Source organism: Clostridioides sp. ZZV14-6009, assembly GCF_020658095.1.
GTDB lineage: Bacteria > Bacillota > Clostridia > Peptostreptococcales > Peptostreptococcaceae > Clostridioides.
In genome coordinates this window covers 173014-230684 of the sequence record NZ_JAGWDG010000004.1, presented here as the reverse complement: position 1 = coordinate 230684, position 57671 = coordinate 173014, and the positions used below count along the sequence as shown (strand labels likewise).

General features: G+C 27.7%; 49 protein-coding genes, 1 pseudogene and 1 riboswitch (2 of these 51 only partly in view). Of the genes and pseudogenes, 44 read left to right on the top strand and 6 right to left on the bottom strand.

Annotation, left to right across the window (positions count from 1 at the left end; translation table 11 throughout):
- The 27 genes and pseudogenes from KGF36_RS08360 to KGF36_RS08235 form a co-directional block, all read left to right on the top strand.
- A protein-coding gene (locus KGF36_RS08360; protein ID WP_227829948.1) for a 4-hydroxy-3-methylbut-2-enyl diphosphate reductase crosses the window boundary here: on the top strand, positions 1-114 show its final stretch. It extends 726 nt beyond the left edge of the window; the window shows 114 of its 840 coding nt (coding positions 727-840); its start codon lies off the left edge, out of view; its stop codon occupies positions 112-114.
- 260 nt (positions 115-374) lie between these two features.
- On the top strand, positions 375-1529 hold the full coding sequence (locus KGF36_RS08355; RefSeq protein WP_227829947.1) for a putative manganese transporter: 1155 nt from the start codon (positions 375-377) through the stop codon (positions 1527-1529).
- A 317-nt stretch (positions 1530-1846) separates the two neighbouring features.
- Positions 1847-3544 (top strand): adenine deaminase, encoded by a 1698-nt coding sequence (ade, locus tag KGF36_RS08350; RefSeq protein WP_227829946.1) that lies wholly within the window; start codon positions 1847-1849, stop codon positions 3542-3544.
- 267 nt (positions 3545-3811) lie between these two features.
- Positions 3812-4276, top strand: coding sequence for a thioredoxin-dependent thiol peroxidase (gene bcp, locus KGF36_RS08345; RefSeq protein ID WP_227829945.1), 465 nt, complete (start codon positions 3812-3814; stop codon positions 4274-4276).
- Positions 4277-4285: 9 nt separating this feature from the next.
- Entirely contained in the window at positions 4286-5029 is a 744-nt protein-coding gene (yaaA, locus tag KGF36_RS08340) for a peroxide stress protein YaaA (RefSeq protein ID WP_227829944.1), read from the top strand.
- A gap of 129 nt (positions 5030-5158) precedes the next feature.
- Complete coding sequence (locus KGF36_RS08335; RefSeq protein ID WP_227829943.1) at positions 5159-7816, top strand: cation-translocating P-type ATPase; 2658 nt, start codon at positions 5159-5161, stop codon at positions 7814-7816.
- 53 nt (positions 7817-7869) lie between these two features.
- A riboswitch (SAM riboswitch) is annotated at positions 7870-7972 on the top strand.
- Positions 7973-8081: 109 nt separating this feature from the next.
- Entirely contained in the window at positions 8082-9347 is a 1266-nt protein-coding gene (locus KGF36_RS08330) for an O-acetylhomoserine aminocarboxypropyltransferase/cysteine synthase family protein (RefSeq protein ID WP_227829942.1), read from the top strand.
- 29 nt (positions 9348-9376) lie between these two features.
- A complete protein-coding gene (locus KGF36_RS08325) occupies positions 9377-10267 on the top strand; it encodes a homoserine O-succinyltransferase (protein WP_227829941.1) in 891 nt (296 codons plus the stop codon).
- Between the two features lie 153 nt (positions 10268-10420).
- Entirely contained in the window at positions 10421-11053 is a 633-nt protein-coding gene (locus KGF36_RS08320) for a TetR/AcrR family transcriptional regulator (RefSeq protein ID WP_227829940.1), read from the top strand.
- 296 nt (positions 11054-11349) lie between these two features.
- Positions 11350-11793: a MarR family winged helix-turn-helix transcriptional regulator gene (locus tag KGF36_RS08315; RefSeq protein WP_227829939.1), complete on the top strand. Its 444-nt coding sequence runs from the start codon at positions 11350-11352 to the stop codon at positions 11791-11793.
- A 30-nt stretch (positions 11794-11823) separates the two neighbouring features.
- A complete protein-coding gene (ftsH, locus tag KGF36_RS08310; protein WP_227829938.1) occupies positions 11824-13641 on the top strand; it encodes an ATP-dependent zinc metalloprotease FtsH in 1818 nt (605 codons plus the stop codon).
- A 297-nt stretch (positions 13642-13938) separates the two neighbouring features.
- Positions 13939-16641, top strand: coding sequence for a sensor histidine kinase (locus KGF36_RS08305; protein WP_227829937.1), 2703 nt, complete (start codon positions 13939-13941; stop codon positions 16639-16641).
- Between the two features lie 34 nt (positions 16642-16675).
- Positions 16676-17374, top strand: a complete 699-nt coding sequence (locus tag KGF36_RS08300; protein WP_227829936.1) for a response regulator — start codon at positions 16676-16678, stop codon at positions 17372-17374.
- A gap of 313 nt (positions 17375-17687) precedes the next feature.
- Entirely contained in the window at positions 17688-18644 is a 957-nt protein-coding gene (locus KGF36_RS08295) for a CorA family divalent cation transporter (RefSeq protein ID WP_227829935.1), read from the top strand.
- Positions 18645-19112: 468 nt separating this feature from the next.
- On the top strand, positions 19113-20126 hold the full coding sequence (aroF, locus tag KGF36_RS08290) for a 3-deoxy-7-phosphoheptulonate synthase (protein ID WP_227829934.1): 1014 nt from the start codon (positions 19113-19115) through the stop codon (positions 20124-20126).
- A gap of 21 nt (positions 20127-20147) precedes the next feature.
- Entirely contained in the window at positions 20148-21212 is a 1065-nt protein-coding gene (gene aroB / locus KGF36_RS08285) for a 3-dehydroquinate synthase (RefSeq protein WP_227829933.1), read from the top strand.
- Positions 21212-22525, top strand: a complete 1314-nt coding sequence (gene aroA / locus KGF36_RS08280) for a 3-phosphoshikimate 1-carboxyvinyltransferase (protein ID WP_227829932.1) — start codon at positions 21212-21214, stop codon at positions 22523-22525. Before aroB ends, aroA begins: the two co-directional genes overlap by 1 nt.
- A complete protein-coding gene (aroC, locus tag KGF36_RS08275) occupies positions 22503-23582 on the top strand; it encodes a chorismate synthase (protein WP_227829931.1) in 1080 nt (359 codons plus the stop codon). Before aroA ends, aroC begins: the two co-directional genes overlap by 23 nt.
- Positions 23583-23584: 2 nt before the next feature.
- Positions 23585-24781: a prephenate dehydratase gene (pheA, locus tag KGF36_RS08270; protein WP_227854674.1), complete on the top strand. Its 1197-nt coding sequence runs from the start codon at positions 23585-23587 to the stop codon at positions 24779-24781.
- Between the two features lie 46 nt (positions 24782-24827).
- Positions 24828-25637, top strand: a complete 810-nt coding sequence (gene aroE, locus KGF36_RS08265) for a shikimate dehydrogenase (RefSeq protein ID WP_227829929.1) — start codon at positions 24828-24830, stop codon at positions 25635-25637.
- Between the two features lie 11 nt (positions 25638-25648).
- Entirely contained in the window at positions 25649-26182 is a 534-nt protein-coding gene (locus KGF36_RS08260) for a shikimate kinase (RefSeq protein ID WP_227829928.1), read from the top strand.
- Between the two features lie 15 nt (positions 26183-26197).
- A complete protein-coding gene (locus KGF36_RS08255) occupies positions 26198-27037 on the top strand; it encodes a prephenate dehydrogenase (protein ID WP_227829927.1) in 840 nt (279 codons plus the stop codon).
- 372 nt (positions 27038-27409) lie between these two features.
- A pseudogene (locus tag KGF36_RS20430) lies at positions 27410-28087 on the top strand (cache domain-containing protein); the annotation flags it as partial.
- Between the two features lie 54 nt (positions 28088-28141).
- Positions 28142-29494, top strand: coding sequence for a putative bifunctional diguanylate cyclase/phosphodiesterase (locus KGF36_RS20425; RefSeq protein ID WP_413840484.1), 1353 nt, complete (start codon positions 28142-28144; stop codon positions 29492-29494).
- A gap of 33 nt (positions 29495-29527) precedes the next feature.
- Positions 29528-32983: a PAS domain-containing protein gene (locus KGF36_RS08245; RefSeq protein ID WP_227829925.1), complete on the top strand. Its 3456-nt coding sequence runs from the start codon at positions 29528-29530 to the stop codon at positions 32981-32983.
- A gap of 16 nt (positions 32984-32999) precedes the next feature.
- On the top strand, positions 33000-33737 hold the full coding sequence (locus KGF36_RS08240; RefSeq protein ID WP_227829924.1) for a YdcF family protein: 738 nt from the start codon (positions 33000-33002) through the stop codon (positions 33735-33737).
- A 1099-nt stretch (positions 33738-34836) separates the two neighbouring features.
- Positions 34837-35184 (top strand): cupin domain-containing protein, encoded by a 348-nt coding sequence (locus KGF36_RS08235; RefSeq protein WP_227828086.1) that lies wholly within the window; start codon positions 34837-34839, stop codon positions 35182-35184.
- Positions 35185-35314: 130 nt separating this feature from the next.
- Here the strand turns inward: KGF36_RS08235 and KGF36_RS08230 are convergent, their stop codons facing one another.
- The 3 genes from KGF36_RS08230 to KGF36_RS08220 all read right to left on the bottom strand — a co-directional run bounded on the left by KGF36_RS08230 (position 35315) and on the right by KGF36_RS08220 (position 38403).
- Complete coding sequence (locus tag KGF36_RS08230; protein WP_227854673.1) at positions 35315-35836, bottom strand: hypothetical protein; 522 nt, start codon at positions 35834-35836, stop codon at positions 35315-35317.
- A 4-nt stretch (positions 35837-35840) separates the two neighbouring features.
- Positions 35841-37352 carry a recombinase family protein gene (locus tag KGF36_RS08225; protein WP_227854672.1) on the bottom strand — a complete coding sequence of 504 codons (1512 nt, stop codon included), beginning with the start codon at positions 37350-37352 and terminating at the stop codon, positions 35841-35843.
- A gap of 196 nt (positions 37353-37548) precedes the next feature.
- The gene (locus KGF36_RS08220) at positions 37549-38403 is read right to left on the bottom strand and encodes an AraC family transcriptional regulator (RefSeq protein ID WP_227854670.1); all 855 of its coding nucleotides are present in this window, start codon (positions 38401-38403) and stop codon (positions 37549-37551) included.
- 362 nt (positions 38404-38765) lie between these two features.
- Here KGF36_RS08220 and KGF36_RS08215 point away from each other — a divergent pair, with 362 nt between their 5' ends.
- The 6 genes from KGF36_RS08215 to KGF36_RS08190 all read left to right on the top strand — a co-directional run bounded on the left by KGF36_RS08215 (position 38766) and on the right by KGF36_RS08190 (position 44080).
- The gene (locus KGF36_RS08215) at positions 38766-39047 is read left to right on the top strand and encodes a hypothetical protein (protein WP_227854669.1); all 282 of its coding nucleotides are present in this window, start codon (positions 38766-38768) and stop codon (positions 39045-39047) included.
- Between the two features lie 702 nt (positions 39048-39749).
- Complete coding sequence (locus tag KGF36_RS08210; protein WP_227828081.1) at positions 39750-40418, top strand: VanZ family protein; 669 nt, start codon at positions 39750-39752, stop codon at positions 40416-40418.
- Between the two features lie 222 nt (positions 40419-40640).
- A complete protein-coding gene (locus KGF36_RS08205) occupies positions 40641-41156 on the top strand; it encodes an RNA polymerase sigma factor (protein WP_227828080.1) in 516 nt (171 codons plus the stop codon).
- Entirely contained in the window at positions 41153-41914 is a 762-nt protein-coding gene (locus tag KGF36_RS08200; protein WP_227850356.1) for a hypothetical protein, read from the top strand. Before KGF36_RS08205 ends, KGF36_RS08200 begins: the two co-directional genes overlap by 4 nt.
- Positions 41915-41951: 37 nt before the next feature.
- A complete protein-coding gene (locus KGF36_RS08195; protein ID WP_227828078.1) occupies positions 41952-42818 on the top strand; it encodes an ABC transporter ATP-binding protein in 867 nt (288 codons plus the stop codon).
- Positions 42819-42838: 20 nt separating this feature from the next.
- Entirely contained in the window at positions 42839-44080 is a 1242-nt protein-coding gene (locus tag KGF36_RS08190; RefSeq protein ID WP_227854668.1) for an ABC transporter permease subunit, read from the top strand.
- Positions 44081-44279: 199 nt separating this feature from the next.
- Here KGF36_RS08190 and KGF36_RS08185 read toward each other — a convergent pair whose 3' ends face one another.
- Positions 44280-45791: a recombinase family protein gene (locus KGF36_RS08185; RefSeq protein ID WP_227854671.1), complete on the bottom strand. Its 1512-nt coding sequence runs from the start codon at positions 45789-45791 to the stop codon at positions 44280-44282.
- A 196-nt stretch (positions 45792-45987) separates the two neighbouring features.
- Positions 45988-46842, bottom strand: a complete 855-nt coding sequence (locus KGF36_RS08180) for an AraC family transcriptional regulator (protein ID WP_227854670.1) — start codon at positions 46840-46842, stop codon at positions 45988-45990.
- 362 nt (positions 46843-47204) lie between these two features.
- Between KGF36_RS08180 and KGF36_RS08175 the strand changes: the two genes are divergently transcribed.
- From KGF36_RS08175 to KGF36_RS08150, 6 genes are all read left to right on the top strand, one after another.
- Positions 47205-47486, top strand: a complete 282-nt coding sequence (locus KGF36_RS08175) for a hypothetical protein (RefSeq protein ID WP_227854669.1) — start codon at positions 47205-47207, stop codon at positions 47484-47486.
- 702 nt (positions 47487-48188) lie between these two features.
- Positions 48189-48857: a VanZ family protein gene (locus tag KGF36_RS08170; protein ID WP_227828081.1), complete on the top strand. Its 669-nt coding sequence runs from the start codon at positions 48189-48191 to the stop codon at positions 48855-48857.
- 222 nt (positions 48858-49079) lie between these two features.
- Positions 49080-49595, top strand: coding sequence for an RNA polymerase sigma factor (locus KGF36_RS08165; protein ID WP_227828080.1), 516 nt, complete (start codon positions 49080-49082; stop codon positions 49593-49595).
- Complete coding sequence (locus KGF36_RS08160; protein ID WP_227850356.1) at positions 49592-50353, top strand: hypothetical protein; 762 nt, start codon at positions 49592-49594, stop codon at positions 50351-50353. Before KGF36_RS08165 ends, KGF36_RS08160 begins: the two co-directional genes overlap by 4 nt.
- 37 nt (positions 50354-50390) lie before the next feature.
- On the top strand, positions 50391-51257 hold the full coding sequence (locus KGF36_RS08155; protein ID WP_227828078.1) for an ABC transporter ATP-binding protein: 867 nt from the start codon (positions 50391-50393) through the stop codon (positions 51255-51257).
- A gap of 20 nt (positions 51258-51277) precedes the next feature.
- Positions 51278-52519 carry an ABC transporter permease subunit gene (locus tag KGF36_RS08150; RefSeq protein WP_227854668.1) on the top strand — a complete coding sequence of 414 codons (1242 nt, stop codon included), beginning with the start codon at positions 51278-51280 and terminating at the stop codon, positions 52517-52519.
- 144 nt (positions 52520-52663) lie between these two features.
- Here KGF36_RS08150 and KGF36_RS08145 read toward each other — a convergent pair whose 3' ends face one another.
- A complete protein-coding gene (locus KGF36_RS08145) occupies positions 52664-53242 on the bottom strand; it encodes an ABC transporter substrate-binding protein (protein ID WP_227854667.1) in 579 nt (192 codons plus the stop codon).
- 376 nt (positions 53243-53618) lie between these two features.
- Here KGF36_RS08145 and KGF36_RS08140 point away from each other — a divergent pair, with 376 nt between their 5' ends.
- The 5 genes from KGF36_RS08140 to KGF36_RS08120 all read left to right on the top strand — a co-directional run.
- Positions 53619-54353, top strand: a complete 735-nt coding sequence (locus tag KGF36_RS08140; RefSeq protein ID WP_227854666.1) for a class I SAM-dependent methyltransferase — start codon at positions 53619-53621, stop codon at positions 54351-54353.
- A gap of 174 nt (positions 54354-54527) precedes the next feature.
- Positions 54528-55214, top strand: coding sequence for a response regulator transcription factor (locus tag KGF36_RS08135; protein WP_227854665.1), 687 nt, complete (start codon positions 54528-54530; stop codon positions 55212-55214).
- The gene (locus tag KGF36_RS08130) at positions 55201-56190 is read left to right on the top strand and encodes a sensor histidine kinase (RefSeq protein ID WP_227854664.1); all 990 of its coding nucleotides are present in this window, start codon (positions 55201-55203) and stop codon (positions 56188-56190) included. Before KGF36_RS08135 ends, KGF36_RS08130 begins: the two co-directional genes overlap by 14 nt.
- An 82-nt stretch (positions 56191-56272) precedes the next feature.
- Positions 56273-56950, top strand: a complete 678-nt coding sequence (locus KGF36_RS08125; RefSeq protein WP_227828072.1) for an ABC transporter ATP-binding protein — start codon at positions 56273-56275, stop codon at positions 56948-56950.
- Between the two features lie 7 nt (positions 56951-56957).
- A protein-coding gene (locus tag KGF36_RS08120; protein WP_227854663.1) for an ABC transporter permease crosses the window boundary here: on the top strand, positions 56958-57671 show its 5' end (the start). It continues 1833 nt past the right edge of the window; the window shows 714 of its 2547 coding nt (coding positions 1-714); its start codon is at positions 56958-56960; its stop codon lies off the right edge, out of view.

Genomic DNA, 57671 nt, shown 5'->3' with positions numbered 1-57671 from the left:
GACGAATTGGATGTAAATATGCTTAAGAAGTATAAAAATGTAGGAGTTACAGCAGGAGCATCTACACCAGATTGGATAATAGAGGAAGTAATAACATTTATTGAGAATTTATAAATATAGTAAACAATAAAAACATGTGTACTACTGGTATAATATATAAAATTTATTGTAATATCTATATGTAATTTTATACTATTATATGTGGCAACTAGATAACCTAATATCAGAAAGTGTGTATCTTAATATGCAAGAAATTAACAATATAAGATATGCACTTTTTAATATTAGAAATTTAAATAGTATAATGATATTGATTATCAATAACAAATGAAATATAATATAATTATTGCGAAATTAATATAGGAGGTAAATTAATGGAAATGTTAATATCTGCTTCTGAAGAAGCATTTTTACATGTGGGTTCTATGATTGGATTTTTTATTTTGCTATTTGGATATATAAACTATAAAACTAGTGGTAATTTTACTAATATTATATCAAAAAATAGAAAATATCAACCTTTAATAGGAGCTTTGATAGGAGCTATACCAGGTTGTGGTGGGAGTTTGGCAATCATGCCATTATATATAAGTGGAAAATTAAGCTTTGGAGCAATCATTGCAAGTTTAATAGCAAGTATGGGGGATGCTGCATTTATACTTATTTCATCAAATATTAAAATGTATTTTTTTGTGACTATAGTTAGTACAATTACAGGAATAATAACGGGACAACTAGTAGATTATTTTAAATTAGAAAAAAAGTTGAAATTAAATAAATATAGAAAATCAGACAAACATAATATAGATAAAAGTGAGCATAAAGAGAATAAAGAGTCGCATAATCATGATGGTATAATTTTGGATAATTTAGCTAAATCTCATGGAAATACGAATAGACTTGCATTTATAATAACACATGGTAAAGGGTACAAAATTTATATAGGAATTGTATTAATAGGTTTTATATTTATGTCTCTTGCTCATTCTGGAATAAATCTTCCTATTATTGAAAATTTACATTCACTAGAAGAAGCAATAGCAGTTATAGGAATACTATTCTCAATAGTTTATATGTGGTGTTTTAAAAAAGTATTTAAAAATTCTAATCAAAAAGAGGAAGAAAATAAGAAGATTTCCTTAAGAGAAATGCTTATACATTCTGTAGGTGAAATTTCATTTGTTATTACATGGATTTTTATTGCATATCTTATTTACGATTTGATAATATTGGTTTTAGGTGGAGATGAATACTTAGTTAATTTAGTTTTATCAACAGGTGTAATTAGTGTATTTATAGGTGCAGGTCTTGGGCTTATTCCAGGGTGTGGTATACAAATTGTACTTATGTCATTTTACTTGAAAGGAACTATACCACTTGGTGCAGTAATAGCTAATTCCATATCTCAAGATGGAGATGCACTTTTTCCACTTTTAGCAATGGACAAAAAATCTTCCTTATGGGCTATGATTATTACTACTATACCAGCTATAATCGTAGGAATGATAGTTTATGCATTTTTAGGTTAATTAAAAGTAGTTATTAGTATAAATGATAAAAATACATAAATCTATACTATGGATATAGTAACAAATATTAAAAATATAAAAAATAAAATTTAATATAATTAAAATATTTATAAAGAACATGAGAAATAATATTATTGTTTCTCATGTTTTTGTATTTAATTTAATAAATTATGGAATAAATGCTTTTTATCGAAGATAGGCCAAATACTCCATACTCAACGTAAGTAGGGTAGAGATGTAAGCATAAAATATGCTAATATAAATTAATATGATACAACAAGTATATTGATATAAAAAATTTAAGAGGAGTTGTAAAAATGAGTAATTTGAAAAAAAAGTGTGATGTAGCAAGTGGAAGAGATAAAGCTGATATTGTACTTAAAAATGGAACAATTATAAATGTATTCACAGAAGAATTAATAGTAGGAGATATAGCAATAGTAGAGGATACAATTGTTGGAATCGGCGAATATAGTGGAAAAGTAGAGATTGATTGTAGTGGTAAATACTTATCACCTGGTTTTATTGATGCACATATGCATATTGAGTCTACAATGGTAATGCCAATTGAATTATCAAAAAAATTACTAAAGTCAGGTACAACAACTGTTATAGCTGACCCTCATGAACTAGTCAATGTAAAAGGAGCAAGTGCAATAGACTTTTTACTAGAATCAACAGAAGAGATACCTTTAAATGTATATATTATGCTACCATCATCTGTACCTGCAACAAGATTCGAAACTAATGGAATAGGAAATTTTAGTGCAAAAGATATGGATGCCTACATAAATAATCCTAGAATCTTAGGATTAGGAGAGGTAATGTGTTTTAATGATGTTATATCTGCTGAAAAAGAAATTTTAGATAAATTAGAGGCTTTTAAAGATAAAATGGCAGATGGACATGCACCAAATATAACTGGAAAGTCACTTCAAGCATATGTATGTGCAGGAATAAAAAATGACCATGAATGTATAACTTTTAATGAAGTGTATGAAAAATTAAGAGCAGGTCTAAAAATTTTTATAAGAGAAGGAAGTGCAGCAAAAAACTTAGAAGCTATAATAAAGGGATTATTGAAACATAGCTTACCAATTGAAGAATTTATGTTTTGTACAGACGACAAACATTTGGATGATATAGAAAAACAAGGGCATATAAGATGGAATATAAAATGTGCAATCGATTTGGGTATGGAGCCAATTAAAGCTATTAAAATTGCAACTTATAATTCAGCAAGAGCATATGGTCTAAATAGAATTGGAGCAATAGGTGCTGGGTATAAAGCAGATATTGTTGTTCTAAACAATTTAGAAAATATGGAGGTAGGTAGTGTTTATAAAGATGGTAAATTGATAGATGAGGGAATTTTTTCTGATTATAATTATGAAATTAAGGATAAAGAGCTGCTTAATACAGTTAAATTTAAAGATATTGATAGAGAAAAAATACAATTAAAGTCAAATGAGAAAAATTATGTAATGGAAATTGTACCATATCAGATTCTAACAAATAAATTATTTGAATCTATACCAAACAAAAATGGATATTTCAATCCAAATGAAGAATATTCAAAGCTTTGTGTTGTTGAGAGACACAGAATGACTGGAAACATATCAGTTGCACCATTAAAAGGTTTTGGTATAAAAAATGGAGCAATAGCAACTACTGTAGCTCATGATTCACATAATATCATAGTTGCAGGAGATAATGATGAAGATATTATAGTTGCAGTAAATTACTTGAGAGATATACAGGGTGGCTATGTAATTGTATCAAATGGAAAAGTACTTGCTCACTTAAGTCTTCAAGTAGCTGGATTAATTAGTACTCTTCCAGCAGATAAAGTGCAAGAAACAACTGATAATATGTTAAAAATAGCAAGAAAAATGGGAGTTCCAAAGTATGTAGACCCTTTTATTACACTTTCATTTATGGCTCTTCCTGTTATTCCAAAAATAAGACTTACTGATTTAGGTCTATTTGATGTAGAAGAATTTAAATTTATATAGATTAGAGTATTAGAAGATTAAAAATAAATAAGCAGGATTTAATACATAAATTAAATCCTGTTTATTTTAATTACTATAGTTATTTAACATAAATTCCAGTTTAAATGCTCTAATCAAATAAAGTTGAAATTTTTAGTATATAAAATTTACATATCCATGAAATTTTCCATATAAAAAAGTAAAATATTTTATTTATATATAGAAATATAGGGTATTAATATAAATATAGTATAAATTATTGATTAAAAAACAAAAGGAGAGATATTTATGTTAAGTATAGGTACAAAAGCACCAGAATTTACATTAGAAGATAAGGATGGAAATAAAGTCAGTATGTCAGATTTTAAGGGGAAAAAAGTGGTAATATATTTTTATCCTAAAGATAATACACCAGGATGTACACGTCAGGCATGTGCATTTAGAAACGCATATGAAGGATTTAAAAATAATGATATACCAGTTATTGGAATAAGTAAAGATAGTATTAAATCACATCAAAAATTTGCAGAAAAACATGAGCTTCCTTTTATTTTACTTTCTGACCCAGATTTAATTGCTATTAAGGCTTTTGATGTGTGGAAAGAGAAAAAAATGTATGGGAAAACTGCTCTAGGAGTCGTTCGTGCAACTTATATTGTAGATGAAAGTGGAATTATTGAAAAAGTTTTTGAAAAAGCAAAACCAGATACAAATGCACAAGAGATTCTTGAATATTTGGAAAAACAGGAGTAATAAGAATTTATGATTATAATGTTATCACCAGCTAAAAATATGAAACATGCACAAGCAGTTGATAGAGATTTAAGCTTACCTTGTTTTATAGATAATGCAAAAGAAATATCAAAGAATATAAAAAATTTTAGTTTAGAAGATTTTAAAAATAAAATGAAAATCAACGAGAAGTTAGCCATATTGAACAAGAGTAGATTTGATAATTTTAAATTTGACAGTCTAGGAAGTCCTGCAATCTTAACTTATGATGGAATACAATATAAAAATATAGAAGCAGAGCGTTTTACAAAGCAAGATGAGGAATTTGCAAATAATTGTATTCGAATCATAAGTGGATTGTATGGGGTTGTAAAACCTTATGATAGTATATATGAATACAGACTAGAAATGCAGACAAAGCTACAGATAAGAGAATTTAAAAATTTATATGAATATTGGGGAGACAGTATATATAAAGAATTAAGTAAAGAAAATACAGCTATTGTCAATCTTGCATCAAGTGAATACAGTAAAACTGTGGGAAAATTTATCGATGATAATCATACATATGTAACATGTAATTTTAAAATAAATAAAAATAATATATTAAAAGTTGAATCAACACAAGCAAAGAAAGCTAGAGGAATGATGGTAAAATATATTATTAAAAATAAAATAGAAGATATTAACGACTTAAAAAAATTTAATTTAGAAGGGTATAAATATCAAGAAAACTTATCTAACAATAATGAGTATGTGTTTGTAAAAGAGTAGATATTTTTATATAGATTTTAAACTAAATTGTTAAATTTAGGTAAAATATAATTGTTGAGTATTGAATTGAATTGGATTTTAAAATATAATTATTCTTAAATCAAAAAAAGAAAGGAGTGATCTTCCAAAATGGAAAATCACAAACAGATGCCTTGGCATTCGATGGCAACACATGAAGTATTAGAGAGTTTAGACTCATCAGAGGAGGGGCTCACCGATACCGAGGCGGAAAACAGGATTAAAGAGCATGGTTTAAATGAACTGAGAAAAAGACCACCTAGAACAGTTTTACAAATGCTTTGGACCCAAGTTACAGATGCTATGGTATTGATACTAATAGGTGCATCAGTATTATCTTTAGCATTTGGAGAATTTACAGAAGCTTTTGTAATTCTAATAATTGTAACAGTAAATGCAGTTATTGGTATTGTTCAAGAAAAAAAAGCAGAATCATCATTAGAAGCACTAAAAAATATGAATTCACCTACAGCACGTGTTATGCGTGATGGTGAAGAAAATGTTATCCAAGCAAGTAATCTTGTAATAGGAGATATTGTTTTTTTAGAAGATGGAGCAATGATTCCAGCAGACATTCGTTTAATAGATACATCTAGTTTAAAAATTCAAGAAGCTTCTTTAACAGGAGAGTCTGTACCATCAGAAAAAGATTCAGATGACCTTTTACCTGAAGAAAGTGTATTAGGAGACCGTAGTAATATGGCTTATACGTCTTCAATTGTCACATATGGTAGAGGTGTAGGCGTTGTAGTTGCAACTGGTATGGACACAGAAGTAGGTAATATAGCACATTTTTTAGATTCACAAAATGATTTTGATACTCCTATAAAACGTAAACTTAATACTGTTGGAAAGACATTAAGTGTTATAGGTATTATTGTATGCGTTATTATATTTGCAATAGGTGCATTTTACCAGAGACCTCTCTTACCAATGTTTATGATTGCAATTTCCCTTGCTATATCAATCATTCCAGAGGGATTACCTGCAACAGCAACCATTGTAATGGCTCTAGGTGTGCAACGTATGGCTAAAAGAAATGCTTTGATTAGAAAGTTGCCAGCAGTTGAAACATTAGGAGGAGCTACAGTAATATGTTGTGATAAAACTGGTACATTAACCTTAAATAAAATGACTGTTACACATATTGCTGTAAATGGCGATTTTGAATCTGGAAAAGTAACATCAATAGATACTGCGTCTGAGAAACATCCACTAGTATACAAAGAGATTGTTTATGCTGGTGCACTTTGTAATGATGCATGTATAAATCCAGATAAAACAGATGAAATATTAGGTGATCCAACAGAAGGTTCATTGATTTTTATGGCTAATAAATTTGGAATAGATCAAGAAGCTCTTGAAGAGAAATATCCACGTGTATTTGAGCAACCTTTTGATTCCGACAGAAAATGTATGACAACTGTTCATGATATAGATGGAAAAATCACAGTATATACTAAAGGTGCAGTGGATGAACTTCTCCATTTATGTACCAAAATATTAACATCAAAAGGTGAAAGAAACATTACAGAGTTGGATAAAAAAAATATACACGAATTATGTCTCGCTATGTCTAAAGATGCATTACGTGTACTTGGTTTTGCTAAGCGTGAAATTTTATCGATACCAAAGGAAGATAGTGAAAACATAGAATATGATTTGACATTTATTGGTATGGTTGGTATGATTGACCCACCAAGAACTGAGGTAATTGATGCAGTAAAAACTTGTAAAGAAGCAGGCATAAGAACCATAATGATAACAGGTGACCATAAAGTCACTGCCACAACAATAGCTCATGAATTGGGAATTTGGAATGAAGGAAATACTGTTATATCTGGTGATGAACTTGATAATTTAAGTGATGAGGAACTGGATAAAGCTGTTAAAAATACTACAGTATTTGCTCGTGTATCACCATTTGATAAACTCAGAATTATACAGTCTCTAAAAAGAATAGGAGAAGTACCAGCGATGACTGGAGATGGGGTAAATGACTCCCCTGCATTAAAGTCTGCTGATATTGGTATAGCTATGGGTATAAGTGGTACAGATGTGGCAAAAGATTCTTCAGATATGATTTTAATGGATGATAGTTTTACCACAATTGCTTATGCAATAAAAGAGGGTAGGCGTGTATATAGAAATATACAAAAGGTTATACAATTCTTGCTTGTTGGAAATATAGCAGAGATACTTACACTATTTGTTGCAATATTGTTAAACTGGGATACTCCACTTCTTGCTGTGCATATTCTATGGGTAAACCTTGCAACAGCAACTCTTCCAGCGCTTGCTCTTGGAGTTGACCCACCAAGTATAAACATAATGAAGCATCAACCTGTTAAATCAGAAAGTTTGTTTGAAAAAAATCTTGTACAAAGAGTTATTACTCAGGGGATATTTGTAGCAATAATGACCATTTTAGCATATAAAATTGGTCTTAATATAGGAAACCATACTGTAGGTCAAACAATGGCATTCTGTGTATTAGCATTTTCACAAATGTTGCGTGCATTTAGCCAACGTTCAAATACAGACTCTATGTTTACTAAAAATAGTGGTAAAAACCCATTTCTTTTAATCTCATTTTTAACTTCTGCTTTGCTTATGGCAGTTATATTATTTGTCCCTAATTTTAGAGATGCATTTAATTTAACTGTTTTAAATAGCTCACAGTGGCTTGTAACAGTGATTTTAGCTATAATGTCTGTAGTGCAAGTAGAGGTTGGAAAATTTATTAAAAGAAAATTATATAAAAAATAGTTGACAAAATTAGGAAAAAAATATAAGATATAAAACATAGAAAAATTAAATAAATCTTATCCAGAGAGGTGGAGGGACTGGCCCTATGAAACCCGGCAACCAGTATATTTATATACATTGGTGCTAAATCCTGCGGCGAAAGCTGAGAGATGAGTATAATTAAGCTTATACAGAGCCTGAGTTATATACTCAGGCTTTATTTATTTTAAATCTCATCTGACAAATAGTTTAATTTTCTTAATTAAAATCTAAGGGGGATACAAAAATGTATAACAAAGAAACAATATGCGTGCAAGGAAATTATAAGCCAGGAAATGGAGAACCAAGAGTTTTACCTTTATATCAAAGTACAACTTTTAAATATAGTAGTATAGACCAACTTGCTGACTTATTTGATTTAAAAGCTGATGGTCATATGTATTCCAGAATAAGTAATCCTACTGTTCAAGCTTTTGAAGAAAAGATAAGTTTGTTAGAGGGAGGAGTATCATCTGTTGCCGTATCATCAGGTCAATCTGCAAATATGTTGGCAGTTTTAAATATATGTAAATCTGGAGATAGTATACTTTGTTCTTCAAAAGTATATGGAGGAACATTTAATTTATTAGGACCTAGTCTTAAAAAATTTGGAATAGATTTAATATCATTTGATTTAGATGCAAGCGAGGATGAAATAGTAGAACTTGCAAATGAAAATACTAAAGTTGTATTTGCAGAGACACTTGCAAATCCAACTCTTGAAGTTATAGATTTTGAAAAAATAGCAAATGTAGCTAAAAGAATTAATGTTCCATTTATAGTTGATAACTCGTTAGCATCACCAGTACTTTGTAATCCACTAAAATATGGAGCAAATATAGTCACTCATTCTACTACAAAATATTTAGATGGCCATGCTTCAAGTGTTGGTGGAATTATAGTAGATGGTGGAAATTTTAACTGGGACAATGGAAAATTTCCAGAATTAGTTGAGCCAGACCCAACATATCATGGAATAAGTTATACTGAGAAGTTTGGCAATGCTGCATATGCTACTAAAACAAGAGTTCAATTACTTAGAGACTATGGAAATTGTTTGAGTCCATTTAACGCATATCTTACTAATTTAAATATTGAAACACTACATCTTAGAATGGAGAGACATAGTGAAAATGCACTTAAGATAGCTAAGTTTTTAGAAAAACATAAAAATGTAGATTGGATTAACTATCCAGGACTTGAAAATAATAAGTATTATGAAAATGCCAAGAAATATCTATCAAAAGGATGCAGTGGAGTTTTATCATTTGGAGTAAAAGGGGGACTTGAAAATGCTAAAAAATTTGTGGAAAAACTACAAATAGCAGCATTAGTCACTCATGTATCAGATGTAAGAACTTGTGTTATACATCCAGCTTCAACTACTCATAGACAATTAACAGAAGAACAATTAATTGCATCTGGAGTATTACCTTCACTAATAAGATTATCTGTTGGAATAGAAAATGTAGAGGATTTAATAGCTGATTTAGATCAAGCTTTAAATTTCTAATAGTATAAGAGAAAGAGAAGTGAAAAGATATGGCTTTAATACTACCAAAGGGGCTACCTGTTATTAATAAATTATTAGATGAAGGAATAGATGTGATTTGTAAAGAAGACTTTAATAAACATTTAGAATACAAAGAAAATATAGATACTAAAATAGCTATATTAAATCTAATGCCCATAAAAATAGATACAGAGTTAGATTTACTTAGAAGAATAGATAAGACAGGTTTTAATGTATCTGTAGAATTTATTAAAATCTCAACAAGAGAGAGTAAAAGAAGTTGTAATGAATATGTTAAGAATTTTTATAAAACATTTGATGAAGCAAAAAAAGAATCTTTTGATGGTTTTATAATAACAGGAGCTCCAGTTGAACAAATGGAGTTTGAAGAAGTTGATTATTGGGATGAACTAAAAGATATTATGGATTATTCTAAAAGTAAGGCTAAATCTACATTATATATATGTTGGGCAGCTCAAGCAGGTCTTTACAAATACTACAATGTAAAAAAACTTCCATTAAGTCAAAAATGTTTTGGAGTATTTAAGCATGAAGTAGATAAAAATAGTAAGATAGTAGATGGATTTGAAAAAGAGTTTTTTGCTCCACATTCAAGACACACTACTGTAAATATTGAAACTTTAAAAAATAATGATGAATTAAGCATTGTAAGTCATTCTAAAGAAGCTGGTCCTTATATAATTACAAATTCAAGAGATGTATTTGTAATGGGTCACAGTGAATATGATAAATATACTTTAGATAGAGAATATAAAAGAGATGTAGATAGAGGTGATAAAATCTCAATACCTCAAAATTACTATATAAATGACGATCCTTCAAAAGAACCAACTGTTAAATGGAAAAAACATTCAGAACTTTTGTTTAGAAATTGGATAAAAAACTATTTAATAATATAAAATACAACCAAAAAAATATGAGAATCTATAAGGTATAAAAGTAATTATAATACTTCTTTATACCTTATTTTTATTTTATAAAATTGACATTATAAAAGTAGTTTTATATAATAAGACTAAACCGACTGATGGTCTATTGAAAGGAGAAACTATATGAGAATTATAAAAGACCCTGAAGAACGTAAAAGTGAAATCCTCAACACAGCTGAAGTGCTTTTTTGTACTAAAGGATACACAAAAACTACTATAAATGATATTTTAAATGAGATTGGAATTGCAAAAGGAACATTTTATTACTACTTTAAATCTAAAGAAGAGGTAATGGATGCAATTATAACTAGAATTATAGATAATGATATAAATATGTTAAAAGAAATTGCTTCAAATCCAGACATTCCAGTTGTTGAAAAGTTTTTTCAAATATTAATATCTCAAAGACCTAAAGTTGGAGGAAGTAAAGAAAAAGTGATTAATCAATTTCACCAACCCAACAATGCTGAGATGCATCAAAAGACAATAGTTAAAACTATTTTAAATTTTACACCTATTTTAACAGAGGTAGTAGAACAAGGTATAAGAGAAGGAATATTCAATACAAAATATCCAAAAGAGACAATAGAGTTTTTACTTGTTTCTTCTGAATGTATATTTGATAAAGGTATGTTTGATTGGGATAATGATGAAATACTACAAAAAGCAAAGGCATTTGTTTGTATTATGGAAACGACTTTGGGTGCACATAAAGGAAGTTTTGATTTTGTATATAATATGTTAACAGAAGATTAAATTTATTGTAATAGTAAATAACTTTAGATTTTAATTTTTAAATAAGATTAAAATGAGAGGAATCGGTGTAAAATAAATACATCGATTTTTTATTAAAAATATCTTATACAAAAATTTCAATAATAAGATAAACTATTTATGACTGAAGTTACAATATTGTTATTGACAATAAATACTTAATACTATAATATTTAATACATTAAATATTTATAGTGTTAAGTATTATTTATAAAATATTTTTGAATTTAAAGTTAAAAATATTAGTAAAATAAAGTATTTTTACAGGGAGAATTTATATGGATGAGATAAGTTTTAAAAAAGCACTGCTAGAATTAACTAGAGATATAAATATTAAATTTACAACTTCATTAAGTCAGTTTTATCAACCGCTTGGGATTACAGCAGTACAAGCTTTGATTTTATCAGAACTATGTGAACATGGAGAGAAAAAAATAAGTGATTTAGGTAAAAATTTGAATATGACAAATAGCAATGTATCAGTAATATGCCAAAGACTAGAAAAAAATGGATTTTTAAATCGTATAAGAGATAAAGAAGACCAACGAATTGTAAAAGTTAAAGTAACAGAAAAATCGTTAGATATACAAGAAAATATTTCAAGTAGTATTTTTGATGACTATTTTGAAAATATGACTAGTGAAAAATTGCAAGATATGGAAGATATAATAGAGGGCTTAAAAAAATTAAATAAGCTTTTAACTCATATTGATTGCAAATAACATAAAATTAATTTAAAGGAGAACAAAATTATGGATGAACACAAACCACAAAAGAGGTCAATACTCTATTACTATACAATAATAATAATAGTAGTAATGTTTTTAAATGCTTTAATATTTCCAAGTCTAATGGATAAAAAAATGGTTGAGATTGATTATGGAAAATTTCTTACAATGTTAGATACAGGAAAGGTTAAATCTGTTGAGATAGAAAGTAATAAAATTGCAATAAGCCCATCTAGTAGTAAGGATAAAAATATATACATAACTGGTAGAATGGATGATCCAGAACTAGTTGATAGATTAAAAGATGCAAAAGTAGAATTTACTAAGATTATTCCTAAAGAAAATTCACCTCTTTTAAGTATTTTACTTACATGGATAGTACCTATAGGTATTCTTATGCTATTTGGTAATTTAATGATGAAATCAATGCAAAAACGAATGGGTGGTAATAGTATGCAATTTGGAAAGAGCAATGCCAAAATGTATGTATCTGCCCAAAGTGGAAAAAGATTTAATGATGTAGCTGGTCAAGATGAGGCAAAAGAAGCTCTAAGTGAGATAGTAGATTTCTTACACAATCCAGAAAAATATAAAAAAATAGGAGCACAAATGCCAAAAGGTGCACTTTTAGTAGGACCTCCAGGAACAGGAAAAACATTACTTGCAAAAGCTGTAGCAGGCGAAGCAGATGTACCATTTTTCTCAATATCTGGTTCTGAATTTGTTGAGATGTTTGTAGGTATGGGAGCATCTAGAATACGTGATTTATTTAAACAAGCTAAAGAGAAAGCTCCATGTATAGTGTTTATAGATGAAATTGATACTATAGGTAAAAAGCGTGATAATGGAAGTGGACTAGGTGGAAATGATGAACGTGAACAAACTTTAAATCAGTTATTAAGTGAGATGGATGGATTTGATGGTGGAATAGGTGTAGTAATACTAGCTGCAACGAATAGACCTGATAGTCTTGATAAAGCATTACTTCGTCCAGGACGATTTGATAGACGTATACCAGTTGAACTTCCAGACCTTGGAGGACGTGAAGCTATATTAAAGGTACATGCTAAAAATGTAAATGTAGACTCAAATATAGATTATAATGCAATCGCTAGGTCTACATCAGGTGCATCTGGAGCAGAACTTGCAAATATTGTAAACGAAGCAGCACTTTTAGCAGTTAAATCTGGCAGAGATGTAGTAGAGCAACAAGATTTTGAGGAATCTGTTGAGACCGTAATTGCAGGATATCAACGTAAAGGAGCTGTGATTTCTGATAAAGAAAAGAAAATCATAGCTTATCATGAAATAGGTCACGCACTTGTTGCTGCAATGCAGAAACATTCTGCACCTGTCCATAAAATTACAATAATACCTAGGACTTCAGGTGCATTGGGTTATACTATGCAAGTTGCAGAAGATGAAAGTGTACTTATGTCTAAAGAAGAAGCAATTGATAAAATAACTACTTTTACAGGTGGTCGTGCTGCTGAAGAAGTTATTTTTAATACTTGTACATCAGGTGCATCAAATGATATAGAGCAAGCTACTAAGATTGCAAGAGCTATGGTTACTCGTCTTGGTATGAGTGAGGAATTTGATATGGTTGCTCTTGAAACAGTAAGTAATCAGTACCTAGGAGGAGACTCTTCTCTTGCTTGTTCTTCAGATACTGCAGCTAAAATTGATGAAGAAGTATTTAGAATAGTAAAGACTTGTCATAAAAATGCAATTGAGATTTTAGAGAATAATATAGATAAGCTACATGAACTTGCTGAATATTTATTGGAAAAAGAGACAATTACAGGTGATGAATTCATGGAAATACTGAATTTAAAGTAAATATGTTGAAATAAAGATTGTAGTAATAGTTTTATTTAAATATGTATTTGCATATTTAAAACTGTTAATGCATTTTCAATAAAATATAAATCAAAAATATATAAATCAAAACAAGAGAATTGACAAAAAGGAATGTATAAAAAATAAAAATGCCTATTATTTAGGCATTTTTATTTTACAATTAAAGTACATACTTGTATCTTTACATAATCTTAATCATTAAAAATACATCTTAACTACATTTTTATACTAGAATTGATATTATAATAGTAATGAAATGTACAAGGAGGTTGTTTGATGGACAGACCAAATCCTGATATTCTATTAAAAAAAATAAAGAATGAAGAGAAAAAACTAAATAGAGGTCAGTTAAAAATATTTTTTGGGTATGCAGCAGGTGTAGGTAAAACTTATTCTATGTTGGAGTCTGCACAAAATTTAAAAAAAGTAGGGATTGATGTAGTAGTTGGATATATTGAACCACATACTAGACCAGAAACATTAGCATTACTTGATGGATTAGAGACTCTTCCTGTAAAAGAAATAGAATATAAGTCTATAAAATTAAAAGAGTTTGATTTAGATGCGGCATTAGCAAGAAAGCCAGAAGTTATATTAGTTGATGAGTTTGCTCATTCCAATGTCACTGGGTTAAGGCATACCAAAAGATGGCAGGATATAGAGGAATTATTACTAGCAGGTATAAATGTATATACTACTGTAAATGTACAACATCTAGAAAGTTTAAATGATATCGTGGAGATAATTACAAATGTATCAGTCAAAGAAACTATACCAGATAAATTTTTAGATACAAGTACACAATTAGAGCTTATAGATGTTGAACCTGATGTACTTCTTGAAAGATTTAATGAAGGTAAAATATATAAAAAGGAACAGGCAATTAGAGCGAAAGATAATTTTTTTATAAAAGACAATTTAGTTGCACTTAGAGAAATTGCACTTAGAAAAACAGCTGAAAGAGTAAATAAAGAAGTTCAAATGACTAGATTATCAAAGGGTGATGTAACAGTAATACCTACATCAGATACACTTCTTGCATGTATAAGCCCATCTCCATCTTCAGCAAAGGTTATTAGAACCGCGTCTAGGATAGCAGATAGTACATTTGCTAAGTGGATAGCTTTATATGTTGAAACTCCAAATACAGCAAAATTGCCTTTTGAGGAACAAAAACAATTACAAAACAATTTAAAACTAGCTAAGAAGTTAGGTGGTGAGATAATTGTTTTACATGGTGAAAATGTAATAGAACAGATACTTAGAATTGCCAAGATAAGAAACGTAACAAAAATTGTAATAGGTAGAAATCATTCAAATACTAAAAAATTGAGTAAAAAACTGAAAAAAGATATAGTTGACAAATTGATAGATGAAGTTGATTATATAGATATACATATAATCCCTTACAAATTTGCTTCAGAAGTTAAATATAGACCTAAAAAGGATAACTCATCAATAAAATCAAAATTTAAAATCAGTAAAATTGATTTTATAAAACTTATAATTATTACTTTAGTGATAAGCATTTTGGCATATATAGTACAAAGTATGGGATTTATAAGAGAAAATATATTACTAATATATATGTTAGGTGTAGTTTTGGTTTCTATGTGGACTAAAGGATATAGTACAGGGATAATAAGCTCTGTATTTAATATAGTACTGTTAAATTATTTTTTTACAGCACCTTTATATACATTGTCAATAGCTGATTCAAATTATATAGTAACATTAGTTGTATTCTCAATAGTTGGTATAATAACTAGTACTCTTACATCTAAGATACAACATGAGGCAGATACAGCTGCTAAAAGAGAAGAAAATACAAAAATGATATATCAAATAATTAAGGGATTTTTAAGATTGTCAAATAAAGATGATATAGTAAATAAGGGTATAGAACTTTTATGTCTTAGTCTAAGTAGAGATATAGTTTGCTATTTAAATATGGATAAGGATAAGAAATCAAAGTTCTATAAAAAAAATACTGCTAATAAGGATAAAAACGATTTAAATATAGAAGATGAAAAAGCTGTTGCAAGTTGGGTCTTGTCTAATTCAACAGTAGCAGGTAGTGATACAGATACACTTCCTGGTTCAAAAGGATATTATATACCAATTATAGGTATGAATTCAACTTTGGGGGTTATTGGTATATCGTGTGTTGATTCAAAATTAGATACAGAAGATATAAGTTTAATTGAAACAATAACTGCTCAAATGGCAATAGCTCTTGATAGAGAAATTCTATCAGAAGCAAAAGAAAATACTAATCTTGAGATAGAAAGAGAGAGGCTTAGAAGTAATCTTTTAAGAGCAGTTTCACATGACCTCAGAACACCATTAGCAGGAATATCTGGAGCAGTTAGTACAATTATAAAAAATAAAGATACTATAGGTCAGGATATAATAGACGAGCTACTTAGTGGTGTATATGAAGATACTCAGTGGTTAATAAGACTTGTTGAAAATTTACTTAGCATGACTAAGATAGATGAAGGAAAGTTAGAAGTCAAAAAACGTTCTGAACTTGTTGAGGAAATTATATCAGAGGCATTACAAAATATTAAAAAAAGAATTGAAAATGCAATTATAGATATTAATATACCAGAGCAAATATTATTTGTTCCTATGGATGCCAAATTAATAGAACAGGTTTTAATTAATCTAATAGATAATGCTTTAAAATATTCAAAAGAGGATTGTAAAATAAATATAATTGTATATGAAAAAGAAGATTATGTTTGGTTTGAAGTGTCTGATAATGGTCCTGGAATATCCAAAGAACTGAAGGAGCATATATTTGATAGATTCTTTACTGGAGAAGAAGGTACTAAGGATTCTAGAAAAGGTGTTGGACTTGGATTATCAATTTGTAAATCTATAATTCAAGCTCATAAAGGTGAAATTTTAGTAGTAAATAATAAAGATAAAGGTTCAACTTTTAAATTTAGTTTGCCCAAAGAAAATGAATAGTATGAAATTTTGAAATCTAGTTTTGGAGGAAGAAATGAGTAAAAAACTTATATTATTAGTAGAGGATGATAAAACAATAAGAAAATTTATATCTACTGCACTTGCAACACAAGATTATGATGTTAAAGAGGCTATAACTGGTAAAGAAGGAATATCAATTGCTGTCTCATATTCTCCAGATGTCGTTCTCTTGGATTTAGGGCTAGAAGATATGGATGGAATAGAGGTAATAAAAGCTATTAGGCAGTTTTCAAATATACCAATAATTGTAGTTTCAGCTAGAGAACAAGACAGAGAAAAGGTAGAAGTGTTTGATGCAGGTGCAGATGATTACTTAACAAAACCATTTTCTATAGTAGAGTTATTAGCTAGGGTAAGGGTTGCGTTTAGACACTCACAAGTAGAATTACAGCAAAAAGAAGAGATTAGGTCTACGTTTGAAGTAGATGAGTTATTTATTGATTTTGATAAAAGAAAAGTCATTGTTGACAATAACGAAGTACATTTGACACCAATTGAATATAATATTCTTTCATTACTTGCAAAGCATCATGGAAAAGTACTTACTCATAATTTTATAATAAAAGAAATATGGGGTAGTATTATAGGAAATGAAACTAAGTCCTTAAGAGTTTTTATGGCAACATTAAGACGAAAAATAGAGAAGCAACCCGCTGACCCTAGGTATATAATTACAGAAGTTGGTGTTGGATATAGACTAAATGATGAATAGACAAAATGGATACTACAATTGTATAATTTAGATTAAGTTAAAATGAAGTGTGTATGCTATTATTAATTTAAGTATATGCATTTCATTTTTTAGTACTTTTTTAGCATTGATAATATTAAACACATTTTAAAATAAAAGTATGGTATAATTTGTAAGAAAAGTCTAAGTTAAAAGATAAAAGATTTAATATTTATTTTCTAATAAATTTAATATAAATAAATATTAAATAATAATTACTGAAATAGTGAAAAATAATTACAGTAATAAATATATGTAATTTTTAAAATGTAAACTGAAGTTTAGGAGTAGATTTATGTATATATTGAATTTGAATACAAGAGAGATTGTGGAAGATTTTAGAGTGAAATTTTATATACCAGAAAATTCATATCTTATATTAAGTGCTCCAAAAAATTTAAAATTACTCAAGGAAACTTTGGATATAGATGAAATAACATTTAATGATTGTCTTAAATTTGATGAAATAACAAAGCTTGATTTATTTGATAATTATGATTTTTTGAGCCTAAATACCTTTGAATTGAGAAATGGAGAAGCTGTTATAGAAGAAGTAAATATGTATTTATCAGATAATTTTATATTAGTTGTTGTAAATGAAGAGCATTTTTTATTTGAATTTGTAAAGAATCTTATTTTAAAAAATTCTCAACTTGAAAAAAATCCTGTCATCAACCTTTTTAAGATAAATTATTTAATTTTTAGAGAAGTTATAAAAAATGGCTTCGAATCTTTAGAAAAAGTTGAAGAGTTAATTCTTGAAATAGAAGATGAGATGATGGACAATATTCATAAAAATCATGTTTCTAGAATAAGTGATGTAAGAGGATTGACTAGAACTATAGTTAAAAACACCAGACCACTTTTATATATTGGAGATAGAATAATTAAAGAAAATATACGATATTTAAAATACTCCAATGTAAAAAAATATAATCTTGAAAATTTTCAAGGGATAGATTTTGGTATTGATAAATTATATAATTTTGCATTATCAACACGTGAGCTGGCAGATAAACTCCTAGATATTTATTCTTCTAGAGTAGGTGAAAAAACGAATCACTTGATTACAAAATTGACTTTACTTACGGCTATCTCTGCACCACTTACAATTATAACGGGAATATATGGAATGAACTTTAGGTATATGCCAGAACTAAATTGGCTTTATGGATATCCAGCAACATTACTTTTGATGTTAGGCATAGTTTTTGTTGGAATTATAATATTTAAAATAAAAAAATTATTGTAAAAATAAGATGCTTTTTAAACGATTTTAGAAAAAGGTATTAAAAGAAAAAGTGAATTAAGAAAATAAAGAAATATTTTAAATTGAAAATATTTATAGAAAATATTGACAATTATATTTTCTTTGCTATAATTATTAAACAAGAAGAGTAATAAATTATAAAAATGGAGGATAATACTATGAAAGGGATTTTAAAAGAACTAGTGGCAAAACTTTATAGCTTTTTTTATTTTATGTTCTGGGGCTTTTATTTTAGCGCTGGCTATTTCTTTTACAAAAATACATGTAATTCCTTTCTGGTGAGGCCTTGATTTTAATAACCTTGGGCATAGGTAAATTTTATAAAAATGATTATTTTATACGGTCATGTAAGATTTGATGCTTAATAGATTATTTTAGAGAACTCATTAATGAGTTCTCTTTTTTATTTTAAACTCAAATATAGAATTACAATATTAGGGGGTAGTAAAGATGATAGTAGTATTAAAAGTAGGAGCAGATAAGAGAGAAGTTAAGAAATTAATAGAAGCTATTTGTAGAGAGGGTGTAGAAGTGAATCCTATAGATGGAAAAGAATTAACTGTTTTAGGGTTAGTTGGAGATACTAGTAAGATAGATGCTAAAAGAATAGAAGCAAATAAGGTAGTTGAAAAAGTTATGCATGTAGTAGAACCTTTTAAAAAAGCAAATAGAAAATTTCATCCAGAACCTTCAATTATAAATGTCGATGGTATGGAAATTGGGTCAAAAAAACTTACTATGATAGCTGGTCCTTGTTCTGTTGAAACAGAAGAACAAATAGTTTCTATAGCTGAAGATGTAAAAAAATCAGGAGCAGGATTTTTAAGAGGAGGAGCATTCAAGCCAAGAACATCTCCATACGCTTTCCAAGGATTAAGATATGATGGATTAGATTTATTAAAAAAAGCAAAAGAAAAAACAGGTCTTCCTATAGTTACAGAAATAATGTCAACACAAGATATAGATATATTTGAAGAAAATGTAGATGTAATTCAAGTTGGAGCAAGAAACATGCAAAACTTTGATTTATTAAAAGAATTAGGAAAAACAAATAAAACAATACTTTTAAAAAGAGGATTATCTGCTACAATTGAAGAGTGGCTAATGTCAGCTGAATATATAATGGCTGGAGGAAATGAAAATGTAGTTCTTTGTGAAAGAGGTATAAGAACTTTTGAAACATACACTAGAAATACTTTGGATTTAAGTGCAATCTTAGCTGTAAAAAAACTTAGCCATTTACCAGTCATAGTTGACCCAAGTCATGCAGCAGGAAAATCATGGATGGTTGACTCTCTATCTAAAGCAGCAATTGCGGTTGGAGCAGATGGTTTAATAATAGAAGTTCATAATGACCCAGCTCATGCACTTTGTGATGGTAAACAATCAATTAAACCAGATGAGTATGATGGATTAATAAATGAACTAAAAACTATCGCATCAGCAGTTGGAAGAGAAATATAATCTATAGAAGGATGGTTAAACGTGGAAGAAAAATTATTAGTTAATCTAAAAGAGAATAGTTACAATATATTTATAAAAAAAAGTATATTAAAAAATATAGGTAAAGAAATTAAAAAAATATATTCTGGGAATAAGATTTTTATTGTTACAGATGAAAATATAGCAAAATTATATTTAGATGAAGTTAAAAATAATTTGATTGAATCTGGATTTGAAACTAGAGCTATAATATTAGAAGCTGGTGAAGAGACAAAGTCATTTAACACTCTACCTAAAATATATGATAGTTTACTTGACTTTAAGTTAACTAGAAAAGATTTGATTATTACACTAGGAGGAGGGGTAATTGGAGATTTAGGAGGATTTACAGCAGCAACTTTTTTAAGAGGTGTAAATTTTATTCAAATTCCAACATCTTTATTAGCTCAAGTGGACAGTTCTGTAGGTGGAAAAGTTGGAGTTGACCTTGAAAGAGGAAAAAACTTAGTGGGAAGTTTTTATCAGCCTAAAGCAGTATTTATTGACCCAGATGTATTATCATCTCTTCCAGAAAAATTTTATAGAGATGGAATGGCAGAGGTTATAAAGTATGGATGTATAAAAGATAAAACTTTTTTTAATAAGCTTGTAAACTTAAAAAACAGGGAAGAAGTGATGCACCATATAGAATACATTATACACAAATGTTGCCTTCTCAAAAAAACTGTAGTTGAAGCTGATGAGAAAGATTTAGGAGATAGGATGCTTTTAAATTTTGGGCACACACTAGGTCATGCTATTGAGAAACACTATAACTTTACAGGTTATACTCATGGAGAAGCTGTTGGTGTAGGTATGTATAAGATAACATTAGAGAGTGAAAAAAGAGGGATTACAAAACAAGGTACATCAGAACTTATAAAATCAATTTTAATAAATTATGATTTACCTTATGAAGTTGAATTAGGAGATAATAAATCTATAATAGATACTATATCTCTCGATAAAAAAAATCTAGGTGATACACTAAAAATAATACTTTTAAAGGATATTGGAGAAAGTATTATATATGATACTACTTCTAAATTTTTTCAGGAGGTAAAATGATGGGAAGCTTAAAAATATATCCAAGCAAATTATCAGGCAATGTAAAAATTCCTCCATCAAAAAGTATGGCACATAGAGCAGTTATTTGTGCAGCTTTAAGTGATGGAAAAAGTAGAATTTCTAATATAGATTTTTCTGATGATATTATAGCTACTATAAGAGCAATGATATCATTAGGAGCAACTATAGAAAAAAAAGAAGATATTTTAGAAATCACAGGAATCTATTCTAAAGAAGCAATCTTAAATAAAGAGAATCAATTGAATCAACCTAAACTGACTATAGATTGTAATGAGTCAGGTTCTACTTTAAGATTTCTGGTACCTATATCTTTAGCTTTTGATGGAGTAAAAAGATTTATAGGAAGAGGTAATCTTGGAAAAAGACCACTTGATACTTATTATGAGATATTTGACAGACAGGGGATAGAATATAGCTACAAAGAAAATAAACTGGATTTAATTGTATCAGGAAAACTTAAACCAGATGAATTTAGAGTAAAAGGAAATATAAGTTCTCAATTTATAACAGGATTATTATTTATATTGCCTACATTAGATAGTGATTCAAAGATAATAATTACCACTGAACTAGAATCTAAAGGGTATTTAGATTTAACTATTTCAACTATGAAAGATTTTGGAGTAGAAATTGTAAATAATAATTATAAAGAATTTATCATAAAAGGAAATCAAACTTATAAAGCTAGAGATTATAAAGTTGAAGGAGATTATTCTCAAGGTGCATTTTATTTATCAGCAGATGCTATTGGAGAAGATATTAACATACTTGACCTTAAAGAAAATTCTCTTCAAGGAGATAGTGAAGTTATCGAGATTTTATCAAGAATGGGTATGGAAATTTTAAGAGAAGACAACAAAATCAAAGGAATAGCAAACTGTTTAAATAGTACTTTGATAGATGCATCTCAATGTCCAGATATAATACCAGTTTTATCTGTGGTAGCAGCTTTAAGTATAGGGAAGACGACCATAATAAATGCTGGAAGACTTAGAATTAAGGAATGTGATAGACTTCATGCAATAAATATTGAGTTGAGTAAGCTAGGGGCGAATATAGAAGAAAAAGAGGATAGTTTGATAATTGAAGGAGTAAGCAAATTAAATGGAGGTGTAGAAGTATGGAGTCACAAAGACCACAGGATTGCAATGACACTTGCAATTGCTTCTTGTAGATGTGATAAGCCAATCATATTGAAAGATTTTGAGTGTGTATCAAAGTCTTATCCACATTTTTTTAAAGATTTTGAGATGTTAGGAGGAAGAATTGATGAGTGGAATATGGGGAAATAATTTGAAAATATCCATCTTTGGAGAATCTCATGGAAATGCTATAGGTATAAATATAGATGGACTTCCTGCAGGTATCGAGTTAGACCTTGATAAGATTGACAAAGAAATGAAAAGAAGAGCACCAGGAAAAAATTCTATATCAACTTCAAGAAATGAAAGTGATATACCAGAAATTTTAAGTGGATATTTTGATGGAAAAACTACAGGAACTCCATTATGTGCGATTATAAGAAATAGTGATACTCGTTCAAAAGATTATGGAAAAGTTAAAAACTTGATGAGACCAGGTCATGCAGATTATACAGGTCATATAAAATATTCTGGGTTTAATGACTATAGAGGAGGAGGACATTTTTCAGGAAGAATAACTGCTCCATTAGTATTTTGTGGTGCTATATGTAAACAAATTTTATCACAAGAAGGTATAGAGATAGGAGCTCATATTAAAAAAATCAAGAATATAGAGGATAAGGGTTTTAATTATGTAGACATTTCAAAACAAGAATTATTAAATTTACAAAATTTAGAATTACCTTTACTTGATTTATCAAAGGAAGAAGCCATAAAAAATACTATTCTAGATGCAAAAAATCAGGGAGATTCAGTTGGAGGTATAATTGAATGTGCAGTGATAGGTGTCAATGTAGGTGTTGGAAATCCGTTTTTTGATTCTGTTGAATCTACTCTATCACATTTACTATTTTCTGTTCCATCCATAAAAGGTGTAGAATTTGGATTGGGATTTGATATTACAGATATGTATGGTTCTCAAAGCAATGATGAAATGTACTACGTTGGAGATACAGTAAAAAGTAAAACTAATAATAATGGAGGGGTTATTGGAGGGATTACAAATGGAATGCCAATAATTTTTAAAGTAGCAATTAAGCCAACTCCATCAATTAGTAAACAACAAAACACTGTTAATATAGAAGATAAAAAAGATGATGTTTTAGCTATTAAAGGTAGACATGACCCTTGTATAGTTCAAAGAGCTATACCTGTAATAGAAGCAGTAACAGCTATTGGAATTTTTGATTTGATGAAAGGACGATAATAATGGAGGATTTAACGAGATATAGAAATAAAATTGATGATATAGATAAGGAACTTGTCAAATTATTTGAAAAAAGGATGAATATAGTTCTCGAAATTGCTAGGCATAAAATGAGAAATAATACTACTATACTTCAAAAAGATAGAGAAGAAAAAGTATTGAGTAAAGCAGTAAATAATCTAGAAGATAAAAAATATTCACAAGAGACTGTGCAATTTTTTAATTCAATAATGGAAGTTAGTAAGAATTTGCAAAAAAGATTAATAGATAATAATGTAGAGGAAAAAAATGAAAATAGTTCAAATTCATTAAATGAAAATTTTGATTTGTTAAATATATATAAATATAAATCAGTAAAAAGCGAACTTAATAAAAAAAATCTCCTAGTAGGGTTTCATGGTATGTCAGGTTCATTTACAGAAGAAGCACTAACAAAATTTTTTAATACTAAAATCATAAAAAAACAATTTAAAGAATTTGAAGATGTCTTTATAGCACTTCAAAATAAAGAAATAAATTATGGAATAATACCTATAGAAAATTCGTCTACAGGAGCGATTTCTGAGACTTATGACCTTTTAGGAAAATATGGATTTTATATAGTTGGAGAAGAATGTATAAAAATAAATCAAAATTTAATTGGGATAAAGGGTACAAAGCTTGAAGATATTAAAGAAATATATTCACATCCACAAGGAATAGGTCAAAGTAGTGAATTTTTAAAACAAAATAGTCAATGGAAATTGATACCTTTTAATAACACAGCAACTAGTGCTGAACTTGTTAAGAGACTTCAGGATAAAACAAAGGCAGCAATTGCTAGTAAAAAAGCTGCAAAGATTTATGGATTAGAAATAATAAGTCCATGTATAAATGATATGACAGACAATTATACTAGATTCGTGGTAATTAGTAATGAGATACACATTGAAGAAGAGTCAAACAAGATGAGTATCGTATTTTCTGTTGAGCATGAAGCTGGAAAGCTTTATAAAATACTTGGATACTTTGCTGAAAACAATATAAATATGACAAAAATAGAATCAAGACCAATGAAAAATGCTTCTTGGAGATATTTCTTTTATATAGATTTCGAATGTTCTATATATGATTCAAAAGTATGTAGTTTGTTAGACATGATAGAACGTAATACAGCATACTTTAAATTTATCGGTGTATATAGAAATAAAATTGAATAGATAAATATAATTTTTTATTTAAACAGAATGATTAGGAGGTGTAAAGATGAATTTTTTTGGTCTAATAGGTGAAAAGCTATCTCATAGTGTTTCCCCTCAAATTCATAAGAGGTTATTTGAAATATTGAATATTGAAGGTGCTTATAAGAACTTTGAGATTTCAAAAGAAAATATACCAATGTTGGATGATGCTATAAAATTATTGGGAATCAAAGGTGTAAATATTACTGTCCCATATAAAGAAAGAGTCATGGAGTTTTTAGATTTTATATCTCCAGAAGCAAAGCGTATAGGGGCAATTAACACAATTTTACTTAAAGAGAACAAATTATATGGCTATAATACAGATTATTTTGGACTTGATATTATGTTCAAAGTAGCTAATATTGATATTCAAGGAAAGACAGCTGTTATATTAGGTACTGGCGGTGCATCTAAAGCAGCCATTACATACCTTCTTGATTCTGGAATAGGTAAAGTTTATGTTTCAACTAGAAAAAAAGATAATAAAAAGCTATCAAATAATTCAGCTATATTAATAGATTATGAAGAGCTTAAGAATATAAAAGGAGATATAATATTAAATGCAACTCCAGTAGGAATGTATCCTAATGTAGGAGTATCACCTGTCCCAAAATCTATTATACAGAATTTTGATATGTTAGTAGATTTGATTTACAATCCTAAAAAAACTTATTTTTTAGAAATTGGTCAGAGTCTAGGTAAAAAAACGTGTGATGGATTATATATGTTGGTTGGGCAAGCAGTAAAGTCTCAAGAAATATGGCAAAATATTAAAATAGATAGTGGTGCTTTAAATATTATATATGAAGAAATAAAATTAAACTTTTTATAGGGGGATTGATTATGATAAACAAAGAAAAGGTAATATTAATAGGTATGCCGGGTAGTGGAAAAACTACAATTGGAAAACTTTTATCACAGGAATATAATTGTAGTTTTTGTGATATGGATGATTATATAAATAAAATATCTCAAAAAAGTATAGCAGAGCTATTTTTGGAAGGAGAAGATGTTTTTAGAAATTATGAAACACAAGCATGTAGAGAACTTTCTGCTAGTGATAAAACAGTAGTTTCTACTGGTGGTGGTGTAATAAAAAAAGATATTAATATAGAGATACTCAAAGAAGTAGGAATAATACTTTTTATTAATAGACCTATAGAAAAAATTTTAGAGGATATAAATATTAATTCAAGACCTTTATTACAAGATGGAAAAGAGAAATTATATAATCTTTATAATGAAAGGATAAATCTTTATAAAAATGCTGCAGATATAGAAATTTTAAATGCTAAATCATTAAATGATGCTGTATATAATATCAAAAATGCAATTAATAAAAATCTTAAATTTGAATTTAACGAAAAAATAATCTAGGGGGAAATAAGAATAATGAATATTGTTGTTGTAGGATTAGGAGTTATAGGAGGTTCTTTTGCTAAGGCATTAAAAAAAGCTGGATATGAAGATGTGTTTGGAGTAGATATAGATTCTGAAACTCTGAAAAAAGCAGAAGAGTTAAAAATTATCAAAAAAGGATGTACTACAGGTAAGGAGTTTTTTAAACAAGCTGATTTGATTATATTGTCTATATATCCTAGATTAATTGTAAATTTTTTAGAAAATAACAAAGAATTTTTCAAAAAAGGAACTATAATTACTGATACCACAGGAATAAAAGAAGTTCTTATAAATGATGTCTTGAAAATTATTCCAGATGATGTAGATTTTATATTTGGTCATCCAATGGCAGGTAGAGAAAAAAAGGGAATTGATTTTGCTAGCGATGAGGTATTTAAAAAAGCAAATTATATAATTACTCCAACTGGCAGAAATAATATAAAAAACTTAGAGTTTGTTGAGAATTTAATTTTAGAAATAGGTTTTAAAAGAGTAAAAAAATTGACTGCACAAAAACATGATGAAATGATAGCTTTTACATCTCAGTTACCTCATGTAATGGCAGTTGCTCTTATAAATAGTGACGAAGAAGGTAGAGATACAGGTAAATTTATTGGAGATAGTTATAGAGATTTAACTCGTATTGCAAATATGAATGAAGACCTATGGAGTGAACTTTTTTTAGGAAACAGAGATAATTTATTAAAATGTATAGAAAATTTTGAGATAGAAGTAAATTTAATAAAAGAGGCTATCTTTAATAACGATAAAAATAAACTAGTTGAATATTTTAAAACATCTTCAATAAGAAGAGAACATTTGGAAAAATAGAAACCTTCATATAAGCTATATAAATTTAAAAGTACATGTCAATGGGTATAAATATAAAAAATAGCATATTTAATTACATTAGTAACTATAAGACTAATATGATTAAATATGTTATTGTTGTATTTATACCCTTTAAATTTATTATTCCATAAGTAATATATTTATTTAACTTGTTCTTTATTAACAATTTATGAAACTCAATTGTAAAAAAGAGTTTTTAATAGTAAAATAAAGTGAATCAACTAAATATAACTAATTGAGAGGGTGAGGTGTAGCCACTTGAAATACAGTAGGCAAATATTAAAAAGTATATTAATATCATTTATAGTAGTATTCTTTTTTAGTGTATTTGCGTTTTTTTATATAAGTAATATGGATGATGTACTTGAATATGAAACAAAAAATTACTTGTCAGAAATTAGTGAAGAGAGTAAAATTGCAATTAATAGTAAATTAAAAAGTAATTTAAACGAATTGGAAAATATTTCTAAGCTTTTAGAAATAGAAGATAAATTTGATTTAGAAGAAACTTTGAAAATTTTGGAATCATATAATAAAAATAGCAACTATAATAACATTGGTATGATTTTACCGAATGGTAAAGGTTATGCTAAAGGTATTTTTGGAACAGATTTTTCAGATAGGGATTATTTTAAGTTGGCCATTAAAGGTACAGCTAATATATCAAAGCCCCTAATAGATAAAGATACTGGAAAATTGACTAAAACATATGCAGTCCCATTATACAATAATGGTAAAATTGTTGCTGTTATTGCAGCTGATTATGATGTTGAGTTTGTATCTGAATTTTTGTCTATTTCAACCTTTAATGGTGAAGGTTTTTCGCTTATATGTGATAGCAATGGTGAAATAATCATTCCATCTTATCATAAAAATTCAAATTCAAATATTACAAATCTTTCACAAGTTAATTTTAAAAAAATATTTACTTTTAAAAATATGAAAATATCAGATAAAGGCGTAGTAGAGGCTAAAGAATCAGGAAAAGAATTTTATATGGCATATACTTCTTTAGGAATAAATGATTGGTTTATAATATCAGTCGTTCCAAAGATGGTCGTATCTAAAAAACTAAATAATTTAATGATAATTACAATTATTGGATGGATTATACTTTCATTTTTGTTTTTAGGTGTTATACTGTACATATTATATTCAAAAGCAAAGAGTCAAAAAACTATAGAAAAAATGGCATATACAGATTTTGTAACTGGTTATTCAAACTGGCGAAAATTTGAGTTAGATGTTAGAAATCTGCTAAAGAAAGCATCACAAAATGATAAACATGCAATGGTTATATTTGATATTGATAAATTCAAAGCAATTAATGATATATATGGTCATAAAAAAGGAAACTCAATTTTAAAAGATATTGCGGATACATTAGATAGTATAACTCATAATAATGAAACTTTTGCTCGTGTGAGTTCTGATAATTTTAATATGTTGTTATCGTATGACACAAGAGAAGATATAATAAATGTTATTAAAAAAATCATTATCAATAATGATGTTGTAAACTTATCTTTTGGAATATATGAAATTAAGGATAAGAGCTTATCTATAAGTGCATATAGTGATAGAGCTTCACTTGCTAAATTATCAATAAAAAATAATAGAGATATAAATTTTGCTTTTTTTAATGACGAGCTAAGAGATAAGTTATTACTTGAAGATAAAATAGAAAAAAAGATGGAATATGCACTTGAAAATAATCAATTCATAATGTATTTACAACCAAAATACAATATTAAATCAGAGAAATTCTGTGGAAGTGAGGCACTAGTTAGATGGCAATATACAGAAAAAGAATTTATATATCCAAGTGATTTTATTCCTATATTTGAAAAGAATGGGTTTATTACAAAAATTGATATGTACATATTAGAACAAGCTTGTAAAGAAATTAGAACTTTATTTGATAAAGGTATTTCACCTTTACCTATATCTGTAAACTTTTCAAGAGTTGATTTTTTTAAAAAAGATTTTATTACAAAAATAGTTAATATATGTGATAAATATAAAATACCATATAGTTTAATAGAAATTGAAATTACTGAATCTAGTATGTTTGGAGATACGGATACTCTGTTTGAGGTAAGTAGAAGTCTACAAGATATTGGATTTATACTTTCGATGGATGATTTTGGGTCAGGATATTCTTCTGTGAATATGCTTAAAAATATACCTTTAAACGTAATTAAACTAGATAGAGGATTTTTTATTGATGATAAGAATATTGATAAAAGTCAAATTGTCATAAAAAGTATAGTTTCGCTTATTAAGCAATTGGGAATAAGAGTAGTTGCTGAAGGAATTGAAACTAAAAGTCAGGTAGAAATGTTAAGAAAAGCAAATTGTGATATTATTCAGGGTTATTATTTTTCAAAACCATTACCAGTTAAAGAATTTGAAAAATTAGTCTATAAAATATAGGTCAATGAATTTTAATTTGGAGGTGGTAAGTAAGTGATAAGAGCAAAATCGTTAAAAAGCGCAATGAGTATTATTTTAATATTTTTATTCACAATAATTTCTTTTTCTGATTTTGCATTTAAAACTAATGTTCAAGAAGAAGAAAACAATAGAGTTAATTTAAAAGAAATATCTTTACAGAGCTCTAATGCCATAAAAATAAAACTAGACAGTTCATTATCATTTGTTAAGAGTGTAGCGAATATGGTTTCATATTTTGATACTATAGATAATCCTGAGATAATTCCATTGTTGGCTAAAATATCAAAGGAATCTGATTTTCAAAGAATTTCTATTGCTTCTCCTGATGGAAGAAGTCATACTAGCGATGGAAAAGTTGTTGATATATCAAATTATAAATATTTTAAGAAAGCAATTAGTGGAGATAGTAATATATCTGAAGTAGTAAAATCTCCTATTGATGGGAAGGATACTTTTGTTATAGCTACACCTGTATATAAAAACAATAAAGTTATTGGTGTTTTATATGGTTCATACTATAATGACAAGTTAGCTGAATTTATTGATATAACAAGTTTCAATAGTGAAGGATATATAGATATATTTGAATCTAGTGGACAATTTGTTTTGAAATCTTCACATACAAATGCTATAGTTGGAGCAAGTAGTAATATATATGATATATTCAAGGAAGCTTCTTTTGATATTGGTTATAGCTATAAAAAAGTATATGAAGATACAAAACATAAAAAGAGTGGCTTTATTTCATATAAATATAAAGGTAAAGAACGTTATGCAACATATACACCAATAGGTGTAAATGACTGGTATGTCCTTTCAGTAATACCACAATACACTGTAAGAAAAAATATTGATAAAATAAATCAATTAGCATTTTCTTTAATTTGTAAAGTGTTCTTATTATTTATTGTACTAATAATATATATCTTTTATAAAAATAATAAATCGCAAAAGCATATTCTAAAAGCTAATAAGGAAATATCATCTATTACAAATAGCATTCCTGGAGGAGTTCAAAAATGTACTGTTGATGAAAAATGTGAGTTTGAATTTTTAAGTGATGGATTTGTTGATTTATTTGGTTATACAAGAGAAGAAATAAAAACACTATTTAATAATAGTTTTTATAAAATAATACACAAAGATGATGTTGAAAGAGTAAAAAAAGAAATTTCTGAACAACTCTATAAAAATAAAACCATTGAATTGGAATACAGAGTTATAACTAAAAGTGGTGATACAGTATGGATAGCTGATAAGGGGGAACTTATAGTAGAACCTAATGGTAAAAAATATCTTTGTTGTGTTACAGTAGACATTACTAAAACAAAACAATTAGAAAAAGAGATGGAACAAAAGAATTTAGAACTTGAAATGGTATCAGAAAATATATTAGGTGGAATACTTATAACAGAATTTGATGAGGATTTTACTATACAATATGCTAACTCTGGTTATCTATCAATGATTGGATATACACGTAAACAGTTAGAAGAGGAACTTCAATATAAATCATGTAATCTTGTTTTTTATGATGATAGAAAAAAGATTCTTGAAAATATAAGGCATCAGTTGATTATTGGAAATATTGCTGTAGGTGAACATAGAATAAAAAAACGCAATGGTAATATTATATGGGTTTCTCTCAAAGGAAGGCTCATTACTGATAGCGATGGTAGTAAAAAAGGAATTTGGATTTTAACTGATATAACTGATTTAAAAAATGCAGAACAAAAACTCAAAATTAATGAAGAAAGATTTAGAATTGCATTAAATCAAACATCAAATATTATATTTGAGTATGATATAAATACAAAATCGCTTGTAAATACTAATAAGAGCATGGGAAATTATAATATTGATAAAATAAATGAAAATGTTCCTTACTCTTTAGTTGAAGCGGGAATTATTTATAAAGATTTTAGTGAAGATTTTATAAAAATGTATGAGAAGATAATAAATGGAGAAAAAACTGCAAGTTGTGTTGTCAAAATAAGAGTTCCAGATGAAGGCTACATATGGAACAAAATTACACTAACTACTATTTTTGATGAAGATGGTAAACCTATAAGAGCTATTGGGATACAAGAAGATATAAGTGAACAAAAAGAAGCAGAAATAAGATATAATCAAGCAGACAAATATCATTCTGCTATATTATCAGAAGCGATAATAACCTATGAAATAAATGTATCAAAGGATATTTTTATAATGGGAAATGAAAATTGGTATCAACAATTTGGAATTAAACCAAGTAATGACTACTCTGAAATTGTGAAGTCTATATCAGAGACTGTTATTCATAAAGATGATAAAGAAGTATTTTTAAATACATTTTTATGTAAACATTTATTAGAAGCCTATAAAAATAATATAAGTGAAATAAAGTTAGAATATAGAAGAATGAATCAAGATGATAAAATGATTTGGGTGCTTTGTACAATGCATTTAATAAAAGATTCTATTACGAATGATATAAAAGCACTTGCTTATATTAAAGACATCGACGAACAGAAAAATGAAGAAATCAAATTAAAATTAAAAGCTGAAAGAGATACTTTGACGGGATTATATAATAAAGGTACTACAGAAAATCTTATTAAAGATTTTCTAAATTCAGAAGAATCAAATTCGGGGATTCATGCTTTCTTTATTATTGATATAGATAATTTTAAATCAATAAATGATAATTTAGGACATGTTTTTGGAGATAAAGTTCTGTATGAAGTTTCTAAACAATTAAAGCCTATATTTAGAAGAGATGATATAGTGGGGCGTATTGGTGGTGATGAGTTTATAGTATTCTTAAAGAATATACAATCTTTTGAAAATGCTAAAAGTAAAGCAGATAAAATATGTAATATATTTAGAAATTCTTATACTGAAAATAAAAAAACGTATAAGATATCTGGTACAGTTGGAATTTCATTTGTACCAGAACATGGAACTGTATTTGAAGAGCTTTATCAAAAAGCAGACATGGCACTTTACTATGCAAAGAGTAAAGGGAAAGATAAGTATGCACTTTATAATGATTGCATATGTGAAAATAAACTCGAAACTAATATAAGTAATGATAGCGTGAAAGAAGAAAATCTTAAAGAGGAAATTGAATATGAGGATTCTAATCTATCACTAAAAGAAGTTCTTGATTCTATTGATAATTATATATATATAGTAAATACGAATACTTATGAACTTCTTTTTGTTAATAACAAGGTCTCAAGTTTAGGTTTAGAAATAAAAATAGGAGATAAATGTTATAAGTCGTTATTAAAATCTAATATTCCTTGTAATAATTGTCCGATTAATGGATTAAAAGAAAATAAAGATTCAAAATTTAAAACGGAGACAAATATATTTGGAGAAAATGTATCGATGGCAAGTTGGATTAATTGGATAGATGGAGAATATAACTGTCTTATAGAGTGCATAGATATTTCTTTATATAAAAATAAAAACAAATAAAAAGGATTATGGAAATATGATTAATTTAATATTGGGTTTAATATTTATAATTTACTATTTCTATCTTAAAATAGTTTTTGGTGGTATTTCATTTAGTGGATTTTTCTTAGTTATAGGAACGCTATTAATTGTTTATCAAATCTTAAAAAAGAAAATTAAAGAAAAGAAGGTTTTTTATAAAGTGATAAAAATACTAATTATTGTTTTCTTAATAGTATTCATAATTACTGAAAGCTTAATAATCTTTTATCCTAAAAATAGTTTTGAGACAAAAAGTGATTATCTTTTGATTTTAGGAGCTTCTGTAAAAAAGACTACGCCAAGTACTACATTAAAGGGAAGATTAAACACTGCTTTAAAATATTTAAAAGTTAATAATGAGTGCTATGTAGTAGTATCAGGTGGTAAGGGTAATGGAGAAAATATAACTGAGGCAAAAGCTATGAAGGATTATCTTGTTAAAAATGGTATAGATAATAATAGAATAATAGAAGAAGATAAATCTACAAATACTTATGAAAACTTTAAATATTCAAAGCTAAAGATAGAAGAGCATAGTAGAAAAAGAATAAAAGATATAAAAGTAAAAATTGTAACAACTGATTTTCATGTTCTTAGAAGTAAAATACTAGCATCTAGAAATGAATATAAAAATATTGCTTTTTACGCTAGTAAGTCAAAGCTTTCATTTGTTCCGACATATTATACAAGAGAATTTTTTGCAATATGGAAAACAATTGTTTTTGATAGATGAAAGTGATAGGCGACAAATAAAAATACTAGATATAAATCATAAATTTATATCTAGTATTTTTTATGTAAAAACCCAATAATTATAAAGGAATCCAAATGGTCTGACTCTTGGTTTATTATCTTCAACTGTAGTAAAATAGAAGATTGGATTTTCTTTAAAAAAATTCATTATTTTTTCCGTAACTAAACCCCCTTTATATTTTATATTAATATTATGAATATAAAATAAATATTCATAATATTAATATAAATCACTACGAAAATAATTGTAAGTTTATCTTGACTATTTAAAAATATAAATGAAGCTTTCAAAATCCATTTAAGTTTACATAATATAAATATAGTTAACTTTTTAGGCACATTTATAACCCAAGCATCTAATTACACATTTAAATGGATTTTAAGGAATTTTATATGGGATAGGTATAAAACACCGCATGATTTTATAGAATGTATTTAAAATCTAAAATACAAAGAGGTAAATTTTAGATGAAATTTATAAAAAATAAAATTTATGAATTTAATTAAAAAATTAAAAGCGAAGTTTGTTAAAATAAAAAAACAGAAACGCAAATATTTTCGATGGAAATTTATGTAGTATAACTAATTTTTAATTTAAAAAGAATTTGAATGGAAATAAAATTAGATGAACTCTTTATGATAGAAATATGGTATAGCTAAAACAAAAAAATTATAAAGTATAAATAATTCAATGCAAAAACTATTTAGAGTAATAAATTAATATGTTTGATTTCTATAAATTTTAAAAATATAAATACAAAGATAATGTTTATGAGAATCATAAAAAGAGGAAAAATCAATAAAAAAATCCAAAAAAATTACTGACATTTCACTGACAAATAAATAAATTATATTTATGTAAGTATTGAAAAAGCTGCATTTATAAAAAAAGGCATAAAATAGTATATTTTATGCCTTTTTTTTATAAATATATGGATATATACTATTTAAAATATAGTAACACATATTCATTATATTTAGAAAAGAATTTTATTCCTATTGTATATGAGGAGAATACTATTTTTTTATATTGGAATAATAATAGTAAATCTATAATATAGAAAAGAGGTATTTATAGTATGCATGAAAATAAAAAGAATCTATTAGATGGAAGCTTAGCTCAATATAATGATGCAGCAGTACCAAAAATACCAGTATTTGCTGGTAATGATATAACTTCAGAAGTTTATTATTTTAAACCTAATCAAGTTCTTAATGCCCATAGACATCCTAATGGTGAACAAATATTTGTTTTCTTAAAAGGAGCAGGGAAAATGAAACTTGGGGAACATGAATGTGATGTAAAAAAAGGTGACACTGTTTTTGTGCCAACAGGAGAATGGCATGAAATTACTAATGGAAGCAATGAGGAAATGGTTGCTGTTCAAATCACAAAAATCAATGCTGGAGCAGAATACAGAGGATAGATATATAGGTATTCTTACAATACTTTGATTTCTATTTTTTAATATAAACTTTAATCTCACTTATAAAAAGAGTCTTTTAAAAGACTCTTTTTATAAGTTTTGTAAGCTTTTAGTTAAAATTGATACATATTTATTTTATATTTTTTATTGCATTATTTGCAAACTCAGTGTTTACGATGTCTTTATAAGGTGCTTCTTTATCTAATTCCTTAGCTTCTTTCATAACATCCATTAGTTTATTTAGGCCTTCTTCTTTTAATACAGGGTTTTGAGACCATGCATCTATTGACTTATATCTATCTACAACTGTTATTAAATCTTCTAGAGAGATATCTTCAAAGAAAGGTTGCATAGCTTCTGCGATTTCTTTACTAGGAGCTTTTTGAACCCATAATTGACCTCTATAAACAGCATTTGTAAATCTTTGAATTAAATCTTTGTTATTTTTCATGTAAGATCTAGTAGTAGAGTAAGCTGTAAATGGTATTTCTCCAGAATCTTTTCCTATAGATGTTACTATATATCCACTACCTTCTTTTTCCATAGCAGTTGCTGTAGGTTCAAATGCTGTTGTAAAGTCACCTTCACCACCTGCAAAAGCTCCAGCCATTACTCCAAATTGGTAATCAGTTTGTTTATAACATTGAAACATACACTTAGTCCTTTGGTATGGTAGGGTATAGTATTAAAGAAAAGTCATCGCATTTTTGATTAGGTTCTTTTTTATATACAGCATGGTCAATCATAGTTTTAAGTAATATATTTTTTAGATAAGGTTCTTTCTCTTCTGTGTATTCTCTTAAGACTTTTTCAAGTTGAGGAATGATTTGCATTCTAACAGTACTTTTTTTCTTTGCTATCTCAATATCTATATTTACTTTATTTATAGAACTTTTAACATCTTCTATGCGTGATGTAAGTATATTTGAACGTTCTATAAATACATCTGAACTATATATTCCTTGTTCTAAAAAATCATGTAATCCTCCCTTTTGCTTTTTTAGGTACTCAAGCTCTTTTTTTAAACCTGTTAAAGTACATTTTAAATTATCTTCAAATTTATCTTTAAAAGTAACTTCTTCCTGTTTTAAAGATAGCTTATAATCTGTTAGCCATTTACTTAAAACATCTAAAACTTTATTTTCTAATATGTATAATTTAGTAGATTTATTTTTACAATTAGTGCAGACTATATATTTCTCATATCCACTTGATGTTGTATTAGATTTTGCAACTAAAGTATAGCCACAATATCCACATTTTATAATTCCAGCTAGAGGATTGGTTATTTTACTGTTTGGAGTAGGTGAGTTACTGCGTTTTTTTCTTATATATTGTGCTTTATTCCATATTTCTTCGCTTATTATTGGTTCGTGTTTTCCTTTTGCTTCCATTTGTTCATCAATACCTCTAGTTCTACTAGAATTTCTTTTCCTCTCAACTTTATTCCATACTATGTATCCGCAATATACTTTATTTTTTATAATATCCCTTACACCTTTTTCATACCAAGTTCTACCTGTTGTGGTTTTATAACCAAGTTCATTTAGATACTTTGATATTTTACAGGCTCCAACTCCTTTTAGATACATATCGAATACTATTTTAATAACATTTGCTTTATCTTTATTTACTACAAGTATTCTTTCTTTGTTGTTTAAGTATTTAATATCATATCCATAAGGAGGAGACTGAGCAATAAACTTACCTTCTTCAATGCTTTTAATTTTTCCTCTTTGCATACGCCTAGATATTAACTTTAATTCCTTGCGAGCCATAAAAGCTTCAAATTCGGAATATTCTTCATCAAATTCATCATTTAAATCATAGGTTTTTCTAGGAGTAATAATTTTTGTTTTGGATTTTTTAAATGTATCTAATATCAACCCTTGATCTTGCATATTCCCACGTCCTAAGCGGTCAATATCCATTACTAAAACAGCATCATAATTATTATTTTTAACTTCATCTAGTAACTCCAACATCTTAGGTCTATATTCTATACTTTCTCCAGAAATAAGCTCTTCCTTAATATCAATTACATTTAAGTTTTGTTCTTTTGCTAGTTTTAGTAGAGTTGTTTTATGTCTACTTAAGGTTTCAAACTCGCCTCTGTGTTCTGCTTCTTCATCAGCCCTGCTTTTTCGTAAATAAATAGAAACATTCATTAAATCACACTCCTTGAATATATTATATTCAGCAGTAAACTGATTATATTTAAAACATAAAAAATAAACATGTAAAAAATAGATTTTATCTTTTAACATGTTTATTTTGACAGATATCAGAATTTTTATTTTTGAAACAGAAATTTACATTTTTATAAATTTCAATCTTATATTTTTATATAACTTAAATTTAAAACTACTTTTTTATAACAGGTATCCATACTTCAAACTTAGCATTTTGTGGGTCTGGATTTAAGTAAAGTTCAATATCAGGACCATTTTCATACTCATATCCAGAAGTAGGTAACCATTCTGTTACAATACGTTTTTCTAGTTCTTGTATCGCTTGTGGGCATTGTCCTTCTCCAGAAAATATTGCCCAAGTAAAAGATGGAATAGTGTATTCATCTAATGTATCATCTATGGACGCTGTGCTTGCAACAGAGATAAAGTATTTCCACTCTTCTGAATCATTACACACACTTACACCTAATACACCTTTTAGTTGGCTATTCATCATAGGTAGTAGTTTTTGAATGGTTCCATCTAATGCAGATTGTTGCCACATTTTTGGAACAATCTCAAAGTTTTTTTCTAACTCAGTGTGAAGGCGTTGAGATACACCCACAATACGAAATGCTTCTTTCTTTTCAATTCTATAATTCATTTCTTCAGCTCCTTTTATAGTAATTTTAAAGCTAATTGGAGGAAAGGCCTTCAAGTTTATTGTTTCTTCTTTTTTTATAATCGATGGTGCAATACCATGGATACTTTTAAATGCACGATTGAACGCTGTTGGAGAAGAGTATCCATATTTTAAAGCTATATCAATTATTTTTTTATTATCATTTTGTAATTCTACAGCAGCCAAAGACATTCGTCTGCGTCGAATATACTCAGAAAGAGGTACATCTGCCATATAAGCAAACATTCTTTGAAAATGATATGTAGAACAACAAGCTATTTTTGCCAGTTGTTCATATTCAATTTCTTTTGTTATATTTTCTTCAATATAGTTAATTGCTTTGTTTAATCTTTCAATCCATTCCATAAAATCAGCTCCTTATACTTTTTATAATACGTATTTTTAAATAATTCTTCCTCTCTTTTTATGCACAAATTAACTAGCATAATAAAGTATAAATTTAATATTAAAAATTAACTTAAGTATTAAAGTTATTAATTATATAACTTTTTTATATTTAGTATATCATAGTTTAACACTTAATTTTATTAGAACATAATAGTTTTAATTTGATATATATCACCTCTAATTAAATACTTAATTGTATAGATGATTTTGGTTATATATTGATATTTTTCACAATTTATACTAATCAAGTATTTATAAATATTAATTGAGAATAGGACAATTTTTAATATACATAAAATGTAAAAAGGGAGGGGATTTGCATGCCAAAGATAGAAAAAGATTTGGATGGTACAACTACTATAACATACCTTGTTGATGATGTAGATGTTCCAACAGACGATAATGGTTATAAAATATCCATGACAGTACTACATGGAAATACTGTATGCCATGTAGTATCTCCTGAAACAATCCTAGGAAGAAAGTTTACAATAGAGGAAAAACGGGATAAAGATGATATAATATATGAAGCAATAGAAAAAATAATGATAGATAGACAATTAAAAGTACAAAACTCAAATAAAGAAGTTGCTAGTAATTAGCACTTCTTTATGAAATAAAGTAGGACAAATATCTTTAAAAACTTAATATTAAAACTACAAAATCTAATTTATAATAAATCTTTAATTAATAATATACTTATTGAGACTTTGATTATATATGATAATTTTATTATTTATAAAATATTGTTAAGATTTGAAATATCAATGTTATTTTAAAATATTTTTAAAATTTAATTTATTACATAAAATAAAATTGATATACATTTATCTTTGGGTATTAGAAGAAAAGCAGAGAGCTAGAAAATTTTATGAAAAACATGGATTTTATTGTAATAATGATGTACATACTATTGAGATTATGGATAAAAAAATTACTGATGTACGATACATTTATACTTTTAAATAAAAGATAGACTTTATATAAACTGTACCTTAAATTATTTTTATCATAATAACATACCTTCATTACAATATTTAATATTGAAAATCAAATATATTTATTAAAAATAAAAGCTTTCTCTAAGTTTGTGAAATGTTTGGAGATAGCTTTTATTTTTTTGGACAGTATATAAATTTCAAATCATTGTTGATAAATATTAGAAAGTATTTTTTTAATACTGACTTTTTGAAGCTTTAAATCGTTATATAAGATAGTAAAAGTAATTTATACTATATAAATCAAATTTATAAGGATAAAATTACTTGAAGTTTTCAATTTACAAAATACTAAGGAGGAAGATTATGAAATTTGATATAATGGAGTTATTTGTGTATGGATTACCAATATGGGTAATAGTTAGAGTAATTTCACTTATAAATAAGTATAAGAATAAGGAAAAGTATATTTTTTTGAAAGAAATAATTGTTAATCTATTTGTTCTTTATTTATTTATATTAATAAGTTTAGTTATCTTGCCAATAGATACAAATGAAAGCTATTTTTCGGGATTTACTATTTATGAAAAAATGAATATAAATCTATTACCATTTAAAGATTTTTTAGAGGGTGAATATAAAAATATAAATCTTCTAAAAAATAATTTAGTTGGAAACACCTTGTTGTTGTTCCCATTTACATTATATCTATGTTTAATAAAATCAAGTGTAAGAAATATTAAAAAGGCAATTGCAGTTACCTTTTTAATATCATTATCAATAGAAATTATTCAATTAATCATGAACTGCTTATCTATAGTTTCACAGTTAAGGGCTGTAGATATAGATGATTTGATAATGAATACTTTAGGTGGTTTTATTGCATACATTATATTTAAATTGTCTTATCGAGGAAAGCTTAAATATTTTATAGACAAGATATACATAAATAAGGAATTAAATAGTAACTCAAAAGAGGTTCTTGAGGATGATATTAAAAGTTATAAACACGATACTTTAAGAGAGGATAATTAAATTATAGTCAATGCTTAGTTTTATATATTATATTTAAATTTAAAATAGTTATCTATAAAAATTTGATGATAAATAAAATAAAGAATAAATAAGGTATTATCTAAAGGTGCAAAGTTACTTAAAGATTACCTTTGTTTTTAAATGTAAAATAATAAATTAAATTTTTTAATACTGACTTTTCTTTAATTTAAATCGTTATATATAGTGACGGAGGTGATAATAGTGAGTGATGCTAGGATTATAGCACAGATAAAAGCAGGTAAAAAAGAATTGTTTGATACTTTAATTGAAAAACATTATAATAGCGTCTATTGTTATTGTTATCGCCATGTAGATAATCAAATGACTGCACAGGACTTGACTCAAGATGTATTTGTAACAGTTATAAAAAATATAAGTAATTATAAACATTATGGTAAATTTGAAAATTATTTATATGTTATTGCTAGAAATAAGTGTAAGGATTTTTGGAAGAAAAAACAACCCATCTATTTAGAGTCACTAGACAAAGAGGAGTCTAAGCAAGAATTAGTAGATATAGAAAACAAAATATTTGTAAAAGAAGCTTTGACTAAATTGCCAGAAGTAGAATTTGAAGTAGTAATTTTGCGGTATTATCATGATTTAAAATTTAAGGATATTGCTAAGATTATGAATTCAAGTGTATCTGTTACAAAGTATAGGATAAATATGGCCTTAAAAAAATTAGAAACATATATGGAAGGAGGTAAACTATGAACAAGAAAAAAATTAAAAAAAGCTTAATGGAGTATACAGTTCCTAAATATGAAGCTTCAGCTTTTGAAAAGACTATTGAAACCATACATAAAATAACATTTAGTAATACTGATAAAAGAATGAATAGTATAGATTTTTTTATGTCTCAAATTGGTTTTATACGAAAAAGAACTTGGATTATGCAATTTCTAGTGTTATGTACAATATGTGTATTGCTATTCAATACATCAAGAGATAATAACTCATTTTATGAGATGTTAGCCTTGGTTTCTGTAGCAGCTCCACTTTTTATATTGACCAATATAGAGGAGATAGCAAAAGTATATAATAATAGTGTATTGGAAATAGAATTTTCAACAAAAAATACATTACATAAAATTATTGCTACTAGAATGATTGTTTTTGGAGTAAGCGATTTATTATTTATGTGCGTTATCTTATTACTAGCAAAACAAATAATTGATATCAATATCTTGTATATAATAATTTATATATTAGTACCTTTTAACTTAATGTGTATTGGATGCTTAGAAATTATAAATAGAAATAAAGGTAAGTATACAAATTACTATTGTATGATTTATGGTATATCTCTTGTCTTGTTAATATTTATGCTTGGTACTTTCAAAAATAGTATATATCAATTTGAAGCAATAGACCAATGGTTAATTATTTTTTTAGTAACATCAGTAATATTAATATATGAAATAAAAAAAACATGGAAACATCTTTGTTCATTTGAAAACATTATCATTTAAATAATAAATAACAATATACAGTATTAGGAGGAATTGTATGGAACTGAGTTTAGAACGTCTAACAAAACAATATGATAACAAAATTATAGTAGATAGGATAGAATTCAAGCTAAATGAAGGTATATATGGATTATTGGGAGAAAATGGAGCAGGAAAAACAACTCTTATAAGAATGATTTGTGGGGTATTAATCCCAACTTCTGGAGAAGTGAAGGTAGATGGTAAAAATAATTTAGATATGGGAGAAGATTTTAGAGATATGATTGGATATCTTCCTCAAGACTTTGGATATTATCCAGACTTTACTGCAAAAGAGTTTATGTTATATATAGCTTCATTAAAAGGGTTAATTCCTAGCTACGCAAAAGAAAAATCACAAGAATTATTAGAGATGGTTGGATTATCAGGTGTAGTTAATAAAAAAATAAGAACATTTTCTGGTGGTATGAAACAAAGACTTGGATTTGCTCAAACGTTACTTAATGACCCTAAAATTTTAATACTAGATGAACCAACAGCAGGTTTGGACCCAAAAGAAAGAGTCCGTTTTCGTAATTTGATTTCAGAATTTTCTAAGGAAAAGATTGTAATTTTATCTACTCATATTGTATCTGATGTAGAACATATTGCAGATAAAATTTTAATACTGAAAAAAGGAAATCTCATTTTGGAGGGCTCAGTAGAAGCAGTAACATCGAAAATAGAAGATAAAGTATGGAAATGTGTGGTTAATAAAAATGAAGTAGATTATATGACTGGTAAATATTGTTTAGCAAATATTCATCACTCTGGAGGTGTTGCCACTCTTAGAATTATAAGTAATACAAAGCCACATGATAATGCATGTAATATAAGGCCAACATTAGAAGATTTATATTTATATTGTTTTAATGAAGTACTATAAATGTGTGTGAGGTGATAAATATGTCTACATTAATTAAATTTGAATTAAAAAAGATAATAAGAAGAAAATCTACAATAGCAGTTATTTTAGGAAGTTTGGTTTTAAGTATATTTCTTTTTGCCTTAATGCCACTTAAAGAAAAATCTTATGATGATAATGGAAAAGAGTATAGAGGTCTACAAGCTATTGAACTTGGAAAACAACAATCTAAATTAAACGAGGGATACATAACAGATAAAAAAGTAGAAAACTCAATCAGAAAATATCAAAAGATATTTAATAATCCAAATAATATTGTAAAAGATGAAAATGGTTTTTCAAATTTTAAACAAGATGTTTATTTGAGATTCTTTTACCCAAATAAAACTTTTTATAACTTTATAACAGAATCATATAGTGAACCAAATGATATTAATTCTATGATACTTCAATCAATATCATTAAAAAATAGAACTAATTTTTATAAGTTTAGAAATGAAAAGGTAAATACAATATTAAATAGTGAATATTCAGATGGAAATTATACACAAAAAGAAAAAGAGTTTTGGTTATCTAAGAATAAGAAAATAAATGAACCCTATTTAAATGGATATTATGAAGGATGGAATTATTTTTTACTGGGTAGAGACCTACTAATTTTTACTATATTAGCTATATGTATAAGTATAGCTTCTGTATTTTCAGGAGAATATCAATCAGGCACTGATTCAGTGATATTGTCTTCTAAATATGGAAAAACAAAAGTTATAACAGCTAAAATAATAAGTTCCTTTCTATTTGGTACAATTGTTTTTACAATAAATACAATTATATCTATTGGAATTCTTCTATTGTCTTTTGGAGTAGATGGATGGAATTTACCATTACAACTTACTGTAAGCTCAACACCATACCCAGTTACATTTTTACAGGCAACTTTATTGAGTATTTTGGTTATCTATATGATATTAATAGCATTAATTGGATTTACACTTTTATTATCCTCTTGCATGAAATCGCCTTTTCCTGTTTTAATTACAGATATAGCGTTACTATTTATACCACTGTTCTTAAAATATAGTGAGACAAATTGGCTATATAATCAGATTCTTCGAATTTTGCCATCAAATGCTATTTCATTCTCATTTTCTGAGTATATAAACTACAGATTTGGAAGCTTAATAATAGATTTACCTACAATGATTATTTTTACAGGTTTAATATTATCAATTATTATTTTACCTTTTATTAAGAATAACTTTAGAAAACATCAAGTTAGTTAAAATACATAATATAAAAATATATAAAAATAATAACATAAAAAAGATATAAACGAAGAATTCTTCATTTATATCTTTTTTAGATTATATTGAAATTAAACTTAGTAATAATTATATAATATGTATTTTAGATGCTATAAATCACAGTTATAAATAGACTGATTTTTGGTAATCAGTTTGTTTATAACATTGAAACATACACTTAGTCCTTTGGTATGGTAGGGTATAGTATTAAAGAAAAGTCATCGCATTTTTGATTAGGTTCTTTTTTATATACAGCATGGTCAATCATAGTTTTAAGTAATATATTTTTTAGATAAGGTTCTTTCTCTTCTGTGTATTCTCTTAAGACTTTTTCAAGTTGAGGAATGATTTGCATTCTAACAGTACTTTTTTTCTTTGCTATCTCAATATCTATATTTACTTTATTTATAGAACTTTTAACATCTTCTATGCGTGATGTAAGTATATTTGAACGTTCTATAAATACATCTGAACTATATATTCCTTGTTCTAAAAAATCATGTAATCCTCCCTTTTGCTTTTTTAGGTTCTCAAGCTCTTTTTTTAAACCTGTTAAAGTACATTTTAAATTATCTTCAAATTTATCTTTAAAAGTAACTTCTTCCTGTTTTAAAGATAGCTTATAATCTGTTAGCCATTTACTTAAAACATCTAAAACTTTATTTTCTAATATGTATAATTTAGTAGATTTATTTTTACAATTAGTGCAGACTATATATTTCTCATATCCACTTGATGTTGTATTAGATTTTGCAACTAAAGTATAGCCACAATATCCACATTTTATAATTCCAGCTAGAGGATTGGTTATTTTACTGTTTGGAGTAGGTGAGTTACTGCGTTTTTTTCTTATATATTGTGCTTTATTCCATATTTCTTCGCTTATTATTGGTTCGTGTTTTCCTTTTGCTTCCATTTGTTCATCAATACCTCTAGTTCTACTAGAATTTCTTTTCCTCTCAACTTTATTCCATACTATGTATCCGCAATATACTTTATTTTTTATAATATCCCTTACACCTTTTTCATACCAAGTTCTACCTGTTGTGGTTTTATAACCAAGTTCATTTAGATACTTTGATATTTTACAGGCTCCAACTCCTTTTAGATACATATCGAATACTATTTTAATAACATTTGCTTTATCTTTATTTACTACAAGTATTCTTTCTTTGTTGTTTAAGTATTTAATATCATATCCATAAGGAGGAGACTGAGCAATAAACTTACCTTCTTCAATGCTTTTAATTTTTCCTCTTTGCATACGCCTAGATATTAACTTTAATTCCTTGCGAGCCATAAAAGCTTCAAATTCGGAATATTCTTCATCAAATTCATCATTTAAATCATAGGTTTTTCTAGGAGTAATAATTTTTGTTTTGGATTTTTTAAATGTATCTAATATCAACCCTTGATCTTGCATATTCCCACGTCCTAAGCGGTCAATATCCATTACTAAAACAGCATCATAATTATTATTTTTAACTTCATCTAGTAACTCCAACATCTTAGGTCTATATTCTATACTTTCTCCAGAAATAAGCTCTTCCTTAATATCAATTACATTTAAGTTTTGTTCTTTTGCTAGTTTTAGTAGAGTTGTTTTATGTCTACTTAAGGTTTCAAACTCGCCTCTGTGTTCTGCTTCTTCATCAGCCCTGCTTTTTCGTAAATAAATAGAAACATTCATTAAATCACACTCCTTGAATATATTATATTCAGCAGTAAACTGATTATATTTAAAACATAAAAAATAAACATGTAAAAAATAGATTTTATCTTTTAACATGTTTATTTTGACAGATATCAGAATTTTTATTTTTGAAACAGAAATTTACATTTTTATAAATTTCAATCTTATATTTTTATATAACTTAAATTTAAAACTACTTTTTTATAACAGGTATCCATACTTCAAACTTAGCATTTTGTGGGTCTGGATTTAAGTAAAGTTCAATATCAGGACCATTTTCATACTCATATCCAGAAGTAGGTAACCATTCTGTTACAATACGTTTTTCTAGTTCTTGTATCGCTTGTGGGCATTGTCCTTCTCCAGAAAATATTGCCCAAGTAAAAGATGGAATAGTGTATTCATCTAATGTATCATCTATGGACGCTGTGCTTGCAACAGAGATAAAGTATTTCCACTCTTCTGAATCATTACACACACTTACACCTAATACACCTTTTAGTTGGCTATTCATCATAGGTAGTAGTTTTTGAATGGTTCCATCTAATGCAGATTGTTGCCACATTTTTGGAACAATCTCAAAGTTTTTTTCTAACTCAGTGTGAAGGCGTTGAGATACACCCACAATACGAAATGCTTCTTTCTTTTCAATTCTATAATTCATTTCTTCAGCTCCTTTTATAGTAATTTTAAAGCTAATTGGAGGAAAGGCCTTCAAGTTTATTGTTTCTTCTTTTTTTATAATCGATGGTGCAATACCATGGATACTTTTAAATGCACGATTGAACGCTGTTGGAGAAGAGTATCCATATTTTAAAGCTATATCAATTATTTTTTTATTATCATTTTGTAATTCTACAGCAGCCAAAGACATTCGTCTGCGTCGAATATACTCAGAAAGAGGTACATCTGCCATATAAGCAAACATTCTTTGAAAATGATATGTAGAACAACAAGCTATTTTTGCCAGTTGTTCATATTCAATTTCTTTTGTTATATTTTCTTCAATATAGTTAATTGCTTTGTTTAATCTTTCAATCCATTCCATAAAATCAGCTCCTTATACTTTTTATAATACGTATTTTTAAATAATTCTTCCTCTCTTTTTATGCACAAATTAACTAGCATAATAAAGTATAAATTTAATATTAAAAATTAACTTAAGTATTAAAGTTATTAATTATATAACTTTTTTATATTTAGTATATCATAGTTTAACACTTAATTTTATTAGAACATAATAGTTTTAATTTGATATATATCACCTCTAATTAAATACTTAATTGTATAGATGATTTTGGTTATATATTGATATTTTTCACAATTTATACTAATCAAGTATTTATAAATATTAATTGAGAATAGGACAATTTTTAATATACATAAAATGTAAAAAGGGAGGGGATTTGCATGCCAAAGATAGAAAAAGATTTGGATGGTACAACTACTATAACATACCTTGTTGATGATGTAGATGTTCCAACAGACGATAATGGTTATAAAATATCCATGACAGTACTACATGGAAATACTGTATGCCATGTAGTATCTCCTGAAACAATCCTAGGAAGAAAGTTTACAATAGAGGAAAAACGGGATAAAGATGATATAATATATGAAGCAATAGAAAAAATAATGATAGATAGACAATTAAAAGTACAAAACTCAAATAAAGAAGTTGCTAGTAATTAGCACTTCTTTATGAAATAAAGTAGGACAAATATCTTTAAAAACTTAATATTAAAACTACAAAATCTAATTTATAATAAATCTTTAATTAATAATATACTTATTGAGACTTTGATTATATATGATAATTTTATTATTTATAAAATATTGTTAAGATTTGAAATATCAATGTTATTTTAAAATATTTTTAAAATTTAATTTATTACATAAAATAAAATTGATATACATTTATCTTTGGGTATTAGAAGAAAAGCAGAGAGCTAGAAAATTTTATGAAAAACATGGATTTTATTGTAATAATGATGTACATACTATTGAGATTATGGATAAAAAAATTACTGATGTACGATACATTTATACTTTTAAATAAAAGATAGACTTTATATAAACTGTACCTTAAATTATTTTTATCATAATAACATACCTTCATTACAATATTTAATATTGAAAATCAAATATATTTATTAAAAATAAAAGCTTTCTCTAAGTTTGTGAAATGTTTGGAGATAGCTTTTATTTTTTTGGACAGTATATAAATTTCAAATCATTGTTGATAAATATTAGAAAGTATTTTTTTAATACTGACTTTTTGAAGCTTTAAATCGTTATATAAGATAGTAAAAGTAATTTATACTATATAAATCAAATTTATAAGGATAAAATTACTTGAAGTTTTCAATTTACAAAATACTAAGGAGGAAGATTATGAAATTTGATATAATGGAGTTATTTGTGTATGGATTACCAATATGGGTAATAGTTAGAGTAATTTCACTTATAAATAAGTATAAGAATAAGGAAAAGTATATTTTTTTGAAAGAAATAATTGTTAATCTATTTGTTCTTTATTTATTTATATTAATAAGTTTAGTTATCTTGCCAATAGATACAAATGAAAGCTATTTTTCGGGATTTACTATTTATGAAAAAATGAATATAAATCTATTACCATTTAAAGATTTTTTAGAGGGTGAATATAAAAATATAAATCTTCTAAAAAATAATTTAGTTGGAAACACCTTGTTGTTGTTCCCATTTACATTATATCTATGTTTAATAAAATCAAGTGTAAGAAATATTAAAAAGGCAATTGCAGTTACCTTTTTAATATCATTATCAATAGAAATTATTCAATTAATCATGAACTGCTTATCTATAGTTTCACAGTTAAGGGCTGTAGATATAGATGATTTGATAATGAATACTTTAGGTGGTTTTATTGCATACATTATATTTAAATTGTCTTATCGAGGAAAGCTTAAATATTTTATAGACAAGATATACATAAATAAGGAATTAAATAGTAACTCAAAAGAGGTTCTTGAGGATGATATTAAAAGTTATAAACACGATACTTTAAGAGAGGATAATTAAATTATAGTCAATGCTTAGTTTTATATATTATATTTAAATTTAAAATAGTTATCTATAAAAATTTGATGATAAATAAAATAAAGAATAAATAAGGTATTATCTAAAGGTGCAAAGTTACTTAAAGATTACCTTTGTTTTTAAATGTAAAATAATAAATTAAATTTTTTAATACTGACTTTTCTTTAATTTAAATCGTTATATATAGTGACGGAGGTGATAATAGTGAGTGATGCTAGGATTATAGCACAGATAAAAGCAGGTAAAAAAGAATTGTTTGATACTTTAATTGAAAAACATTATAATAGCGTCTATTGTTATTGTTATCGCCATGTAGATAATCAAATGACTGCACAGGACTTGACTCAAGATGTATTTGTAACAGTTATAAAAAATATAAGTAATTATAAACATTATGGTAAATTTGAAAATTATTTATATGTTATTGCTAGAAATAAGTGTAAGGATTTTTGGAAGAAAAAACAACCCATCTATTTAGAGTCACTAGACAAAGAGGAGTCTAAGCAAGAATTAGTAGATATAGAAAACAAAATATTTGTAAAAGAAGCTTTGACTAAATTGCCAGAAGTAGAATTTGAAGTAGTAATTTTGCGGTATTATCATGATTTAAAATTTAAGGATATTGCTAAGATTATGAATTCAAGTGTATCTGTTACAAAGTATAGGATAAATATGGCCTTAAAAAAATTAGAAACATATATGGAAGGAGGTAAACTATGAACAAGAAAAAAATTAAAAAAAGCTTAATGGAGTATACAGTTCCTAAATATGAAGCTTCAGCTTTTGAAAAGACTATTGAAACCATACATAAAATAACATTTAGTAATACTGATAAAAGAATGAATAGTATAGATTTTTTTATGTCTCAAATTGGTTTTATACGAAAAAGAACTTGGATTATGCAATTTCTAGTGTTATGTACAATATGTGTATTGCTATTCAATACATCAAGAGATAATAACTCATTTTATGAGATGTTAGCCTTGGTTTCTGTAGCAGCTCCACTTTTTATATTGACCAATATAGAGGAGATAGCAAAAGTATATAATAATAGTGTATTGGAAATAGAATTTTCAACAAAAAATACATTACATAAAATTATTGCTACTAGAATGATTGTTTTTGGAGTAAGCGATTTATTATTTATGTGCGTTATCTTATTACTAGCAAAACAAATAATTGATATCAATATCTTGTATATAATAATTTATATATTAGTACCTTTTAACTTAATGTGTATTGGATGCTTAGAAATTATAAATAGAAATAAAGGTAAGTATACAAATTACTATTGTATGATTTATGGTATATCTCTTGTCTTGTTAATATTTATGCTTGGTACTTTCAAAAATAGTATATATCAATTTGAAGCAATAGACCAATGGTTAATTATTTTTTTAGTAACATCAGTAATATTAATATATGAAATAAAAAAAACATGGAAACATCTTTGTTCATTTGAAAACATTATCATTTAAATAATAAATAACAATATACAGTATTAGGAGGAATTGTATGGAACTGAGTTTAGAACGTCTAACAAAACAATATGATAACAAAATTATAGTAGATAGGATAGAATTCAAGCTAAATGAAGGTATATATGGATTATTGGGAGAAAATGGAGCAGGAAAAACAACTCTTATAAGAATGATTTGTGGGGTATTAATCCCAACTTCTGGAGAAGTGAAGGTAGATGGTAAAAATAATTTAGATATGGGAGAAGATTTTAGAGATATGATTGGATATCTTCCTCAAGACTTTGGATATTATCCAGACTTTACTGCAAAAGAGTTTATGTTATATATAGCTTCATTAAAAGGGTTAATTCCTAGCTACGCAAAAGAAAAATCACAAGAATTATTAGAGATGGTTGGATTATCAGGTGTAGTTAATAAAAAAATAAGAACATTTTCTGGTGGTATGAAACAAAGACTTGGATTTGCTCAAACGTTACTTAATGACCCTAAAATTTTAATACTAGATGAACCAACAGCAGGTTTGGACCCAAAAGAAAGAGTCCGTTTTCGTAATTTGATTTCAGAATTTTCTAAGGAAAAGATTGTAATTTTATCTACTCATATTGTATCTGATGTAGAACATATTGCAGATAAAATTTTAATACTGAAAAAAGGAAATCTCATTTTGGAGGGCTCAGTAGAAGCAGTAACATCGAAAATAGAAGATAAAGTATGGAAATGTGTGGTTAATAAAAATGAAGTAGATTATATGACTGGTAAATATTGTTTAGCAAATATTCATCACTCTGGAGGTGTTGCCACTCTTAGAATTATAAGTAATACAAAGCCACATGATAATGCATGTAATATAAGGCCAACATTAGAAGATTTATATTTATATTGTTTTAATGAAGTACTATAAATGTGTGTGAGGTGATAAATATGTCTACATTAATTAAATTTGAATTAAAAAAGATAATAAGAAGAAAATCTACAATAGCAGTTATTTTAGGAAGTTTGGTTTTAAGTATATTTCTTTTTGCCTTAATGCCACTTAAAGAAAAATCTTATGATGATAATGGAAAAGAGTATAGAGGTCTACAAGCTATTGAACTTGGAAAACAACAATCTAAATTAAACGAGGGATACATAACAGATAAAAAAGTAGAAAACTCAATCAGAAAATATCAAAAGATATTTAATAATCCAAATAATATTGTAAAAGATGAAAATGGTTTTTCAAATTTTAAACAAGATGTTTATTTGAGATTCTTTTACCCAAATAAAACTTTTTATAACTTTATAACAGAATCATATAGTGAACCAAATGATATTAATTCTATGATACTTCAATCAATATCATTAAAAAATAGAACTAATTTTTATAAGTTTAGAAATGAAAAGGTAAATACAATATTAAATAGTGAATATTCAGATGGAAATTATACACAAAAAGAAAAAGAGTTTTGGTTATCTAAGAATAAGAAAATAAATGAACCCTATTTAAATGGATATTATGAAGGATGGAATTATTTTTTACTGGGTAGAGACCTACTAATTTTTACTATATTAGCTATATGTATAAGTATAGCTTCTGTATTTTCAGGAGAATATCAATCAGGCACTGATTCAGTGATATTGTCTTCTAAATATGGAAAAACAAAAGTTATAACAGCTAAAATAATAAGTTCCTTTCTATTTGGTACAATTGTTTTTACAATAAATACAATTATATCTATTGGAATTCTTCTATTGTCTTTTGGAGTAGATGGATGGAATTTACCATTACAACTTACTGTAAGCTCAACACCATACCCAGTTACATTTTTACAGGCAACTTTATTGAGTATTTTGGTTATCTATATGATATTAATAGCATTAATTGGATTTACACTTTTATTATCCTCTTGCATGAAATCGCCTTTTCCTGTTTTAATTACAGATATAGCGTTACTATTTATACCACTGTTCTTAAAATATAGTGAGACAAATTGGCTATATAATCAGATTCTTCGAATTTTGCCATCAAATGCTATTTCATTCTCATTTTCTGAGTATATAAACTACAGATTTGGAAGCTTAATAATAGATTTACCTACAATGATTATTTTTACAGGTTTAATATTATCAATTATTATTTTACCTTTTATTAAGAATAACTTTAGAAAACATCAAGTTAGTTAAAATACATAATATAAAAATATATAAAAATAATAACATAAAAAAGATATAAACGAAGAATTCTTCATTTATATCTTTTTTAGATTATATTGAAATTAAACTTAGTAATAATTATATAATATGTATTTTAGATGCTATAAATCACAGTTATAAATAGACTGATTTTTGTACATCAGTTCTTACATTAACATTGTCTGCTTTTAAATTTTCTCCAATAGTAAGCCCTTTGTCTTTTAAAACATATTCAAAAGTCATTAGTGGAACTCCACCTTTTCTACCACCTAATATTTCTTTACCTTTCAAATCATCGTAGGAGAAATTAGGCATTTTTTCTCTAGCAACTAAGAAACTACCATCTCTTTTAGTTAATTGAGCAAAGTTTACAGCATAATCGTTTTTGTTTTGATTATATACATATATGGAAGCTTCAGGACCCATTAAGCCTACATTTGCTTCACCTGAAATTAAAGCTGCCATAGTTTTATCCGCACCTTGAGTATTTATAAGGTCAACATTTATTCCTTCATCCTCAAAAAATCCTTTTGTAATAGCAGCATATTGTGGAGCATAAAAAACAGAATGAGTAACTTCTGCAATAGTTACTTTATCTAAGTCTTTAGCTGAATCAGAGTTATCATTTTTATCGTTAGAGTTAAAATCACATCCAGTTAAGCATATTGTACTCATAACAATAGAACTTGCAATTGCGATTATTTTTTTAAACATAATAAATACCTCCTATAAGACATCCGAATAATATATAATATTAAATATTTATTGTAGTTGTTACAAAAATACATATATATAGAATTTATTTCTACAAGATTTAAAAATAATTTTTATGTTTGATTTTCAAGTAATCAACTATATTAAATAGATTGTATTGATTATTTGTAAATTAAGATATAAAATTAAAACAGTAATATTTTTATATAAATTATATAGGCATAAAGTTTATTAATAATAGATATTAAATTAATCCATATAAACAATAATTTAATTCTATAAATTTAAAAATATTTTTATGTAAGGTAGTGAAAGTTTACATTTTATACTCTAACGAATATATTTAAACAAGTACAGTTAAAATGGAGGAAATTAAATGAAACAAAATAAATATGACAATGATGAATTTTTTGGCAAATACAGTAATATGGACCGCTCTAAAAAAGGGCTTGAAGGTGCTGGAGAATGGCACACTCTAAAAAAAATGTTACCTGATTTCGAGGGAAAAAGAGTATTAGATTTAGGGTGCGGTTTTGGGTGGCACTGTCAATATGCAGTTGAAAATGGTGCAGAGTCTGCTATTGGAATTGATATTTCAGAAAAGATGCTAAAAGAAGCAAGAAATAAAACAAAATCTGATAATATAAAATACATATGTATGCCTATTGAAGATATAGATTTCCCAAAAGATTGTTTTAATGTAGTAATTAGTTCTTTGGCTTTTCATTATATTCAATCATTTGAAGAGATATGTAAAAATATAAGTAATTGTCTTTCAAGCGGAGGAGATTTTGTATTTTCGGTTGAACATCCTATATTCACTGCATATGGAACTCAAGAATGGTACTGTGATAAAGATGGAAACAATTTACACTGGCCGGTAGATAACTATTTTACAGAGGGACTTCGAAAATCAAATTTTTTAGGTGAAGAAGTTATAAAATATCATAAAACATTAACTACTTATCTAAATACTTTAGTTAAAGCTGGATTTGAGATATTAGAAATCATTGAACCTCAACCAGAAGAGAAATTATTAAATACAATTCCTGAAATGAAAGATGAATTACGTAGACCTATGATGTTACTTGTTTCTGCAAGGAAAAAGTAATAAAAAATAGTGGAATTTTGGTTGCAAGTGATTATGGGCAAATTGGGGCAAACCTGGATGGTAATCTGCCGTTGCTCTGCTATGCGGATTAAGTGGGCAAAAAAATGAGGAATATGTGGTTTGTTTCAGCTAACAGACTACATAGTAGTATAAACTAAAGGATGGTGAAAATAAATGAAACGAATATTTTTGGTTGAGGATGATAAGGCAATTGCTAAAAATCTTATGCTTTTGCTACAATCAGAGGGATTTACAGTTACCCACGCTCCTACGCGAGGTGAAGCTATTGCCACACTTGCCAGAAATAAGTTTGACTTGGCATTGATTGATATTTCCTTGCCTGATGGAAATGGCTTTACAGTTTGCACGGAAATTAAAGAAATGCAAGATGTTCCCGTTATCTTTCTGACAGCTTCAGGCGATGAGGCGAGTGTTGTTACTGGACTGAATATAGGGGCAGATGACTATATAACCAAGCCTTTTCGTCCGCGTGAATTGATTGCGCGAATTGGAACTGCCCTACGAAAAAGCGGACGTTCAGAATCGGCTTTTGAAATCTGTGGACTTCATGTAGATATGGCAAGTGGTGTCGTGAAAAAAAATGGAAATGAGGTTTTTCTTTCAGCTTTAGAGTACCGCTTGTTGTTGGTGTTTATCAGTAACCCAAAAAGTATTATTACAAGAAGCAGGCTACTTGACGAATTATGGGACGCGGCGGGTGAGTTTGTCAATGATAATACATTGACTGTGTACATAAAGCGCTTGAGGGAGAAGATAGAGAGTGACCCAGCAAACCCACAAATAATTCTGACCGTTCGTGGTACAGGATATAGATTGGGGGGCGGTTATGCTTCGGAATAGAGAGTTTAAGAAGTTTGCCATTTTATTCTCTTTAATGGCTGTCACCACTGTAACACTTGGATTTGCAATAAATATGGCTGCGGGAATCCTTGCCATTGCTTCTGTTACTGCTTTTGGTGTAGCGTTTTTCTCTTTTACCAAAGCTCGATATGAAAGCATTGCACAGATTTCAAATCAAATCGATCTTGTGCTTCATAATGATGACCATCTGTATATTGGTGAATCGGATGAAGGCGAACTTTCCATTCTGCACAGCGAGATAACAAAAATGACGCTGTGTATTCGGGAACAAAATGATGCGCTAAAAAAAGAAAAAGAACATCTTGCCGATTCGTTAGCTGACATAGCCCACCAACTCCGCACACCTCTCACATCTGCGAACATTATTCTGTCATTGCTATCAAATAACCCTGATGAAAATCAACGAAAAGCATTAGTGCGGGAAACAGAGGAATTATTTGTACAGATGGATTGGCTGATTACTTCCCTATTGAAATTATCTCGCTTGGACGCAGGTATTGTAGTTTTCCAAAGCGAGCAGATAGATGTGAACAACTTGATATGCAACTCACTTCGACCATTTCTAATCCCAATTGAACTGCATAACATTGCTTTGCAAATAGACGTGCCTAAAGGAATGATTATTCAGGGCGATTCAGGTTGGCTTTCGGAAGCAATTCAAAATATTCTCAAAAATTGCATAGAAAGTGCAGGTGATAGTGGGAAGATTGAGATTGTTTGTGAGGACAACCCACTGTTTACTGAGATTGCTATCCATGACAGTGGAGCAGGCTTTGAAAAAGAAGATTTACCCTACTTGTTTGACAGGTTTTATCGTGGGAAAAACTCAGAAGCCACAGGATATGGAATTGGATTGGCTCTCTGTAAGATAATTATAACACGTCAGGGGGGGACGATTACCGCAAAAAATCACCAACAAGGTGGCGCGATATTTGTCATTCGTTTCCCAAAGTGACTAATCTCTCACCTGAAAGTCACAGAGATGTAAGTTGAAAGTTATATTATATGGGTAAACCATAAGAAAGGAGACTTACATAATGGAGTTCTTAAAAATTGAAAATCTATGCAAGGTCTACGGCAAGGGCGAGAACCAAGTTACTGCACTTGACAATGTTTCACTTACAATAGAAAAGGGGGAGTTTACCGCAATCATAGGTTCATCTGGCTCTGGAAAATCTACATTGCTTCACATCATCGGTGGAGTGGACGTACCAACAAGCGGAAAGGTGTATTTGGACGGGCAGGATGTATACGCCCAAAGCAATGAAAAGCTAGCCATTTTCCGCAGACGACAAGTCGGTCTGATTTACCAGTTTCACAACCTCATTCCCACTCTGAATGTTGTGGAAAACATCACTTTACCTATACTGATGGACAAGCGAAAGGTCAACGAGGAACGCTTGAATGACTTGATGAATCTGCTTGGGCTAAAAGACCGTAAAACACATTTACCCAATCAGCTTTCTGGAGGTCAGCAACAGCGAGTTTCCATAGGACGTGCTTTGATGAACGCTCCAGCGGTCATGCTTGCTGACGAACCCACAGGCAGTTTGGATAGCCGAAATGGTCATGAAATTATCAATCTACTGAGATTAAGTAATAAAAAATATCGTCAAACCCTTATCATCGTCACACATGACGAAAATATAGCCTTGCAAGCAGACCGCATTATCTGCATATCAGATGGCAAAGTGACACGAGATGAGAGGAGGTAGATAGGTCATGAACATTTTCAACAAAGTTGCTCTGCAAAACATGAAAAAGAGACGCACACGAACGATTGTAACGGTTATCGGAGTTGTTCTGTCTGCTGCCATGATTACAGCAGTTGCTACACTTGCCATTTCCCTGCAAAACTATATGGTAAATGGCTCGATTGAGAAGTATGGCGATTGGCATGTCGAGTTTTTGGACGTTAATCCCTCTTTCGTACAGGAACAGACAGGAAACGATGAAGTTGCAAATACCGCAACATTTGAAAATATTGGCTATGCAACGCTTGATGGCAACAGAAATCCGAGCAAGCCATATCTTTTTATAGCCGGATTCAGCAAAGAAGCCTTTGATACTTTGCCTATAACTTTGATTTCTGGAAGATTACCTGAAAACAGTGGTGAGATTCTTGTTTCTGGGAAAGTTGCAACAGACGGTAGCGTCAAATTCGCGGTGGGTGATACTATTTCCTTGCCCGTGGGAAACCGTATGAATGGAAATAAGAAGCTTAGTCAGAGTGATCCATATACTGCTGAGGATGAAACTCTTGTGTCACAAGGCGAGAGAAGCTATACAGTTGTTGGTACCTACCGAAAGCCTGTATTTGAGGAATCTTCCGCACCAGGATACACATTGATAACCAAAGCGGATGCACAAGTCAAAGCGGATAGCCTCAGCCTGTTTGTCACGTTGAAAAATCCACATAAGGTTCATTCCTATACA

Excerpts from the sequence above, each read along its gene's own strand:
- KGF36_RS08355 (WP_227829947.1), top strand. The coding sequence starts at position 375 with ATGGAAATGTTAATATCTGCTTCTGAAGAAGCATTTTTACATGTGGGT.
- ade (WP_227829946.1), top strand. The coding sequence starts at position 1,847 with ATGAGTAATTTGAAAAAAAAGTGTGATGTAGCAAGTGGAAGAGATAAA.
- bcp (WP_227829945.1), top strand. The coding sequence starts at position 3,812 with ATGTTAAGTATAGGTACAAAAGCACCAGAATTTACATTAGAAGATAAG.
- yaaA (WP_227829944.1), top strand. The coding sequence starts at position 4,286 with ATGATTATAATGTTATCACCAGCTAAAAATATGAAACATGCACAAGCA.
- KGF36_RS08335 (WP_227829943.1), top strand. The coding sequence starts at position 5,159 with ATGGAAAATCACAAACAGATGCCTTGGCATTCGATGGCAACACATGAA.
- KGF36_RS08330 (WP_227829942.1), top strand. The coding sequence starts at position 8,082 with ATGTATAACAAAGAAACAATATGCGTGCAAGGAAATTATAAGCCAGGA.
- KGF36_RS08325 (WP_227829941.1), top strand. The coding sequence starts at position 9,377 with ATGGCTTTAATACTACCAAAGGGGCTACCTGTTATTAATAAATTATTA.
- KGF36_RS08320 (WP_227829940.1), top strand. The coding sequence starts at position 10,421 with ATGAGAATTATAAAAGACCCTGAAGAACGTAAAAGTGAAATCCTCAAC.
- KGF36_RS08315 (WP_227829939.1), top strand. The coding sequence starts at position 11,350 with ATGGATGAGATAAGTTTTAAAAAAGCACTGCTAGAATTAACTAGAGAT.
- ftsH (WP_227829938.1), top strand. The coding sequence starts at position 11,824 with ATGGATGAACACAAACCACAAAAGAGGTCAATACTCTATTACTATACA.
- KGF36_RS08305 (WP_227829937.1), top strand. The coding sequence starts at position 13,939 with ATGGACAGACCAAATCCTGATATTCTATTAAAAAAAATAAAGAATGAA.
- KGF36_RS08300 (WP_227829936.1), top strand. The coding sequence starts at position 16,676 with ATGAGTAAAAAACTTATATTATTAGTAGAGGATGATAAAACAATAAGA.
- KGF36_RS08295 (WP_227829935.1), top strand. The coding sequence starts at position 17,688 with ATGTATATATTGAATTTGAATACAAGAGAGATTGTGGAAGATTTTAGA.
- aroF (WP_227829934.1), top strand. The coding sequence starts at position 19,113 with ATGATAGTAGTATTAAAAGTAGGAGCAGATAAGAGAGAAGTTAAGAAA.
- aroA (WP_227829932.1), top strand. The coding sequence starts at position 21,212 with ATGGGAAGCTTAAAAATATATCCAAGCAAATTATCAGGCAATGTAAAA.
- aroC (WP_227829931.1), top strand. The coding sequence starts at position 22,503 with ATGAGTGGAATATGGGGAAATAATTTGAAAATATCCATCTTTGGAGAA.
- pheA (WP_227854674.1), top strand. The coding sequence starts at position 23,585 with ATGGAGGATTTAACGAGATATAGAAATAAAATTGATGATATAGATAAG.
- aroE (WP_227829929.1), top strand. The coding sequence starts at position 24,828 with ATGAATTTTTTTGGTCTAATAGGTGAAAAGCTATCTCATAGTGTTTCC.
- KGF36_RS08260 (WP_227829928.1), top strand. The coding sequence starts at position 25,649 with ATGATAAACAAAGAAAAGGTAATATTAATAGGTATGCCGGGTAGTGGA.
- KGF36_RS08255 (WP_227829927.1), top strand. The coding sequence starts at position 26,198 with ATGAATATTGTTGTTGTAGGATTAGGAGTTATAGGAGGTTCTTTTGCT.
- KGF36_RS20425 (WP_413840484.1), top strand. The coding sequence starts at position 28,142 with ATGATAATTACAATTATTGGATGGATTATACTTTCATTTTTGTTTTTA.
- KGF36_RS08240 (WP_227829924.1), top strand. The coding sequence starts at position 33,000 with ATGATTAATTTAATATTGGGTTTAATATTTATAATTTACTATTTCTAT.
- KGF36_RS08235 (WP_227828086.1), top strand. The coding sequence starts at position 34,837 with ATGCATGAAAATAAAAAGAATCTATTAGATGGAAGCTTAGCTCAATAT.
- KGF36_RS08230 (WP_227854673.1), bottom strand. The coding sequence starts at position 35,836 with ATGTTTCAATGTTATAAACAAACTGATTACCAATTTGGAGTAATGGCT.
- KGF36_RS08225 (WP_227854672.1), bottom strand. The coding sequence starts at position 37,352 with ATGAATGTTTCTATTTATTTACGAAAAAGCAGGGCTGATGAAGAAGCA.
- KGF36_RS08220 (WP_227854670.1), bottom strand. The coding sequence starts at position 38,403 with ATGGAATGGATTGAAAGATTAAACAAAGCAATTAACTATATTGAAGAA.
- KGF36_RS08215 (WP_227854669.1), top strand. The coding sequence starts at position 38,766 with ATGCCAAAGATAGAAAAAGATTTGGATGGTACAACTACTATAACATAC.
- KGF36_RS08210 (WP_227828081.1), top strand. The coding sequence starts at position 39,750 with ATGAAATTTGATATAATGGAGTTATTTGTGTATGGATTACCAATATGG.
- KGF36_RS08200 (WP_227850356.1), top strand. The coding sequence starts at position 41,153 with ATGAACAAGAAAAAAATTAAAAAAAGCTTAATGGAGTATACAGTTCCT.
- KGF36_RS08195 (WP_227828078.1), top strand. The coding sequence starts at position 41,952 with ATGGAACTGAGTTTAGAACGTCTAACAAAACAATATGATAACAAAATT.
- KGF36_RS08190 (WP_227854668.1), top strand. The coding sequence starts at position 42,839 with ATGTCTACATTAATTAAATTTGAATTAAAAAAGATAATAAGAAGAAAA.
- KGF36_RS08185 (WP_227854671.1), bottom strand. The coding sequence starts at position 45,791 with ATGAATGTTTCTATTTATTTACGAAAAAGCAGGGCTGATGAAGAAGCA.
- KGF36_RS08180 (WP_227854670.1), bottom strand. The coding sequence starts at position 46,842 with ATGGAATGGATTGAAAGATTAAACAAAGCAATTAACTATATTGAAGAA.
- KGF36_RS08175 (WP_227854669.1), top strand. The coding sequence starts at position 47,205 with ATGCCAAAGATAGAAAAAGATTTGGATGGTACAACTACTATAACATAC.
- KGF36_RS08170 (WP_227828081.1), top strand. The coding sequence starts at position 48,189 with ATGAAATTTGATATAATGGAGTTATTTGTGTATGGATTACCAATATGG.
- KGF36_RS08160 (WP_227850356.1), top strand. The coding sequence starts at position 49,592 with ATGAACAAGAAAAAAATTAAAAAAAGCTTAATGGAGTATACAGTTCCT.
- KGF36_RS08155 (WP_227828078.1), top strand. The coding sequence starts at position 50,391 with ATGGAACTGAGTTTAGAACGTCTAACAAAACAATATGATAACAAAATT.
- KGF36_RS08150 (WP_227854668.1), top strand. The coding sequence starts at position 51,278 with ATGTCTACATTAATTAAATTTGAATTAAAAAAGATAATAAGAAGAAAA.
- KGF36_RS08145 (WP_227854667.1), bottom strand. The coding sequence starts at position 53,242 with ATGTTTAAAAAAATAATCGCAATTGCAAGTTCTATTGTTATGAGTACA.
- KGF36_RS08140 (WP_227854666.1), top strand. The coding sequence starts at position 53,619 with ATGAAACAAAATAAATATGACAATGATGAATTTTTTGGCAAATACAGT.
- KGF36_RS08135 (WP_227854665.1), top strand. The coding sequence starts at position 54,528 with ATGAAACGAATATTTTTGGTTGAGGATGATAAGGCAATTGCTAAAAAT.
- KGF36_RS08130 (WP_227854664.1), top strand. The coding sequence starts at position 55,201 with ATGCTTCGGAATAGAGAGTTTAAGAAGTTTGCCATTTTATTCTCTTTA.
- KGF36_RS08125 (WP_227828072.1), top strand. The coding sequence starts at position 56,273 with ATGGAGTTCTTAAAAATTGAAAATCTATGCAAGGTCTACGGCAAGGGC.